Genomic DNA, 57,671 nt, shown 5'->3' with positions numbered 1-57,671 from the left:
CGGCCAACAACGAGGGAAATCCGCGCTGGCAGGCATTGCCGAAATCGAGTCGCGGGCTCAGCCAGGGGGCCGACGGATGGAATCCTGACGGCGGATTGAACACCGACGGCTGCAAGGCGATACAGATCCTCATCTACACGGAGGACCATCAGGGGGCCACGCTCAAACACATCGTCTCCGAAATCAAGCGGATCTCGGCGGACATCCAGACACCCCAGCTCTCCTTCAAGCTCGCGGCAGGCAACGTGGGGGTGATCGCCGCGACCAACGAAGCGGTGACAGAAGCCGAAGTCACGATGCTGCTCTCCATCTTCGGTGCGATCAGCCTGCTTTGCGTACTGACGTTCCGTTCGTGGAAAGCGGTGCTTTGCATCATTGTTCCGTTGGCCATCGTCTCCATCCTTTGCAATGCGTTGATGGCGATGCTCGGCATCGGCCTGAAGGTTGCCACGTTGCCGGTCATTGCGCTGGGCGTTGGCGTCGGTGTCGATTACGGTATTTATCTCTACGAACGTGTTCAGCATGAAATGGAGCACGGTCGAAAAGACTTCCAGCATGCCTTTTATGAAGCGATGCGCCAGCGGGGCACCGCCGCGGTCTTTACCGCCATCACGATGGCTTGCGGTGTCGGTACCTGGGCATTCTCGTCGCTGAAGTTTCAGGCGGACATGGGCGTGCTTCTCGCATTCATGTTCCTTGTCAATCTGCTTGGCGCTGTCTTCCTGCTCCCCGCGCTCGGCGCTTGTTTCAACCACGCGAAAACGGCTCGATCTTCGGCCGCGTCGAGCGCACCGATGCGCTTTTCGGTCGCCGACGAAGGCGTCGCCCAACCCCAATCCCGGCATTCGCAAGCCGAATCGGTTCACGAATAAATGCGGGCGGGTTTGTGCGTAGTCGCAATGGACGATGAGCCCAATTAATGACGCAACCAAAGTACGGAGTAGCGGGGTGCGTAGCGCATTCTGCGCACGCGCTTTGCAATGCGGTTGACGGCTGGCGCGGAAAAATACTTAGAACAATGAATGGAGGAGCAATGAAGGCAGGCAAGAGAAAAGCGTTCGTCGGAAAACGCAAATGTCTGGCGCCCATCGCTGTTGGTGTTCTGCTGGGCGCAAGCGGCATCGCAAATGCAGGACAGTACTTCATTACCGACGACACGACGATCGACTATCGGGTGACGGCGACGTATGGTCTCGGCATGCGTATCGCAGGGCAGTCCGACGCGCTCATCAACGGACCAATTGGTGTCAATGGTCTTCCCGCGCAGATCAATGCCGACGATGGCAACAGAAACTTCAGGAAGTGGGGCCTCGTCAACAACCGGCTGTCGGCGCTCTTCGAGTCGAACCTGAAGCACCGGGACTTCGGCTTCAACTTCAGCGCGGACGCGTTTTACGATCAGGTGTACCGGAGCAGCAACAGCAACAACTCTCCCGGTACCGTCAACAAGACCGGTCCGCACGACTCCTTCACTGACGCCGCGAGCTTTTTCGACGGTCGCCGGGTGCGACTGCTGAACGCGTACGCCTACGGTGGCTGGAGTCTTGGCGATACCCGACGGCTGGACGTCCGCCTGGGGAATCAGGTGGTGGCGTGGGGCGAAAGTCTCTTCTTCTCGGGCGTTGCGGCGGCACAGGGGCCTGCCGATGCCACCAAGGGCAATGTCCCCGGCGCCGAGGTAAAGGACATTCTGCTTCCGGTGCCGCAGATCTCCGCGCAGCTTCAACTGACCGATGCGCTGAGTGTTCAGGGCTATTACCAGTTCAAGTACAAGGAAAACGAGATTTTTCCGGTCGGCGATTATTTTTCGACGTCCGATATCGTCGGGCCCGGCGCGGAATTCCTCTATGCGGCCCCTGGGGTGACGTTTCCCAACGGGAGCGACATCCGTCCGCGCAACGCAGGGCAGGGCGGCGTAGGCATGCACTACCTCGTCACGGCGAACACCGACCTCGGGTTCTATTGGCTGAACTATCACGACAAGAACCCGAGCGTGGTTTTCCAGAACACGCCCTCGCCAAGCTATCGGATCAAGTACTTCGACAATATCAAGCTGACCGGCGTGAGCGTTTCCACGCGCGTCGGCGATTCGCAGGTCTCGGGTGAAGTCGTGTACCGACAAGGCGCACCGGTGCTTGTCAACACACCTGCCGGTGCGACGGCGACACGCGCCGACTCGGTTCAGGCACTGGCGTCGATGGTCCGAACTTTCGGGCATAGCTGGCTCGCCAACGAAGTCGACGTGGCGGCTGAAGTGGGCTACTTGCACGTGACCAGTGTCGATCCCTATCAGATGGGTGGCGCCGGCTACTCGGACCTCTACAACAGCCGGAACTCCGTTGCCTACGAATTCCTGGTGACGCTGAAGTACCCCAATGTGGTGGACCAATGGGATCTGGCCGTGCCGATCTCGTTTGCGCACGCCGTCGCTGGCAATGCGTCCCTCGGCGGTGCATTCGGCAGCCTGAACGGCGTGGGCGACATGATCTTCAGCATCGGGACCAACTTCACGCGTCTGAACAATCTCGAACTGGGTATGGCGGTCAATCTTTACCTGGGTTCGGTCAACGCGCGTACCCATCCGCTGGCTGATCGCAGCTACGTCACGATGCACGCCAAATACACGTTCTAAGTAAATCCCCACAGTTTTTCAGGAGGAGCGAATGAAACTCTCAGTATTCGGATTGACATTGTCGGGTGCTGCCCTGGCGCTCAGTAGTGCGCTCGTGACGCAGCCGGTGCTGGCCAAGGTCTCGGCGGACGAGGCAGCGAAGCTCGGCACCTCGCTGACGTGTCTCGGCGCGGAAAAGGCGGCCAGCAAGGACGGTCAGATTCCGGCCTTCGGCGGTCAGTGGAACGGCGTGCCGCCGGGCGTGGACTACAAGGGGCCCGGTTCTCCGTTTCCCAATCCGTACGCACACGAGAAGCCGATTGTCGTGATTACGGCACAGAACATGGATCAGTATGCGGATCGTCTCTCAGACGGCATGAAGAGTCTGCTGAAGAAGTATCCGGATACGATGAAGGTGCCTGTCTATACGTCGCATCGGGATTTCGGATATCCCGACTGGTTCTGCGAGAACGCAAAGAAGAACGCGCTGAACTCGGAACTGGTGAATAACGGCGAAGGTATCAATGCGACGACGGGCACCGTACCGTTCCCGATTCCGAAGTCCGGCCTCGAAGCCTATTGGAACATGAACAACCCGTGGGGACCCTGGACCATGAACAAGACGGTCGATCAGGCCGTGGTCTACCCGAACGGCAATGTCGTATGGGGACGCACGAAGATGATGTGTCTCTCTCCGCGAACGGATCCGAAAAATCGGGCGAGTACCGTCGGCGGCGTGAACTCGTATTGTTATGTCGAAACGCAGTTGCCGGAACGCGACAACGGCACGGCGATTATCTCGACCGATTACTTCAACTACGAAACGCAACCGCGCGACGCCTATCAATACAGCCCGGGAACGCGACGTGTGCGTCAGCTCCCCTCGTTCGGTTTCGATATGCCGCAAGGGCCTGGCGGTTTCCGTACGGTGGATGACGACCAGCTTTTCAACGGGTCGCCCGAGCGATACGACTGGAAAATCGTCGGCAAGAAGGAGATGTACGTTCCGTACAACAACTACATCATCAACTCCCCTTCGACCAAGTACGACGATCTTCTGAAGACCAAAGGCGTGCCGAACCCGGACTACATGCGTTACGAACTGCACCGCGTCTGGGTGCTCGACGTGACCCTCAAGAAGGGCTACCGCCATCAATACGCGCGGCGAGTGATCTATCTCGACGAGGACACCTGGGCGCCGTTGATGGCTGACGAATACGATAACCATCATCAATTGTGGCGTGTGGCGATGGTGCCGTGGATCAACACGTTCAAGAACGGGAAGATCATGCCGGCCGCGCAGCTCTATCACGATCTGCAATCGGGCGCCTATCTCGTCGACGCCATCTATGCCCAACAGCGAAAGGCGCCGGTTGTCGATCAGGGCGATATGTCGCCGTCCGACTTCACGCCCGACGCGTTGCGTCGAAAAGGACAGTAGTCAAACGCCATACGATGTCGTCCCTTCGGCCTCCTCTTTCGAGAGGGGGCTTTTTTGTTTTCACGGTGCGGCTCGCAAAGACTTCCGATGCGTAGTCTGTCTGGACGATGAGCCGGTCCCGCCTTGTCGCTACATTCGAATCACGAAGAATAGGCAGCAGCATCGGCAGCGTGTGTGCGATGGCACCCGCCGATCCTGTTGCCAAGGCTCATGGGAGGTAACGGTGATTATTGGAGTGCCGATGGAGTCCGGGGCATGTGAGTCGCGCGTAGCGGCGACGCCGGAGACTGTCAAAAAGCTCATTGCACAGGGCCACCAGGTCGTTGTCGAGGTGGGCGCCGGCGAGCGCGCATGTTATCCGGACGTCGCGTATGTGGAAGCGGGCGCCGTGCTCGGGGTGGCGGATGAAGCGCTTAAGGCCGATGTGGTGCTCAAAGTCGCCAGCCCCACGCCGGAGGAAGTGAGCGCCATGCGGCGGGGCGCCGTGCTGGTCGGCATGCTCAATCCCTTTGACGACAAGAGCGTCAGCCTTTTGGCGCGCGCCGGCATGACTGCGTTTGCACTGGAGCTGGCCCCGCGCACGACGCGCGCGCAAAGCCTCGATGTGCTCAGTTCCCAGGCGAACGTTGCGGGTTACAAGGCTGTCATGGTCGCGGCGAACCACTATCAGCGCTTCATGCCGATGCTGATGACGGCAGCAGGCACCGTCAAAGCGGCCCGAGTGCTCATTCTCGGCGCAGGCGTGGCCGGCCTGCAGGCGATCGCGACCGCCAAGCGGCTCGGCGCGGTGATCGAAGCCTCCGACGTGCGCCCTGCGGTCAAGGAGCAAGTGGAGTCGCTGGGGGCGAAGTTCCTTGACGTCGCTTATGAGAGCGATGAGGAGCGCGAAGCTGCCAAGGGCGTAGGTGGCTACGCCCGTCCAATGCCTCAGACGTGGCTGGCTCGCCAGAGTGCGCTGGTGCATGAACGCGCACGCACGGCGGACATTATCGTGTCGACCGCGTTGATTCCCGGGCGAGCAGCACCCACGCTGATCCCCGAAGCGATGGTCATGGCGATGCGCCCCGGCTCGATCATTGTCGACATGGCCGCAGGCAGAGGAGAGGTGGCCGACAAGGCGACGGGTCGTCGCGGCGGCAACTGTCCGCTGACCGAGCCTGACGCCGTCGTGACACGTCATGGCGTGGTGATCGTCGGGCATACGAATCTGGCAGCAATGGCAAGTCACGATGCGTCGGCGCTTTACGCGCGTAACGTTCTGGAATTCCTGAAGCTGATCGTCACCGGCGAGGGTGTCAACGTGGATCTCGGAGACGACATCGTAGCCGCCACGTTGCTCTGCCGAGAGGGCACATTGGCTCGTGCAGCCTGATTCGCATTCGAGAGAAAGGAAATGGACGTAATCAGCCACACAGTGATCAATCTGATCATCTTCATTCTTGCCGTCTATGTCGGCTACCACGTCGTCTGGAACGTCACGCCGGCGCTCCACACGCCCCTCATGGCCGTGACGAATGCCATCTCGGCCATCGTCATCGTCGGCGCAATGCTGGCCGCAGGCCTCACCTCGGGGAGAACGGGGCAGGCGTTCGGACTCGTTGCTGTCGCGCTGGCCGCAGTCAATGTGTTTGGCGGATTCCTGGTGACCCGCCGAATGCTCGAAATGTTCAGGAAAAAGCAACCGGCCACGGTGGCGAAAAAGGAGTCGGCATAAATGAGTCTGAACATCGTCACGCTGCTTTACCTTGTCGCCTCCGTCTGTTTCATCCAGGCGCTCAAGGGGTTGTCCCATCCGAAGACCGCCCGCATCGGGAACGGCTTCGGCATGGTGGGCATGGCCATCGCGATTGCCACGACCGTAGCGCTGGTGTTGTCGAAGGCCGGTGGGCAACTCCCCGGTGCGGCGTCGGGACTGGCGTTGTTGCTTGTGGCGCTGCTGATCGGCGGAGGCATCGGCGCGTATATCGCCGCCAAAGTCGAGATGACCAAGATGCCCGAACTCGTCGCGGCGATGCACTCGCTGATCGGGCTTGCTGCGGTGAGTATTGCCTATGCGGTCGTCGCTGAGCCCGGCGCGTTCGGGCTGGCGATGCAGGACGGGAGCATTCCTTACGGGAACCGGGTGGAGTTGTTCGTCGGGACGTTCGTTGGCGCCATCACCTTTTCCGGTTCGGTCATTGCGTTCGGAAAGCTCTCGGGAAAGTACAAGTTTCGACTGTTTCAGGGGGCGCCGGTCACGTTCGCAGGACAGCATGGCATCAATCTCGTGCTGGCCGTGGTGATGCTCGCCTTCGGCGTGTACTTCGTGATCACCCAGGCCTGGGCGCCGTTCATTGCCATGACGCTCATTGCGTTCGCCCTTGGCGTGCTCATCATCATTCCCATCGGTGGCGCAGATATGCCGGTCGTCGTGTCGATGCTCAACTCCTATTCGGGATGGGCTGCCGCGGGGATCGGGTTTTCGCTGAACAACCCCATGCTGATCATTGCCGGTTCGTTGGTGGGATCGTCGGGCGCAATCCTCTCGTACATCATGTGCCGCGCCATGAACCGTTCGTTTTTCAACGTGATTCTGGGTGGCTTTGGCAACGAGAGCTCAAGCGTTGCGCCCGGCGCGGCGCAGGAGCAACGGCCGGTGAAGGCCGGCTCGGCCGACGATGCGGCGTTCCTGCTCAGCAATGCCGAGAGTGTCGTGATCGTTCCCGGGTACGGGCTTGCGGTGGCTCGCGCCCAGCATTCGCTCAAGGAGCTGACCGACAAACTGGTCGAGAAGGGGATCGACGTGAAGTATGCGATCCACCCCGTGGCGGGACGGATGCCCGGCCATATGAATGTGCTGCTGGCCGAAGCGGAAGTGCCGTACGAGCGTGTTCTGGAGATGGACGAGATCAACGGCGAATTCGGGCAGACCGACGTGGTGCTCGTGCTGGGGGCCAACGACGTGGTCAATCCGGCTGCGAAGCAAGACCCGAATTCTCCGATTGCCGGCATGCCGATTCTCGAAGCTTACAAGGCGCGAACGGTCATCGTGAACAAGCGATCGATGGCGTCCGGGTATGCGGGCCTGGATAACGAACTCTTCTACATGGACAAAACCATGATGGTGTTCGGCGACGCCAAGAAGGTCGTCGAAGACATGCTGAAGGCCGCCTGAGCGATCTGAAGCAGTGAATCAAGACAGCAAATCGAGACAGGGTGATCAGGTGCAGACAAATGACGGTGTAAAGCGGGTGGTTCTCGTGACGGGCGGCGCGAAGGGCGTGGGCCGAGGCATCACGGAGCAGTTTCTGGCGTCCGGCGCGGAGGTTGTCGTTTGCGGGCGCGAAGCGCCGGCGTCCCTGCCTCGGAACGAGCACGGCACCGCAACGTTTATCGAAGCGGATCTGCGCGACGTGGACGCCGTCGACCGGCTATTCGATACGATCAAAGCGCGCTTCGGTCGGCTCGATGTGCTCGTCAATAACGCCGGCGGAACCCCATTCGCGATGGCGGCGGATGGGTCTCCAAGATTTCACGACGCCATCCTGAAGCTGAATCTTCACGCGCCGTTGCTGGCGGCGCTCAAGGCCAACGCCATCATGCAGGCGCAGGCAAGCGGCGGCGTCATCATCTTCATCGGCAGCATCGGTGCGACGACCGCCCGGCCCGGCAGCGCGACGTATGCTGCCGCCAAGGCCGGCATTCTCAGCCTTACGCGCTCGCTCGCCGTTGAGTGGGCTCCCAAGGTTCGCGTGGTCTGTGTCAGTCCGGGGCTTGTGCAAACCGAACAATCGCATCTGCATTACGGCGATGAACAGGGGATCGCTGCAGTTTCGGAAACGGTCCCGCTCAAGCGCATGGCCCAACCGGCCGATATCGGCAGCGCGTGCGTCTTCATGGCATCGGCCGGTGCGTCTTACATCAGCGGTGTGGACCTGCTGGTTCATGGCGGTGGCGAGCGCCCGGCGTTCCTGTCCGCCGCCAACGTGAACCACGCATAACAGCGACATAACAGTGACTTCTGGCCAGAGGCTGGGTGTCGTTGCGGGAGCGAAACATGGATGAACGATGCGCGGTGCCGCAAAGGCCCGCCAACTCGATCGGCAAGGCCATCGTGGTGATCGCCGGCCCAGCCCTGGCCGCGTTGATTCCGATGGCGGTGACGCCGGCATTGCCGGCGCTCTCGGCGGCGTTCGGACATGTTCCGGACGGGACATTTTTTGCCCAGATGGTCATGGCGGCGCCCGCGGCCATGGTGATGCTGGGCGCTCCGGCGGGGGGCGCGCTCTCGGAGCGGTTCGGTCGCAGAAAAGTTATTTTGATCGCGCTGCTGCTCTTCCTCGTTTCCGGTATTTTTCCAGTGATATCGCCGAACGCCGCAGGGCTGATTGCGTCGCGGCTCATCCTCGGCATTGCGGGGGGTGTGATTCTGACGACCAGTTTTTCGATGGCCGGTGACTACGGCGACCATACAAGGGAACGAATCCTCGGGTTTGCTGGCGCCGGAGCCGCGTTTTGCGCGATTGTCGGCATGGTGCTGGGCGGGCTCCTGGTCGACGCGTTGGGCTGGCGTGGTCCATTTGTCCTGTATCTGATCGCCTTGCCGGTGTTGGTCCTGAGTACATTTGTCATCGACAACCATAAACAAGTGCATAGCCGGGTCGCCGAGGGCACGATGCCCATCAGGGCACAGATTCCCATTTTCGGTTTGACCTGTCTGCTGACGATAGGATTGTTCATGCCCGGGATTCAAGGGCCGTTCCTGTTGCGCGCCAACGGGATAACGAGTGCGGCGACGATCGGCGCCGTGCTTTCGACATACTCGCTCACGGCAGCCTGCGCGGCGGCGTCTTACGGCACGCTCAGGCGTGCCTTGAGCGCGAACAGCGTGCTGGCCCTGGCAGCATTCTGCCTTGGTGTCGGCGCGGCGATTTTCGCTGTCGCGCACAGCATTCCCGGCGCGCTGGCCGGATGCATCGTGACCGGCGTCGGCGCGGGGCTCGTTGAACCCGTCACCATGTCGCTCGTGCTCAGCCGCTCCCATCCGGGCATTCGCCAGCGTTGTGTCGGACTGCTGCTGGCGTCGGTCTTTCTCGGCCAATTCCTCAATCCCGTGGTCCTTAGCCCGCTGCGAGCGATGTTCGACGAACATGGCGCGTTCGCGATCGTCGGGACGGTGCTCGTCGGGTTCGCGGCACTCATCCTCTGGCGAGGGTTCGATGCGCGGGCTTCGCGTGGTCGTGCGTTGGGCGCGTCCGAAAACTAGTTGTTGTGAATGGACCTCTCCCGAGAATGAGGAGAGGGGGTGTACAGAAAAACAGCCGTACAGGCGCTCCGGTTCGGGGCGCATGGGCACGGTCATAATCCTGATGGAGACAATCGAGTGAGCAGTCATCTTCAACCGGCGTCGAGTCCCATCGTCGAGGACGATGCTTTTATCGAAAGCATGCTCGCGGATGCGAGTATTCCCACCCTGATCATGTCGCTCGTCCATATCACCGGCGACGTGAGTTTCCTGAGGGGCAGCATTCGCCCGAAGACGCCGCAGATGGGAGAGGTGCAGGGCGGCCTGACGGAGGAAGAGAAGGCATCGGTGCGCAAGACGGCGCTGACGGTGCTCAAGGCGTTTCGCGATAACGGATGCAAACTGCCGCCGCCGCCGTCCGAGGAGGTGGTGCGAGAAATGATGAATTTTCTCGTCGGCACGGAGGTGCCTGCGGACTACATGCCGCTGGTGCTCGAAGAGCTGGCGCTGGACGGAAAGGATTCACGGGTTCCGGCCTGGCGCAAGGAGGTGCCCGATGCGCTGAAGCGCGACTATCACGTGGTCGTGATCGGCGCAGGAATGTCCGGGCTTCTGTCGGCCATGCGTCTGAAGGAAGCCGGCATCTCGTTCACCGTTTTCGAGAAAAACGATTCGGTTGGCGGAACCTGGTACGAAAACCGGTATCCGGGATGCCGGGTCGATATCCCGAATCACTTTTATTCCTACTCGTTTTATCCGAATCACGACTGGAACGAGTACTTCTCGCGTCAGCCCGAGCTGGCCGCCTATTTCGAGCGATTCGCTCAGGATCAGGGACTCGCCGAGAAAATTCATTACAACACCGAAGTCGTCTCGGCGAAATTCGACGAAGCGAGCGGCATCTGGAGCATCGCCGTGAGGGAGTCGGGCGGCGCCATCCGCACGGTACTGGCCAATGCCGTGATAAGCGCCGTTGGGCAGCTCAATCGCCCCATGACGCCGAAGATCCCGGGTCAGGAGACGTTCAAGGGCGTGCAGGTCCATACCGGTGCATGGCCGAAGGGGCTGGATCTCACGGGCAAGCGGGTCGCGGTGATCGGTACCGGCGCGAGCGCGTTTCAGATCGTGCCCGAGTTGGCCAAGATCGCGGGTGAGCTCACGGTGTTTCAACGCTCGCCCGTCTGGATGTTCCCCAACCCGGACTACCACGCAACGGTCGGTGAGAGCAAAAAGTGGATGCTCAAACACGTTCCTTTCTACGCCCGGTGGTATCGCTTCCTGATGTTCTGGCCGGGCAGCGGCATTGCGTTGAACCGGTGGCGCATCGATCCTGCCTGGCCGCACCCGGAGCGCGCGGTCTGCGAGGCCAACGACCAGGAGCGCATCCATCTGACGGCGTGGATCTCCGACCAGGTGGGGGACGATCCCGAGTTGCTCAAGAAGGTGATTCCGCAGTACCCCGTGGGCGGCAAGCGCATGCTCCAGGACAACGGAAGCTGGTTGCGTGCGCTCAAGCAACCGAATGTCGAACTCGTCACGGAGGCACCGAAGGCATTTGACGAGACGGGAGTGATCGGGCAAGACGGTCGTCATTACCCGGTCGACGTCATCGTGTACGCCACGGGCTTCCATGCGAACAAGTTCCTTTGGCCGATGGAGATCGTCGGTCGCGGGGGCGTCAAGCTGAACGAATTTTGGGGCGACGAGCCGCGAGCCTATCTCGGTATCACCGTGCCGGGGTTTCCGAACCTGTTTTGCCTTTATGGGCCCGGCACCAACCTCGCGCATGCCGGCAGCATCATCTTCAACTCGGAGTGCCAGGTTCGATACAGTGTGGCGTGCATCAAGTCGCTGATCGAGGGCGGGTACCGACAGATGGACGTGAAACCCGCCGTCTACGGCGAGTTCAACGACCGGTTAGCCAAGGAACTCAGTACGCTGGTCTGGTCGCATCCGTCGGTCAACAACTGGTACAAGAACAGCAAAGGCCAGGTGGTCAACACGTCACCATGGGCGCTCTCCGATTACTGGAAGTGGACACGCTCGCCTGAAGTCGAAGACTACGAGTGGCGTTGACCGCTGTAGCGACGTAACGACGTAACGACTTAACGACCTATCTACTTAACGACCTGACTACGTAAGGTGATAGCCCCGGGGCGCCAGCGATTGGCGCCCCGGTCGGTATTGATGCGCTCAACCCGAGAGGTAAAGATCGTGCCTAACGAAATGCGTTCCCCGGGTCCGAAGACCGGGGTGATTGTGACCGGCGCGGCGTCCGGCATCGGACTGGCGACGGCAAGCGAACTCGCGGCCGTGGGCAGGCCCGTAGCGCTATGGGATATCAACGAAGCGGCCGTGCAGGAAAACGTGCGGCGTCTGCGCGAAACATTTGATGTGGCGGTGGTCGGCGTGCAAGTCGACCTGCGCGAGCCTGCCGCACTTGCCCCCGCGATTCGTGCCAGCCGGGAAGGCATCGGTGCACTGGGTGGACTTGTGCATGCCGCGGGGGTGGTCAAGGCGACGGGCATCGAAGGACTGACGCCGGAAGTATGGGATGACGGACTGAACGTCCATCTGCGGGCACTGGCACTTTTGGTGCAGGCATTGCTGCCGGACCTGCGAAGCCACCCGGGCTCTGCCGTCGTGGCCATCGCCTCGATGAACGCGACGCTGGGCAACGGCCTGATCCCCATCTACACGGCGGCCAAAGGGGGCGTGATATCGCTGGTCCGCTCGCTCGCGGATTCGCTGGCCAACGAAGGCATTCGTATCAACACGGTCTCTCCGGGCATGATCGATACGCCGATGTTGTCCGGCGGCGCGGGGCCCGAAGTCCAGGAGGCGCTCGCCGCGAAGTGGCGCGAGCGCATCCTGCTCGGGCGAATCGGGCGGCCTGAAGAGGTCGCGCGCGTGGTTCGGTTCCTGCTGTCGGATGAGGCCAGTTACGTCACGGCAGCGGAGATCGTCGTGGATGGCGGCAATATTTCATCGCAGCGCTTCTGAAGTAAAGCGCTTCGGTACAAGGGCGCAACGATTAAGGGGGACGTACTTGCGGTACGTCCCCCTTTTTGCATCGCTCGATTCCGATAGGGTCAGATGCCTAATTGCCTTCCCGCGACCGCACCGCCGTCGACGACAAGCGCATGCCCGATGACATACGACGCACCCGGTGAGGCCAGGAACAACACACCCTCGGCCATCTCCTCCAGGTCGCCGGGGCGACCGATCGGCTGGAGTTTGTCGAGCAGTTTTATCGTTTCGTCGGAAAGGCCTTCGGTCATGCCGCTGAGCATGACGCCGGGACAGATGCAATTGACGCGCACCCCCTTCGGCGCGAGCTCGATCGCACTTGCCTTCGTCAAGGCGACGACCGCCGCCTTCGTCGCACAATACGCGGCGATATCGGCGGTGGGGGAGATGCCTCCGTTGGACGCCGTATTCACGATGACACCGCCACCCTGCGCCAACATGACCTTCAATGCGGCTTGCATACCATGCACGACGCCATCGAGATTGACACGAACCAGCGCGTGATAATCCGCAAGGCTGATGTCCTCGATGGGCCCTGCCGGGCCGCGAATGCCGGCATTATTGAACATGACATCGAGGCGTCCGTGGTGACGTACCGCCGTGTCGACCAGTCGGTTGACCGCCTCCGGGTTGCCAACGTCCGTCTCGACGAAGATGCCGCCGACGGCGTCAGCCGTGCGTTGTCCTTCACGCACGCTGACGTCGGCCACCACGACTTTGGCCCCTTCACTTGCAAAGCGCATTGCACTAACGCGACCGAGGCCGGACGCGCCCCCGGTCACGATGACGACCTGTTCGGAAAATCGAGACATTGTCACTTCCGCCGTGGATAAGATGATGGATCGCGCTTTAACGACGGGAGTCGCGTTCGGTGTTCATGTACTTGCTCATGTCGACCGCACCGTTATTCCAGTTGCGATTGCCCCACCAATGGTTCCGGCCGAGCATGTCGGCCATCACCGGCCCGTGTTTGGCGATGAGTTCCTCGCTCACGGGGCCGTAATCTTCCAGCGGACGATAAGCGAGACGGCAATAGGTCGCATGCAGCAGCACACGTTCGCCTTCCCGTGCGCGCGGGTAGTTGGCGTGCCAGAGGCGACCGTCCCACATGCCGACCGAGCCACGCGGCGCCACGAGGGGGCGAGCGCCGGCTTCGGCCTTGACCTCCTCGGGATTCGGGTGGCGGCGTTCGCGGTGCGAACCCGGTACGACCTTGGTGGCGCCGGAGGCTTCGTCGGTCGTATCGTCGCAATACCAGCATGCGGTCATCAACGCGTTGTGTTCGGGGAAGGGCGCGGGCAACCAGGACTGATCGCAATGCAGGGGCATGGCGTTGGCGCCGGCGAAGCGCACGCTGCCGCTCACCTGACTGATCTGCGCACCGCGCCCGCACATGAATTCGATCATGGTGAGAATCTTGGGATTTAACGTAGCCTCTGCGATCAGCGGATCTCGCGCGAGCAGGAGGTCGCTTGAAATGCCCTTTTTCGTGATGCCGAAGTACTGCCCTTTGTCCTCCTGGCAGCATCGAACGATGGCGCTTCGCAGACCCGCGATGAATTCGTCCTGTGCCACGTCCTTGACGACGGTAAAGCCGAGCGTCTGCATGTCTTCGATGTTTTGTTCGAGGTTGTACTTGCGAATGCGTTCGGCAAGTTCGGGCGATACCGCGAACATCGGAAGGGACTCGTGATCCTTAAGTTCAAGTACGTTCACTGCACTGTCTCCATTCATTGTTTATCCGGGAATATCAGGGTGATTTGCCCTGAATCACCCGCTTTGGGGTAGGTTAAAATTATCGCGATCCGACAATGCAAACCAATACGTCGGCGATCATATTTAGATGCGGATTCGATCAAGTTCAGGAGAACCCATGGGTGCGAATGAGGTGAGCCGGATGACGCAGCTTCGTTCCGCCCTTCAGAAGCATCTGATCTCGGAACTCGAGAAGCGTGGCGTATCGTCGGATCTGGGGACGTTCGACATCAGCGGACCCGATGCGCAAGGCCAGTTTCCAAAGTTCTACCGCGCTGTGGCGGACAAGCTTTGCGAGTTGGTGTCGCGCGATAACGGCTATCCGCCGATGACGAAGCAGGAAGTCGATCTGATGTGCCGTTGCATGGTGACGGCCTCCACGCTCAGTGACGCCATCCTGTGCGCCAAGGAGTTTTGCGTGATGCTGCATCCGCGTGCCGCCAGTCTCGATCTGTGCGAGAGCAATGGTGCCGTCGTGTTCACCATGCGCCCGGTTCGTCGCGAGACATCGTCTGCCGCATGTATCCTGGATCTCACCGGCCTGCTATGTTTTATCCAGTTCTTCGGCTGGCTGATCGGACAGCCGTTAAAGCCGCGTGAGATTTACCTGACGCATCCCAACAGAGAGGATGCCGGCGCGTTTCTCGGGGTCTTCGGTGCCCCGGTGTTTGTGGGCGCGGCGGCTTCGGGCTTCGCATTCGATGCGGCGCTGCTCGAACGCAAGACGGTCAGACAACCCTTCGAACTTGAGTCATTCCTGGCGGACCTGCCTTTCGGCTTCGTCGTCGGGCCGTCGCCGACGACGTCGGTGTCCCAGCACGTGCGTGCGTTGCTCGAAGGCGCAATGGCGAGCGGCGACGAGTTGCCATGGATTCCGGAGGTGGCTCGGGCGCTCAATATCAGTGGCATTACGCTTCGCAGGCGCCTGCATGCCGAAGGCACGAGCTACAAGGACATTCGGGAGCAATGCCTGCGTGATCGTGCGAAGCACTATCTGACCAACGGAAGCTGGTCGATCGATGAAATTGCCGGTCGCCTCGGCTTTAGTGGCGCTGCGGCATTTCGCCGGGCGTTCGTCGGTTGGACCGGCGAGCCGCCGAGTCGATATCGCAAAAGGTGACGTTGAACGGCGGGCCGGACGCAGGAAATTCGGCAGATGCAGCAGCCCCGGCACGGCACGGTCATCGAACGTGCCGACCGTGCCAACCGTCGCTCACGCGGCGCGTTGCGACGTCGTATCGAAACTCTCGCGTAGCGCGCTCGCCACGAACGTGAGCGCATCGTCCGCCGCGTCGATCATGCCCATCATGCTGGCAAACCCGTGAATCTGTCCCGGCCACCGTTGCATACGAACGGGTACGCCCGCCTCGATGAGCGCCAGGCCATACGCCTCGCCTTCGTCGCGAAGCGGATCGTATTGCGCGGTGACGATCGTCGCGGGGGGCAGGTGTTGCAGTCGCTTTTGTCGCAGCGGGGAAGCCATCGGATCCGAGCCTGCCGACTTGTGAGGCAGATACTGTTCCCAATACCAGCGCATCATCTCCGTGGTGAGGAAGTGGCCGGTGCCCATTTCCGAATACGACGCAGTGTTCAGGGCGCTGTCAGTGACAGGGTAAATGAGCGATTGGTGGCAGAGCGTGAGCCCGTTGTCTCTCGCCCGATGCGCGACGACCGCAGCGATATTGCCGCCGGCGCTGTCCCCGGCGACAGCGATGCGCGAGGCGTCTGCGCCGAGCGTTTTCGCGGTGTCGCGCACCCAGCAAAGTGCCGCCCAGCCGTCGTCGATCGGGGCGGGGAATTTTGCTTCCGGGGCGAGGCGGTAGTCCACCGATATCACTAGCGTATCGGCCCTTTTGGCGAGGCTTCGGCAGATATTGTCATGCTCCTTCGGGCAACCCAGAACGAACCCCCCGCCGTGAAAATAGACGGTGACGGGCAAGTTCGACGCGTTCGCGCGCGGGTAGTAAAAGCGCAGACCCAGGGGGCCACCGGGGCCCGTGATGGTCCTGTCCTCAATGTGGGCCACCTCATCGCCGGGCCCGAAGGGGGACGGGCCTGCGGCGGCCGCTGCGGCCATGACGGCGCGTGCTTTGGTGCCGTCCGCCGAGTAATCGATCGGCGGCATCATCGCGAGAATTTCCAGCATCTTTGCTGCTTGCGGGTTCAATGGCATGTTGTCGCTTGCTCCCAGAGACCGGTATCGGAGGATTCGCGCAGAATGGTGCGCGCGCGTTGTGCGAATGCCGCGAAGACTTCCGCGTGCGGGATGATCCAGAATTTTCCGGCATCGACGTCGGCAAGTAGCGCCGACGCGAACGCATCGGGCTTCGTACCGTTGCGAATGATCTGTTGAAGGCCGGCGTTTGTCTGCGCGAGGTTTCCCTGCCTGTCGTTGCTTTCGTGGATCGCATCGGCAATGGCGGTGTCGACCGCGCCGGGACATACGACCGACACTTTGATCGGCGCATCGATGGCGGCCAGCTCGCCCGCGAGACACTCGCTGTGCGCGACGACGCCGAATTTCGACACCGTATAGGCGGACAATTCCGGGCCGGCCGTCAGACCGGCCATCGACGCCACGTTGACGATATGACCGCCCTTCGCGAGCATTCGCGGCACGAAGGCGCGCGCCGCATGGATCACGCTCCACAAATTCACGTCCAGCGTTCGTCGCCATTCGGCTTCGCTGGTCAGCCAGCAATTGCCCGTTCGCAGCACCCCGGCATTGTTGATGAGCAAATCGACACGACCGGCGATCGCAAAAGCGATATCGGCGAGTTTTTCCACGTCGGCCGCACGGGAAACGTCGACGTGCGCACTGACCACGCGCCCGCCCGACGCGGGAATGTCTTTCATTGTCCGGGCCAGCCCCGGCACATCCACGTCGGCTGCGACAACCGTGTCTCCTCGCAGTGCCAGCGCGTGAACCAGCGCACGCCCGATGCCGGAGGCCGCCCCTGTCACAACGGCTACCCGAGTATTCGCCTCAGTATTCACCCTGGTGTCCCCTTGAAGTTTCTGTCAGGCGCCCGTTCGAGGGCGCAACTCGCAGGCCAGTATCCATTCACGGGACGGCGCGGCATCGTCCAAGCGGACTAGCCCACGGAAGTCATCGTGCACATACGCGGCAGGCAAGGATGGCCGCGCCGTTAGTCTTTTTGGACGATGCCTGCGCACGAGGCCGATGCAAAGATCGGTCAACACTGCGCAGGCCATTGAGGCCGTAGTGACATATAGGCGAACACGGAGACAAGTCATGACGATCCAGCCGGTGCCCAAGGCGTCAGTTCCCAGTGAGGCAGAACTTCTGCGCAATGCCCGCGAGATGGTGCCGCGTCTGCTTGAGCGCGCCGAAGCCGCGGAGCGCCAGATGCGGGTGCCTGATGAAACGATTCAGGAAATGAAAGACGCAGGATTCTTCCGCGTATTGCAGCCTCGGCACTTCGGTGGATACGAGATGTCGCCGCGTGTCTTTTATTCCATTCAGATGATCCTGGCCGAAGGGTGCATGTCGACGGCGTGGGTCTATGGTGTGCTGGGCGTTCACCCGTGGCAACTTGCCCTGTTCGACCCGCTGGCGCAGGAAGAAGTCTGGTCGCGCGACACGTCGACCCTCGTGGCATCGACGTATATGCCTGTCGGCAAGGTGACACGCGTATCGGAAGGTTTCCGGTTGTCCGGTCGCTGGAGCTTCTCGAGCGGGTGCGAACACGCCGAATGGATTTTCCTAGGCGCGATGGTGCCTTCCGAACAGGAGGGGGCAGCGCCGGAATATCGTACATTCCTGCTGCCGAAAGCCGACTACACCGTGATTCACAATTGGAATACGTTCGGCCTGAAGGGGACCGGCAGTCATGACATCGTCGTCGAAGACGCGTTCGTTCCGGCCTATCGCACGCATCGAACGCGCGACGATTCTCCTGCGGCTCGCCCCGGGCTCTCGATCAACAGCGGCCCGCTCTTCCGGTTGCCGTTTGCCCAGGTCTTCACGCGCGCCGTGTCGTCGTCATGCATCGGCGGCCTGCAGGGGGCGATCAATGCTTTTCGTCGCACGGCGGCGCTGCAGGTCAGCCGGAATTTCCTTGGCGCAACCGCAAACGATCCCACCGCACAGTTGGTCGCCGCTGAGGCCGCCTCGGCGGTCGATCAGCTCAAGCTGACGCTGTTTCGGAATTTCGACGAGATGATGACGCACGCCGAGCTCGGCGAATCCGCGCCGATCGAGGATCGCCTGCTATATCGCTATCAATCGTCGCAGGCGCCGGAGATCTGCGCGCATCACGTGAGCCGGCTGCTGAAGTCCTGCGGTGGGTCGGGCATTTACACCTCTCACCCCATCGTCCGCACGTTCCTCGACATTCATGCAGGTCGGGCGCACGTCGCCAATTATGCCGACCCGGTCGGCCGGAACTTCGGCGGGGTGCTTTGCGGGCTGGAAAACAAGGACAGCACCGTCTGAGGCCGGAAACCGCCATGCCAATGTTCTTTCAACGGGGACTGCTCGACGACGGACCGGGGGCGCCGAATCACTCGCCGCAGGACGACGACTCTCCCCATCATCGGTTCGACGTGATCGTCGTGGGGTCGGGGGCCGGCGCAATGCTTGCCGCATGCAGGGCCCATGACCTGGGACAATCTGTGCTCGTCGTCGAGAAGACGAACCTCTACGGTGGCACATCGGCCGTGTCCGGCGGCGGCGTATGGATTCCGAACAACGATCACATCGCGCGCGATGGTGGTCAGGACAGCGCCGAAGACGCGTTGATGTACCTGCGCGCTGCCACCAAAGGTGAAGTTAGCGAAACCAAGTTGCGGGCCTACGTGGCGCACGCGCCCGAAATGCTGCGCTACGCCGAGGCGAGAACGCACGTCAGGTATCGCGCAAATCCGTTTTACGCGGATTATTACCAGGCGCTTCCCGGGGCCAAGCTCGGCTACCGCTCGCTTGATGCCGAGCCCTTTGACGGCAGACGTCTGGGAGACGACATCCTGAAAATGCGCGAGACGTCGCCGACGATGCTCATTTTTGGCCGCGTCACCATGAGCACGAGCGAGGCGGTGACGTTGCTCTCTCGCGCGCCGGGCTGGCGAAAATGTGCCGTCGCGGTACTCGGCAAATACTGGCTCGACTTTCCCTGGCGCTTGCGCAGTCGGCGTGATCGGCGATTGAACATGGGAAGCGCATTGATCGGGGCGCTGCGGCTGTCGCTCATGGAGCGAAACATTCCGCTTTGGCTGAACACGGCATTGGACTCGTTGGTGTTCGAGGACAACCGGGTGGCAGGCATCACGGCCCGCCGAAACGGGCGCACTGTCAAACTGCATGCGACGAGGGCGGTGATCCTCGCCACTGGGGGATTCGAGAGCAATCAGGCGATGCGTGAGCGCTATTTGCCCAAGCCGACGCTCGCGCAATGGACCGGCGCGCCGCGCTGCAATACCGGCGACGGGATTGTGGCCGGCATGAACGTCGGCGCCGCCGTGGCCAATATGCAGCATGCCTGGTGGACACCCACCATTCAAGTGCCCGGCGAGGAGAAGCCACGCGGCCTGTTCTCCGAGCGGGCCCTGCCTGGCTGTCTCGTGGTCAATCGACTCGGTCGACGCTTCGCCAACGAGGCGCAGGATTATCTCGATTTCGTATTGGCCATGTACGAAGACCATGCCAAAACGGGGGCGAACCTCCCGGCCTGGATGATCTTCGATGCACGTTTTCGTCGCAAGTACAACGCCGGGCCGCTGGTGTCGGGTTCGTTGATGCCGGATTTTCTGCTCCCCAGGCGATGGCGAGGGAAGGTGTACTTCCGGGGGGAGACACTTGAGCAACTGGCCGCGCAGATCGGGGTGGATGCCGAGGGATTGCGACAGAGCGTCGAGCGAATCAATGCCTTTGCGAAGACCGGCGTCGACCTCGATTTTCACAAGGGAAGCAACGCCTACGACACGTTCTATGGCGACCATTCCGTCAAGCCGAATCCGTGCCTCGCGCCGTTGGAGCAAGGGCCGTTTTACGCGCTGCGTCTGGACGCCGGTGACATTGGCACCAAGGGCGGACTTCAGACCGACGAATTCTCCAGAGTGCTTTCGGAGGCGGGTGAACCGATTCCCGGGTTGTACGCCACGGGCAATACCTCTGCCTCGGTGACGGGACCGTCCTACCCCGGGGCGGGCGCGACCCTGGGGCCCGCGATGACCTTTGGCTTCATCGCTGCTAATCATCTTGCCGGAGTCTACGATGCTCAAGGGAAAAGTCTGTGTAGTGACCGGCGCTAGCCGGGGTGTCGGACGTGGTGTCGCGATCGGTCTGGGGGCGCAGGGCGCCACCGTCTACGTGACGGGACGCACGACGCAGCCCGGTCGCGCGAAGCTGCCGGGAACGTTGTACGAAACGGCGGACGCGGTGAATGCCGCGGGTGGCGTTGGCATTCCGGTCATTTGCGATCATGCGTCGGACGAGGACGTCAGGCGGCTGTTCGAGCGTGTGAACGAAGCCCATGGCGGACTCGACATTCTGGTCAACTGCGCGATTGCCATTCCGGAAGGTCTGACGGATGTTGCGCCGTTCTGGGAGAAGCCGCTCGGCATGACGGACCTGTTTGGCGTGGGCATGCGTTCGACCTATGTGGCCAGCTATTTTGCGGCGCCGCTGCTGATCGCGCGGGGCGGGGGGCTGATCGTCAATATTTCATCCGCCGGCGGCCGCTGCTACATGCACGGCCCGGCTTACGGCGCATCGAAAGCCGCCACGGACAAAATGTCATTCGACATGGCGTATGACTTTGCACCGCATGGGGTCCACGTTGTGACGCTCTGGCCCGGTCTGGTGAAGACCGAAAGAACGCTTGCGGTTTGCAACGCGGAGCCCGAGAAGTACGGGGCCTGGCTCGAACATGGCGAGTCCCCGGAGTTTCAGGGGCGTGTCATCGCCGCACTGTTCAACGCGGAAGATCGCAAGGCCCGCTCCGGCAATGTCTATTACGGGGCGGAGCTTGCCCTCGATTACGATGTCAAGGATGTCGACGGCAAACAGCCGCCGTCCCATCGTCCGATGCTCGGTGACCCGCCGGTTTTTTCTGCCGCTGTCGTCGAATGATGTCGACGGTCCGTCATCGGAACCGGGGCGGTTGAGACCAAGGCTGATGTCTGAACGCCGACGCGTTGCGTCGGCGCGCAGCGATCGGGTAACGAGAAAACGTATGGAGACAAGGCAGATCATGGGGCGTGTGCAGAATAAGGTGGTGCTGTTGACCGGGGCAGCGGGCGGGGTGGCCAGGGAGGCTGCGGCGATGCTGGCGCGCGAAGGCGCAACCGTGGTCCTCGCGGACATCGACGAAACCGCCGGGCAATCGGCTGCGAGGCAAATTGGCGAATCGGCGTCCTTCTTGCGTCTGGATGTGTCGAGCGAAGCCGACTGGCAAGAGGCGCTCGCCAGGGTGGTGGCGCGTTTCGGTCGTCTAGACGCGCTGGTCAACAGCGCGGCGATTTGCCGGAGCGAGTCCATCGAGGAGACGTCACTGGAGCTCTTTCGCACGGTTTCCCGAATCAATGCCGAGGGCACGTTCCTGGGTTGCAAGCATGCCATCGCACAGATGAAGACCAACGGTGGCGGCTCCATCGTGAATCTGTCGTCGACGGCGGCGCTTGCCGGGCATACGGGGTTATGTGCGTATTCGGCGTCCAAAGGCGCAGTGAGCGCGCTGACGAGGAACGTTGCTGCGCACTGTCGGGCGCAGGGTTATCGCATTCGCTGCAACTCGATTCATCCTGCCGGCATTCGCACGGCGATGTCCGAAAAGATGCTGGCAGGTGTGGACGAAAAGTTCGTCAATTTCGACCTGAATCCGCAATCGGGCGTTTGCGAGCCGCACGACGTTGCCCATCTGATCTTGTTTCTCGTCTCGGACGAGTCACGCTTCATCAGTGGTGCCGAATTGCGCGTCGACAATGCCATGCTGACGTCCGTCGGCTGACATGACCCGGAGCCCGATGTCATGAGCGCACCCAAATACCATGCGTTGCGTGTCGTTTCGGTCATTGAAGAAACGGCCGACGCACGATCTCTCGTGTTCGACGTTCCGCCCGCGCTTGCCGATACGTTTCACTATCGGCCCGGGCAGTTCCTGACGCTGCGGCTTCCTGTCGACGGCAAGCCAATTCCTCGGTGCTATTCGCTCGCGAGTTCCCCGTCGATCGCCGAACCGCTGCGGGTCACCGTCAAGCGTGTCTCGCAGGGCGTCGGTTCCAACTGGGTCTGCGATTCAGTGCGAGAGGGCGACGAGATCGAGGTGCAGGCCCCGGCCGGCGTGTTCTGCCCGAAAGATCTGAACAGCGATTTCCTGCTGCTGGGCGGCGGTAGCGGCATCACGCCGATCCTGTCGATCCTGCGCTCGGCGCTGACCGACGGAAGCGGCCGGATTCTGCTGATCTATGCCAACCGGGATGAGCGTTCGATTATTTTCAAAGACGCGCTGAAGGCGCTGGCGGCGGCCCATCCGGACCGGCTGCAAGTGGTGCATTGGCTCGATACCGTGCAAGGCATCCCCTCGGTCGCGCAACTGGCGGCGCTGGCGCGCGCATGGCGGCATGCGGACTGCTTCATCTGTGGGCCGTCGGCTTTTATGGACGCTGCGGTCCAAGCGCTTCAGTCGCTGGAGATCGATGCCGGGCAGATCCATGTGGAGCGTTTCGCCTCATTGCCGGACGAGAGCGAACCGGGCGGCGCCGACACCGCTCCCACGCTGGACGACGGGGTTGCGCTCGAGGTCACGCTCGACGGCAAAACCCATCATCTGATGTGCGGCCAGACGGAGACGTTGCTCGATGCCATGCTCCGTGGCGGTGTCGATGCGCCGTATGCCTGTCGCGCCGGGGCCTGTGCCACGTGCATGTGCACCGTCGACATGGGGACCGTGCGGATGAAGCACAACGATGTCCTCGACAAAAACGATCTGGCGCAAGGTTGGACGCTCGCCTGTCAGGCGATTCCGCAGAGTGGCCCCGTCGCCGTCAGGTTTCCAGAGTAGCTGTTGGCCCGGGCACCGGGCTTATCGTGAGTTACGTCATGCTGCCTTCAGTCATCACCATTCCTCGCATGCTCGCACAGACCGTCTCTCGTTATGGGGACCAGTGCGCGATCGAAGCGGGAGGCGTTCGTTTGCGATACCGCGATCTCTACCAGCGGGCGTTGCGCGCCGCGGCGGCGCTCATTTCCCGGGGCGTCGAACCGGGAGACCGCGTCGCCATCTGGGCGCCGAATGGTCCGGAGTGGATCATCGGCGCGCTTGGCATCCATTTTTGCGGCGCGTCGCTGATTCCGATCAATACGCGCATGCGGGGTGCGGAAGTCGGATATGTGCTCGAGACGACGGGGGCCAATGTTCTGCTGAGCGCAGGCTGGTTTCTCGGCAGTTACTATCCCGACCTTCTGGGTCCGCACCGACCGGCGTCATTGACGACGGTCGTGGTCATGCACGACGTCCGGCACGGAGACATCGCGTGGCACGATTTTCTCATCGGTGGCAGGTCCATCACCGATGACGTGGTGGAAGCCCGGGCGTTGCGCGTCGCGCCCGAGGCTATCTCGGACATCATGTTCACTTCCGGGACCACAGGGCACCCCAAGGGCGTAATGACGACGCACGCCCAGAACCTGAGGGCAATCGACGGTTGGGCCGACGCAATGGCGCTTGCGCCGACGGATCGCTATCTGATCGTCAATCCGTTCTTTCATGCCATGGGCTACAAGGCGGGCTGGCTGGCGGCGCTCACTCGCGGCGCGACGATCCTGCCCCATCGCACTTTCGACACGGCAGCCATCCTCGATGCGATCGAGCGCGAGAAAATCACGGTGTTGCCCGGCCCGCCGACGGTATTCCACAGCCTGCTCAACGACCCGAGACTCGCATCGACGGATCTGTCCAGCCTGCGTGCCACGATCACCGGATCCACCAGCGTGCCGGCTGCCCTGATCGACAGAATGCGCAGCGAACTGGGCTTCAAGGTTGTCCTGACCGGCTATGGACTGACCGAGTCGTCAGGGTTCGCGACCTTGACGCGAGCCTCCGACCCGGCGGAGATCGTGGCGAATACCTGCGGCCGGGCCATGCCGGGGGTCGAACTCCGTATTGCCGACGAACGCGGGGAGGCGGCGCCCGCCGGCGCGGCCGGCGAAGTCTGGATTCGCGGCTACAACGTCATGCAGGGATATCTCGATAATCCCGATGCCACGCGCGAAGCCATCGACGCGCAAGGCTGGCTTCATACGGGCGACGTTGGCGTCATCGACGAGATGGGGTATCTGAAAATAACGGATCGGCTCAAGGACATGTTCATCGTCGGCGGTTTCAACTGCTATCCCGCCGAGATCGAAAGGCTCGCGGCCGCGCATCCGGCCGTTTCGCAGATCGCCGTGGTCGGTGTGCCTGACGAGCGCATGGGCGAGGTGGGGCGTGCCTTCGTGGTTCTTCGGCCCAACGCAGCGTTGGACGCTGCACAGTTCATTACGTGGTGCCGGGCAAATATGGCGAACTACAAAGTGCCGCGTTATGTGGACTTTGTGTCGTCGTTGCCAACGAACCCTTCGGGCAAAGTGCTCAAGCGAGAGCTTCGCGAGTGGCCCATGTCCGTCGAAAAAGCCGCGCAGCACGCGTAATCCGGAGGTTCGGACATGCGCATCGATTTGCAGGGCAAGACCGCGTTGGTCACAGGTTCGACGCGGGGGATCGGCGCGGCCAGCGCGCGCCAGCTCGCGCAGTGCGGGGCGCGTCTGATCCTTCATGGACGTACGCAGACGTCCGTATTGTCGGCCGTTGACGCGATGCGCTCGGCGTACCCGAGCACCGACGTATCCGGCATCGTCGGCGACGTAGCGACCGAAGTGGGCTGCCAGTCGATCTTGCCCGTACTCGACGATGTCGATGTGCTGGTGCATAACGCGGGGGTCTACGACTGGGCGCCGTTCGAGACGATCTCGGACCAGGCCTGGCTCCACATGTTCGCGACACACGTCATGGCCGGCGTGCGTCTGTCGCGTGTCGCGCTACCGGCAATGATGCGCCGGGGCTGGGGACGCATCGTGTTCGTCGCCTCGGATTCCGGGGTCTACATACCGCCCGATATGGTGCATTACGGGGTCAGCAAAGCCGGCGAGCTGGCACTGATGCGCGGACTTGCCGAACTGACCAAAGGCACCGGCGTTACGGTCAATGCGGTGCTGCCCGGACCGACGGCGGTCGAAGGATCGGCGCAGTTCTTCGATGACTACGCGCAACGCACCGGCATCGCACGCGATGTTGCGCAAACGCATTTCGTGCGCGCCGCCCGCCCCACATCACTGATCGATCGGATGGCAACGGCCGACGAAGTGGCCAACCTGATCTCCTATGTGTGTTCCCCGCTTTCCGCTGCGACAAACGGCGCGGCACTGCGCGCTGAGGGGGGTGTCCTGCGCCACGTCTGACGTTCGTCCCGAAGGCCGTCTAGTCCAAAGCGACGATGTGACGGCGCCATCTCCCGCCGAGAATGCCCGTACAGGCGCATCGTTGGCGCGGACCTGCTCCTTTGCGTCGACGATGCCCTCCTCACAATACGGTCTCCGATCGGTCAGATCGGGACGAGACTCCGGGAGATTGGAACGATGTCGACTGTTCAGCCTATCAATACCCTGCCAACCCAGAAGATCAAGGCGGAACCGCTTCCGGACCGATACGCCCGCGGCTGGCACTGCCTGGGATTAGCGCAGGCCTACAAGGACGGAAAGGCTCACACCGTTCACGCCTTCGGTACGAAACTGGTTGCTTTCGCCGGGGAAGACGGAAACATCGCGGTGCTGGACGGTTATTGTCCGCACATGGGCGCGGATCTCGGACTGGGGTGCGTCAAAGGCAATACCGTGACATGCCCGTTCCACCATTGGCAATGGGGCGCCGACGGTGTGTGCAAGGACATTCCTTACGCGAAGCGGATTCCGCCGAAAGCGCGCATCAAGAGCTGGCCGGTCATGGAGCAGAACCATCTGCTCTTTGTCTGGAACGATCCGGAAGGCAACCCGCCCGATCCGCTCGTCGCCATCCCGCGAATCGAAGCGTGTTTCTCGGATCGCTGGACGCGCTGGAAGATCGAGGAATGGACGATCAACACCAACGTGCGCGAGCTGGTCGACAACCTGTCCGATATGGCGCATTTCGGGCCGGTGCATGGGCAGAAGATCGATTACTTTGCCAATGTGTTCGATGGCCACATCGGCTACCAAATGGCGCGAGGCGGGCACGAGACCCTTTCCGACGGCGAGCTGGTTGCCGACGATGCCTACTTTGGCCCGGCGTATCACATCACCCGAATGAGTGCCAAAGTCGCGGGGCACACACTCAACTCGATTCTGCTCAACTGCCACGTGCCGATCGACCAGAACCGGTTCATCCTGCGCTTCGGCGTAATCGTGGAGAAGAATCCGGCGCTCTCGGACGAGCAGAACGACGCGATCGCGGATAACTACATCACGCTTACCCAGAATGCGTTTCATCAGGACGTGGTGATATGGGATTCCAAAACACGGGTCGACAACCCCCTGCTTTGCGACGGCGATGGTCCGCTCTATCAATTGCGCGAATGGTATTCGCAGTTCTACGTCGATGCGGCTGACGTCAAGAAGCAGCAACGAAAGGTATTCGAATGGCGGCGCGAGGAGGGCGCCTGGCGCCAGCGTGACGACGTGCCGCCCGAAGCCGTCAGCGAGCTCGACCGCATTTGAGGACCGACCGGGCGAACCCCGGTTGCGTCTCAGTGGCGACGCACACGATTCGCGTGCAGTGACCCGAGCGCGAACGAAGCGGCCCGATGGCTCGGATGCGAGTCGTCGGGCCGTTTTCCTTGGTCTCGGTGAAGCGCTGTTGGCCTTGCCCCGCCGAGGTTCGATCGTAGTCCCATTGGACGATGTTCCCGCGGGGGCATTCCCCGAGAATCAGCCTTAAGCGATGGACATTCTTGGGAGCTTCGATGATTGATATTCGTGCACTTGCCTACGTGGTAGCAGAAGCCGCAGACGCTGCCGCCTGGCGGCAGTTCGGGGAAGGCGTCATCGGCGCCATGGCGTCCGATGCGCCGCAGGGGGGCGTCTATCTGAAGCTCGACGACCGCCCGTATCGATATCTGATCGTGCGCGGCGACCAGGACCGCTATTTCGCGTCGGGCTGGGAGGTCAAGGATCAGGAAGCCTTCGACGCCGCGCGCGAATCGCTGCGCGGCGCCGGTGTGCCGGTGACGATGGCGACCGACCAGGAGCGCGCTTCGCGCCGTTTTCAGAACATGATGTGGTTCCACGATCCGTCGGGGAACCGTCATGAAATCGTCTGGGGCGCGATATCGGATTTCGTACGCTTCGACTCGCCCCAGAAGGTCCCCGCGTTCGTGACGGGAGACCTGGGGATGGGCCACACGGTACTCGCGGCGCCGAACTTCGACGAGACCTGGGCGTTCTTTCGCGACGTCATGGGCTTTCGCATCTCCGACATCTACAACCACCGCGCTGCGGCGGACGCGCCGATTCAGCGTCTTTACTTCACGCACTGCAACAACGGCCGCCAACACAGTCTCGCGCTGTTCGAGTCGCCCCGGCCGCCGAGTGGCTGCGTGCACGTGATGGCCGAGGTGACGTCGATGACCGAAGTCGGGCGTGCGCTCGATCGCTGCAAGGCCCACGGATTCAAGTTGATGGCCAGCCTGGGCCAACACGTCAACGACGACGTGACCTCGTTCTACATGGCGACGCCCGGCGGATTCGCGCTTGAGTACGGCTACGGAGGACTGGTGGTCGACTGGTCGCGTCACTCGGTATTCGAGGCCACTTCCATCAGCCATTGGGGGCATGACTGGAGTCTCGGTCTTGCGACGGGCGATACCAACTAAGACGGATTCACTATGCACAAACAAATGACTGCCGCAGATGTGGTGTCAAGGCTGCGCAGCGGCATGACGATCGGCATTGGCGGGTGGGGACCGCGGCGCAAGCCCATGGCCCTGATCCGCGAAATACTTCGCTCGGACCTCAAGGATCTGACCATCGTGGCTTACGGCGGGCCGGAGGTCGGCATGCTGTGCGCGGCCGGCAAGGTCAGAAAGCTGGTGTACGGCTTCGTGACGATGGACGCGATTCCCCTCGAACCCTACTTCCGGAAAGCGCGTGAAGCCGGTGAGATCGAAGTCGTCGAGCATGACGAGGGCATGTTCGAGTGGGGCTTGCGCGCGGCCGGCATGCGGATGTCGTTTCTCCCGACGCGTTGTGGACTGGCGACGGACGTGCTGGCCCGCAACCCGGAACTCAAGACGATCGCTTCGCCGTATGACGATGGTGAAGTGTACGTCGCCATGCCGGCGCTGAAGCTCGACGCAGCGCTGCTGCATGTCAACGAAGCGGACTGTCTGGGCAATACGCTCATCACCAGTGCAGACCCGTTGTTCGATCACCTGTTTGCGCGCGCGGCAACCGAGTGCTACGTGAGTACGGAGCGATTGCAGGAGCGCTTTGCCATCGATGCAGCGTCGGCCCGCCAAAACTACTTCGAACGGTATCTGGTCACCGGCGTGGTGCATTCGCCGTTCGGTGCCCACCCCACCTATAGCAATCCCGACTATGGATGGGACCTCTCTCATCTGAAGCGGTACAACGCGTCGGCGAACGAGGCGCACGGCTGGCGTGATTACGTGAGCGAGTTCATTGCGGGCACCGAAGAGGACTACCTGCGCAAAGTGGGCGGGGCAGAACACATCCGCACGTTACCGTTGCCCGTTTTCTAGTCGAGAAACCCAATGAACCAGATTGCACAGGATGTTGTGTCGCAGGAGAGCGGCTTTTCGTTGGCCGAGCTCATGATCGTGGCGGCGTCGGAAGCCTGGCGCGGCGACGGCGAAGTGCTCGCATCGGGCATTGGTGTCGTGCCCCGATTGGGGGCAAGCCTTGCCAAGATGACGCACTCGCCGCTGCTGCTCATGACCGACAGCGAGACTTTCCTGGTCGAGACACCGATCCCGCTCGGCCCGCGTGGCGACTTCAAACCCGCCTACTCGGGCTATATGTCGTTCGACCGCGTGTTCGAGTGTGTATGGGGAGGCAAGCGCCACGCGATGATCGGGCCGACCCAGATCGACAGGTATGGCCAGACCAATTTGTCCGTCGTTGGCGACTACGCCAGGCCCAAGGCAGCCATGCTGGGCGTGCGCGGCCTGCCCGGCAACAGCATTAACCACGCCAACTCGTTCTTTGTTCCGAACCACAGTCCGCGCGTGTTCGTGAAGGGCGAAGTCGACATGGTGTCGGGGGTCGGCTACCAGCCGGCGCGCTGGCCGAAGGGCGCAAATGCTGCATTCGTGGACTTGAGGCGCATCGTCACGAACCTCTGCGTCATGGACTTCGAGGGGAAAAACCGCGCCTGCCGCGTTCGCTCGTTGCACCCGGGAGTGAGCTTCGACGAGGTTCAGGCGGCCACGGGATTCGAGCTCGAGATTGGCGATGACTGCCCGGTGACGGCTGCCCCGACGCAAGCGCAGCTCGAACTCATCCGCTGGCTCGATCCGCACAACCTGCGCGCAACGGTCATCAAGAACAATCCCCCTGGCGTGCGCGGTGCGTAAGCACATCGGCCAGATTTCATAGAGGAAGGGAGTGCCATGACGGGCGATCAGCAAATCGAGAATGTGGTGTTGTACGAGGTCGCGAACGGTATCGCGACAGTGACGATGAATCGTCCCGAGTATCACAACGCCCAAAACTCCGAAATGACCTACGCGCTGGATGCTGCCTTTCGGCGAGCGTCCGATGACGATGAAGTCAAGGTCATTGTGTTGCGCGGCGCCGGGAAGCATTTCTCGGCGGGACATGACATCGGCACCCCGGGGCGCGATATTCACAAGAGTTTCGAGCGCGCATCACTGTGGTACGACCACGTTGGCAAACCGGGCGGCGAGTTCCTCTACGTTCGTGAGCAGGAAGTCTATCTGGGAATGTGCCGACGCTGGCGGGAATTGCCCAAGCCGATGATCGCCGTGGTGCACGGCGCCTGCATTGCGGGCGGTCTGATGCTCGCCTGGGTATGCGATCTGATTGTGGCCTCCGACGACGCGTTCTTCGCCGATCCCGTTGTGCGCATGGGAATCCCCGGCGTGGAGTATTTCGCACACCCTTACGAGCTGAACCCGCGCATTGCGAAGGAATTCCTGTTCCTCGGCGAACGAATGTCGGCGCAACGGGCTTATCAGATGGGGATGGTCAATCGCGTGGTCGCGCGCGACCAGTTGGTGGACGAGGCGCAGAGTATCGCCGAGCGCATCGGAAAGATGCCTCGCATGGGGCTCGCGCTGACCAAGCAGGCCATCAACCATGCCGAGGATCTGATGGGCAAGCGCACGGCGATGGAGGCGGCCTTCGGGTGGCATCACTTTGCCCACGCGCACAACGAACTCGTCTCGGGCGACAAGTTGGGCGGGTATGACGCGAAAGCGATGGCGAGCTCGCAACGTCCGGCCGTGGCCGAATCGAAATGACGATCTCGCTGCATACGCCGGTCTGCGATTGGCTCGGCTGTCGTTATCCCATCGTCCAGACGGCGATGGGGTGGGTGGCCGACGCGAATCTGGTCGCCGCGACGTCGAATGCCGGCGGTTTCGGTTTTCTGGCGTGCGCGACCATCGAGCCCGGGCGTCTTGAGGCCGAAATTCAGAAAGTCATGCGACTGACCGACGCACCGTTCGGCCTGAACTTTCACATGTTTCAGCCAAACGCCCGACAGGTGATCGACCTGGCGATCCGTTACAAGGTCCGGGCGGTCAGCTATGGCCGTGGGCCGGACCGGCAGGTGATCGACCAATTGCGCCGGGCGGGCGTCATTTGCATGCCCACGGTCGGGCACGTCAAGCATGCGATCAAAGCGGTTGAACTGGGCGCCGACATTGTCACGATTCAGGGCGCGGAGGGCGGCGGCCACACGGGGGCGACGCCGACCACCATCCTGCTGCCACAGGTGCTCGATGCGGTGGATGTTCCCATCGTGGCCGCTGGCGGATACGCCTGTGGCCGGGGATTGGCGTCGGCGCTGGCCGCCGGTGCGGCGGGCGTGGCCATGGGCACGCGCTTTTTGATGACCCGGGAGTCTCCGGTCCCCGCCCAGACCCTTGCGCGCTACCTCGAGGTCAACGATCCCGGCAGCATCCGGGTCACGAGCGTTGTCGACGGGTTGCCGCAGCGATTGATCCAGAACGAGGCGCTGCTTCGCATGGAGCGATCGGGCTGGATACAGCGCGTTCTGTTCAGCGCAAGCAGCGCGATGCGATGGAAGCGTGCTTCCGGCGCGAGCGCCTGGCAATCCCTGCGCGCGCTCAGAGCGATGGCGCTCGATGCGCGGCAAAGCGGCGGCTCACTCGCGCAGGCGCTGATGGCGGCCAACGCGCCGATGCTCATTCAGTCGGCGATTGTCTCAGGACAGCCGGATCTTGGCGTGCTGCCGAGCGGCCAGGTTGCCGCGAGCATTGGCGAGCTCAAGCGTTGCGCAGACGTCATCGAAGAGATCGCTGCGCAGGCGACGCAACGTCTGTCCCAACTTATCGAACATCAACAACGCGATCTGCACGAGAGGTGCGCATGAGTGAACAAAAGAAAGCTCCTTTCTCGCTAAGTCTGGACAACGGCGTGGCGGAGCTCGTGATCGATCATCCGCCCGTCAACGCGCTCGATAGCGATGGATGGCACGCCCTCGCGGCAGCGATCGACGCGCTGGGAGGCAATCGCGACGTACGTGTGGTGGTTATCCGTGCCGACGGCCGCGGCTTTTGCGCCGGCGTCGATATCAAAGAGCTTGCGGCACACCCGGAGCGCATCGCGAAGGTCAATGCGGGCAACTACGCGACGTTTCGTGCGGTGCATCGCAGTCCCGTGCCCGTGATCGTTGCCGTGCACGGATTTGTCCTGGGCGGCGGCATCGGTGTGGCCGGTGCAGCCGACATCGTCGTGGCGTCCGAGTGCGCAACCTTCGGCGTACCGGAAATCGATCGCGGGGCCATGGGCGGCGGGGCGCATCTTCAGCGACTTTTTCCGGTTCAGGTGGTGCGCCACATGTACTTCACCGGCGACTTCATCGATGCGCAGGAGGCATGGCGCCTGGGGGCAATCAGGCAGGTGGTGCCTCGTGCGCAACTGCGCGATTGCGCGATGGCGATTGCCCGACGCATCGCGGAGAAGAGCCCGAACATGGTCCGTCTGGCCAAGGAGGCGCTCAACGGTGTCGAGGACGGTGATCTTGAGAAGAAATACCGATGGGAGCAAGGGTTCACGCTCGAGGCATATCTCGCGGCAGATTCGGGGGAAACGCGAGCGGCATTTGTAGAAAAGCGCCGCGCGCAATTCTAGACCGGCAGGCATGCGCAACGGGGAATGGGGGATCGAATGAAACTTGATTACACAACTGAGCAGCGCGAATTTCGCCGGGAAGTGCGTGACTGGCTGAGCGTTCATGTGCCGAAAACACCGCTCGTGAGCTTCGACACCGCCGAAGGATTCGAGCAACACCGTCAGTGGGAGAAGACGCTCAGTTCCGGGCGATGGAGCATGGTGACGTGGCCTCGGGAATTGGGCGGGCGAGGGTGCAACCTGATCGAGTGGCTCATCTTCGAAGAGGAGTATTGGCGCGCCGGGGCACCGATGCGGGTCAATCAAAACGGCATTTTTCTCCTCGGTCCGACGCTGATGGATTACGGAACCGATGCGCAGAAGCAGCGATTTCTTCCCGGGATGGCGTCCGGCGATGAAATCTGGGCGCAGGGCTGGTCGGAACCGGGGGCGGGCTCGGACATGGCGGCGATTCGCACCAAAGCGATTCGCCATGGGGATCATTACGTGATCAACGGTCAAAAGACCTGGTCGACGCGTGCGGTGTGGGCCGACTGGCTGTTTGGCCTGTTTCGCAGCGATCCGGATTCGCAGCGTCATCACGGCCTGACTTTCCTGCTGGTGCCGCTCGATAGCCCCGGCATCACGATCCGCCCGATCCGACAACTGAACGGGCTGCCCGGGTTTGCCGAAGTATTTTTCGACAACGTTCGCGTGCCGGTCGAGAACCGCCTGAGCGAGGAGGGCGCTGGCTGGCAGGTCGCGATGTCGACCGCGGGCTTTGAGCGTGGGCTCATGCTTCGCTCGCCGGCGCGTTTTCAGGCGACTGCCAAAGCGCTGGTGAATCTCTATCTGAAGCATCAGGCGAGCGTCGATGCCGATCCGTCGATCCGGGACGCGGTACTCCGCGCATGGATGGATGCGCAAGCCTATGCGCTGTCCACCTACAGCACCGCCAGCAGCCTTGGCAAGGGCGGGCATATCGGTCCGGAATCGAGCACCAACAAGATCTTCTGGTCGGAACTTGACCTGCGCATGCACGAGATCGCGATGCAGATTCTGGGATCCCGGGCGGAGTTGTTGCCCGAGTCGCCGCAGGCGCACGACGTTGGCAACTGGCTGGACGGATATCTGTTTGCGCAGGCGGGCTCCATCTACGCCGGGACCAACGAAATCCAGAGAAACATCATCGCCGAGCGCATGCTTGGCATGCCGCGTGCGTGAGGATAGAACCATGGACTTCACCTTTACCGAAGATCAACTGCTATTTCGCGACGCGACCCGAAGTTTCCTCATGGTCGAGGCTTCTCTGGAGTTGCTGCGGGCGTTGTGGGAGACGGACGCCGGACGCTCGACGGATCTGCGCAGCAAGTTCGCCGCGCAGGGACTGACAGGGCTTTCCGTCGACGCCACCTACGGCGGACTGGGGCTGGGCGACGTCGATTGGGCGTTGCTCTTGCATGAGCTGGGTTACTTCGCGATCCCCGATTCGTTGACCGACACCGCCTATCTCGCGGCGGGACTGCTTGGCGCGCTGCCGGCGGGCCATGCGGCGAAAAGCGATTGGCTTCCCCGCCTGGTGGACGGCAGCGCGCGAGTGGCCATCGGTCACCCCGTCAATCCTCTGGTCGCCGACGCCCATCTCGCCGATGTCATGCTCCTCGCCAACGAAGGCGAGATTCACGCCGTGTCGCGCGTGGATGTGGACCTGATTCCGAACACCAGTGTGGATCTGTCGCGCCGACTCTTTCACGTGATCTGGCAACCGTCGGCAAAGACCCGGCTGACGGATTCGACGGCAGGCCAACCGATTTTGCGTGATCTGGTCAATCGCGGCGCGATTTCGACGGCGGGGCAACTCCTCGGGTTGGCGGCCCGAATGTTGGACCTGTCGATCGATTACACCGCCGAGCGCAAACAGTTCGGCAAGCCGATCGGATCGTTTCAGGCGGTCAAGCATCTGCTGGCGGACGTGGCGGTGAAGCTGGAGTTCGCGAAACCGGTGGTGTACCGCGCGGCCTATGCGCTTGCCACCGAACACCCGCATCGCGACGTCTACGTATCGGCCGCCAAGCTCGCGGCTGCCGATACGGCGGCGCTCGCTGCACGGCATGGCATTCAGGTCCACGGTGCGATGGGCTACACGTGGGAGCTCGACCTCCAAATTTTCGTCAAGCGGGCGCTCGCGCTCACGTCATCGTGGGGCGACCGCGCCTTTCACAAACAGCGCGTAGGGGCATTCGTATTTGCGCCGGATGCGCAGCTCGGCCCGGCCGACACATTCAACCATACGGACTAAACAATGGCAGAAGCCTATATTGTCGACGCATTGCGCACGCCGACGGGAAAACGTCGTGGATCGTTGGGCTCGGTTCACCCGGCAGATCTCGGCGCGCATGTGCTCAAGACACTCGTGGAACGCAATTCGGTGCCCGCTGAGGACTATGACGACGTCATTTTCGGTTGCGTCGACGCAGTGGGTCCCAATGCGGGGGTGATCAGCCGCACCTCGTGGCTGGCCGCGGGGCTGCCCACGCATGTGCCGGGGACCGTGATCGATCGCGCTTGCGGGTCTTCACAACAGGCGCTGCATTTTGCGGCGCAAGCCGTCATGAGCGGAACGCAGGACGTGATTGCCGTGGGCGGTGTGCAGAACATGAGTCTGGTGCCGATCGCCTACGCGATGACGGCGGCCGAGCCGCTCGGATTTACCGACCCGTTTTCCGGAAGTCGTGGGTGGCGCGCTCGCTTTAGCGACCAACCGGTCAATCAGTTCTATGCAGCGCAGATCATTGCGGACAAATGGAAGCTCTCGCGCGAATCGATGGAAGCGTTTGCACTGGAGAGTCACCGTCGGGCGCTTCAGGCGATCAGGGAGGGGCGGTTCGATCGCGAAATCACGCCTTTTGGCGGCTTGAACCACGACGAAACGCCACGCGAAACCACGCTGGAGAAGATGGCGTCGTTGTCGCCGGTCGGCGAGGACTACCCGAAAATCACGGCGGCCGTCTCCAGTCAGACCTGCGACGCCGCCGCCGCGATGCTGGTGGTCTCCGAGGCGGCGCTCAAACGGTACAACCTTACGCCGCGCGCACGCGTTCACCATCTCAGCGTTCTCGCAGATGACCCGATCTGGCATTTGACCGCCCCCATTCCCGCAACTGCCGCCGCGCTGAAAAAGGCAAATCTGAGCCTTCGGGACATTGATCTGGTGGAAATCAACGAAGCGTTCGCCTCGGTTGTTCAAGCCTGGCTGATTGAAACGGGCTTTCCGCACGAAAAAACGAATGTGAACGGTGGTGCGATCGCCTTGGGGCATCCGTTGGGCGCCACTGGCGCGAAGTTAATGACGACGCTGCTCCACGAGCTCGAGCGTACCGGGGGGAGATTCGGTATGCAGACAATGTGTGAAGGCGGCGGTCAGGCCAACGTGACAATCATCGAACGACTCGGTTGAAGGAGCTTCAGCAATGGGAATCTGTGATCAACGCACAGTCATTATTACCGGCGCCGGCGGTGGACTTGGCCGCGCATATGCATTGGCCCTGGCCGCAGAGAGCGCCAGGGTCGTCGTGAACGACATCCGTCAGGAGGCAGCCCAGGCGGTCGTGGATGAAATCACGCGTCTCGGCGGCAAGGCCGTGGCCAACGCCGACGACATCACGACGCTGGACGGAGCGCGTCGCATCGTGGCGCAGGCGATCGAGCAGTTCGGCGAGGTGCACGCGCTGGTCAACAACGCGGGAAATCTGCGCGATCGCATGTTCGTCAATCTCTCGGAAGAGGATTGGGATGAAGTCGTACGGGTGCATCTGCGAGGACATTTTTGTCTTGCCAACACGCTTGCCCGGCACTGGCGGGATAAAGCCAAGGCAGGCGAAACGGTGGACGCGCGCCTGATCAACACCAGCTCCGGCGCGGGGTTGCAGGGCTCCATTGCGCAGTCGAACTACGCAACGGCAAAGGCGGGAATTTGCGCCTTGACGCTCGTGCAGGCGGCGGAGTTGGGCAGATATGGCATCACGTCGAACGCGATTGCGCCAGCGGCAAGAACCTCGATGACCGAAGGGGCGATGCCGGACGTCGTCAAGAAGCCCGCCGACGGGAGTTTCGATTTCTGGGATCCGGCGAACGTGGCGCCGTTGGTGGTGTGGCTCGCAAGCCCGCTTTCGCGACATGTCTCGGGGCGAGTTTTCGAGGCGTCCGGCGGGAAAATCTCGATCGCGGACGGCTGGCGCACCGGGCCGGTGCAGGACAAAGGCGCACGGTGGCTCCCCGAGGAATTGGGGCCGGTGGTCGATGCGTTGATTGCGCGCGGCGTGGCGCCGCAAAAGGTGTACGGAACATGATCGGCGCACAGGACTTCTCGTTGACACCCGATCAGTTGATGATCCAGGAGTCTGCCGCGCAGTTTCTCGACGACAGAAGCGCCTCGGCAATGGTGCGCACCGCCATGGAGTCGGCGTCGGGGTTCGATGCATCACTCTGGACGGCGATGTCAAAGGACCTTGGCTGGACCGGGACCCACATCCCCGAGGCCTATGGCGGCCTGGATCTGTCCTTTGTCGAACTCACATTGCTGCTGGAGCAGATGGGGCGACGTCTCGCCTGCTCGCCGTTTTTTGCGACGGTGGTCATGGGCGCGACCACGTTGATGATGGCGGCAGACCATGAGACCAAGGCTCGGCTGTTGCCGCAGATCGCCTCGGGCGAACTGACGGCCACCGTTGGCTTCGGCGCACGCGGCGTCGATTGGGACCCTGCCGGCGTCACTGCTGTCGCGGAAACTGTGGAGGGTGGCTACCGGCTCTCGGGAGGCTTCCGGCATGTGCCCGATGGGAGCACGGCGGCGCTGCTTCTGCTTGTGGCACGGCTGAACGGGGAGATTGCGTTGTTTTCGGTCGATGCAAATGCCGACGGGGTGACGGCCCGTGAGCACGCCAACCTCGATCGCACCCGGCGCATTGCACACGTCACGCTCGACGGCGTCATCGTCGATTCGACGTCGCTGATATGTCGCGGGACCTCCCTCAACGATGCCCTGGCACGTGTGCGGGCAATGGCAGGCATTGCATTGGCCTCGGAGCAACTGGGCGCCGCACAGCAGTGTCTGGACATGACACTGGCCTATGCCGCCGAGCGCGTGCAGTTCGGGCGACCCATCAACAGCTTTCAGGCCGTCAAGCATCGATGTGCCGAAATGATGGTGAAGATCGAGGCGACCCGGTCGGCGATATACGGCGCCGCCCGATTTGTGACCACGACACCCGACACCGCGTCGCTGCTTCTGGAAGCGGCATGCGCCAAGACTTTCGCGTCGGAGGCACTCTTTTTCTGCGCGCAGGAAGCCATTCAACTGCATGGTGGCGTGGGATTCACCTGGGAATACGATCCTCACCTCTATTTCAAGCGCGCACAGGCCTCGTCTCAGTGGTTCGGGAGTCCGGCGGCGTTGCGCGAGGAAGTCGCCGTCTCGTTGCTCGACGCAGCCCGGCCAGTGAGTTGCCAATAAGAACAGGAGTATGGGCAGATGAATCTCGCCGAACAAGACGAAGCTTTCCGCACGGAGGTTGCGCAATGGATGCGCGATCACCTGAAAGGAAAATTTGAATGCCTGCGCCACCGTGGCGGTGCCGGCGATGAAGACGCCTTTCCCGCGCTGCGCAAGGAGTGGGAGCAGGAGTTGGCGGCAGGGAAGTGGACCTGCGTCGGGTGGCCTGAAGCGTACGGTGGACGTGGGTTGTCCGTGGCGCAGCAGATCATTTTTCACGAAGAGTACGCGCGTGCCGGCGGTCCGGGTCACATCGGGCACCTCGGCGAGACGTTGCTGGGTCCCACGTTGATCGCCTACGGTACGCCGTCCCAGAAGGCGCGTTTTCTCCCCGGCATCGTGGCAGGGACCGAATACTGGTGCCAGGGGTATTCCGAACCCGGGGCGGGTTCCGATCTGGCCAACGTGCAAACCAGAGCGCGTCTCGACCAGACGACGGGCGAGTGGGTCATCGATGGCCAGAAGGTCTGGACGTCTCTGGCGCACGAGTCACAGTGGATCTTCGTCGTCGCTCGCTGCGAGCCGGGGTCGCAAGGACACAAGGGACTCATCTTCCTGCTGGTGCCGCTGGATCAGCCGGGAGTGGAAGTGCGGCCGATCCGGCAGATCACCGGAAGCTGCGAATTCAACGAGGTTTTCTTCGACGGTGCCCGCACCGGCGCCGAGAACGTCGTTGGCGAGCCTGGCGAGGGATGGAAAATCGCGATGGCGTTGCTCGGCTTCGAGCGCGGTCTGTCGTGGATCGGCATGCAGATGCACTTCGAGCACCAGTTGGAGCTCGTCTGCAAGGCTGCGCGTGAGGCGGGAACCGACAAGATTCCGTCGATTCGTGCACGCATCGCCGATGCATGGATGGGCCTGAAGGTCATGCATTACAACACGCTGCGAACGCTCGCAGGTGGGCAGGATGGCAGCCTCACACGCGAGGGCTACATCATCAAATACTACTGGTCGAACTGGCATCGCGATCTCGGCAAACTTGCGCTCGACGCGCTGGGACCGGAGGGCGACATCTTCATCGACGATTTCTCGAGGACACGACTGCAGCAGGTGTTCCTGTTCAGTCGCTCCGACACGATCGTTGCCGGCACCAACGAAGTTCAACTCAATATCATCGCTGAACGTGCGCTCGGGATGCCCAAGGAAATGCGCCCGCAGAAGCCGACAACGGAGACACGTGTATGAATGCCGTGCTTACGCCCCAATACGTATCGGGCCATCACCTGCTTTCCGGCAAGTCGGCGCTGGTGACCGCCGCCGCGGGGGGCGGAATTGGTTATGCGACAGCGCAGCGGTTCGCGGAGGAGGGGGTGCGCGCTCTGTTTATCTCCGACGTGCACGAGCGACGACTCGGCGAGGCCGTGGCCCGGCTGCGGGACGAAACCGGTCTTGACGCCATCTACAGCCGGGTGTGCGACGTGACGCAGGAAGATCAGGTGCAGGCGCTGGTCGAAGACGCGGAAGACCGCCTGGGCGGGACCGATATTCTTTTCAATAACGCGGGACTCGGCGGGCAAAAGCGCATCACCGAGATGACGGATGCGGAATGGCTGCGAGTCATCGACGTTTCGCTCAACGGCACGTTTCGCATGACGCGTGCGATGTTGCGCAAGATGGAAGTGCGCCGCCGTGGGGCCATCGTCAACAATGCTTCCGTTCTGGGGTGGCGCGCGCAAAAGGAGCAGGCTCACTACGCGGCTGCGAAAGCCGGTGTCATGGCGCTCACGCGGTGCAGCGCCCTTGAGGCGGCGGAATACGGCATTCGCATCAACGCCATCTCGCCGAGTATTGCCATGCACGAATTCCTCAAGAAGACGGCCGACGAGACGCTGCTCTCGGCATTGGCGGGAAATGAGGCTTTCGGACGTCCCGCCGAAGTCTGGGAAATGGCGAACGTCGCTGTGTTCCTCGCAAGCGATTATGCCTCCTACCTGGTCGGGGAAGTCATCTCCGCGAGCAGCCAACGCGCATGAGGAAATGATGGCGAAACACTTCAATTCGGCCGAGGAACTCCTGTGTGCGGCAGGAAGTTCGCTTGGCACAACCGAGTGGCTCGAGATCGATCAATCGCGCGTCAATCAGTTCGCCGACGCGACCGGCGATCATCAATGGATTCATGTGGACGCCGAGCGGGCGAGCGCCGGGCCGTTCGGGGCCTGCATCGCGCATGGCTACCTGACGCTCGCGCTGGCGGGCAGCTACTTCCTGTCTCGCCTCATCGATGTGCGCATGCGCATGGGCGTGAACTACGGATGCGAGAAGATCCGTTTCCCTGCGCCGGTGCCTGTCGGCCGGCGAGTGCGTGCGCATGGCGAGATCGCGAGCGTTGCCCCGGTCGATGGCGGCGGCGTTCATGCCGTCATCCGGGTCACCGTCGAGATCGAAGGCGGTGAGCGCCCTGCGTGTGTCGCGGACACCGTGTCACGCTATTACTTCTGAGTCTCATATGGGGGCGTCCTCGGGACGCCGCCCATGCCGCCTTTCCTCCCGTCCCTTTGCGCCGAATTCTTCTCATCCTTGTCGCTCGATAGTCCGGTCGGACGATGAGAACTGAGACAGGGTCTTCTACCTTAGAGGTACGCGGTCGACGAATGACAGTACGTTGCGGCCGCGGCGGTCGCGATTCACGACACTGGCGCGGATATGTGCACCTCTCGTCGCCCAACTGGCCGCGTCGCACGCACATCACGATTTCTAAGCACAGAGGCTCATGCAATGCTTATCGAGAGTCAAACCCTGCTCGAAGAGCGGAAACCTACGCCGACCGTCGGCGACCAGACCTACTCGTTGACCCACCTCCAGCGACTTGAGGCCGAGAGCATCGACATCATGCGAGAGGCCGTCTCCGAATCGGAAAATCCGGTCATGCTCTACTCGATCGGCAAGGACAGTTCGGTGCTGCTCCATCTGGCGATGAAAGCCTTCTATCCCTCGAAGCCGCCGTTCAAGCTTTTGCATGTCGACACGACATGGAAATTTCGCGACATGTACAAGTTTCGCGATCAGATGGTGGAAAAGCTCGGGCTTGAACTGCTGACTTACCGGAACCCGGAGGCGATCGAGCGCAACATCAATCCGTTCGATCACGGATCGGCGCTCCATACGGATATCTGGAAGACGCAGGGCCTCAAGCAGGCGCTCGATAAGTATGGCTTCGATGCCGCTTTCGGCGGCGCTCGCCGTGATGAGGAAAAGTCGCGGGCAAAGGAGCGGATCTTCTCCTTCCGCACGGCGCAGCATCGCTGGGATCCGAAAATGCAGCGGCCGGAGCTCTGGCGACTGTATAACGCGCGCAAGAGCAAGGGCGAAAGCATGCGCGTATTTCCGATCTCAAATTGGACCGAGCTCGATATCTGGCAGTACATCTATCTCGAGAACATCCCGCTCGTGCCGCTTTACTTTGCGGCGCAGCGTCCGGTCGTGGAGCGAGACGGCATGCTGATCATGGTCGACGACGATCGTCTTCCGTTGCGCCCGGGTGAGAAGCCGATGATGAAGAGCGTTCGTTTTCGCACGCTTGGCTGCTATCCGCTCACGGGTGCCGTGGAAAGCGAAGCGACATCGTTGACGCAGATCATTCAGGAAATGCTGCTCACGAAAACGTCGGAGCGCCAGGGGCGACTCATCGACCACGACTCCAGCGGGTCGATGGAAAAGAAAAAGCAGGAGGGGTATTTCTAATGGCACACGTATCCGGTCTGATTGCAGAAGACATCGAGAAATACTTGCAGGTGCATCAGCAAAAGAGCCTTTTGCGATTCATTACCTGCGGCAGCGTCGACGACGGCAAGAGTACGCTGATCGGCCGGCTGCTCTACGAGTCGAAGATGCTCTTTGAAGACCAGCTCGCAGCGCTGGAGTCCGATTCGAAGAAGGTCGGCACACAAGGTGGCGACCTCGATTTCGCGCTATTGGTCGACGGCCTGGCGGCGGAGCGCGAGCAGGGAATCACCATCGACGTCGCGTATCGATTCTTTTCCACGGACCGTCGCAAGTTCATCGTGGCGGACACGCCGGGCCACGAGCAATACACGCGCAATATGATTACCGGCGCGTCGACGGCCGATGTGGCGATCATGATGATCGACGCGCGCAAGGGCGTACTCACGCAAACCCGCCGTCACAGCTATTTGATCTCGCTCATCGGCATCCGGCACGTCGTGCTGGCGATCAACAAGCTCGACATGGTGGATTACTCGCAGGAAGTGTTCGATCGAATCGTTGCGGAGTATCGGGAGTTCGGCAAGCAGATCGGCATCGAAACGTTCCTGGCGATCCCGATGTCGGCGCTCAAGGGCGACAACATCACCGAGCGCAGCGATCACACGCCGTGGTATCACGGTCCGACGCTGATGGACTTCCTGGAGTCGGTGGAGGTCGACAACGATCTGGCGCAACGTGGCCCGTTCCGCATGCCCGTGCAATGGGTCAACCGACCCAATCTCGATTTCCGTGGCTTTTCCGGCCGCGTGGTAGGCGGCACCATCGAACCGGGCGCACGGGTGAGGGTGCTGCCGTCGGGACGGGAGAGCACGGTCGACCTCATCGTTACCCGCGACGGCAATCTCGGGCGCGCGGTGGCGGGGCAGTCCGTAACGATTACGTTGAAGGACGAGATCGATATCAGCCGGGGCGATGTCCTGACGGTCAGTGCGTCGCCCGCACCGGTCGCCGATCAGTTCGAGGCCAACGTCGTCTGGATGAGCGACGAAGCCATGCTGCCGGGGCGGCCGTATCTGATGAAAATCGGTGCGCGCACGGTTGGCGTAACGATCGCCGTACCCAAATACAAAATCAACGTCAACACGCTTGAGCACCTCGCTGCAAAAACGCTTGAACTCAACGAGATCGGCGTGTGCAACCTGCATTTGGATCAAGCCATCGCGTTCGATCCATACCGCGAAAACCGCGACATGGGCGGGTTCATCATTGTCGACAGGCTCACCAATGCGACGGTGGGCGCGGGCATGTTGCACTTCGCGCTGCGCAGGTCACAGAACATTCACTGGCAGGCGATCGAAGTCAACAAGGAGGCCCACGCGCAGTTGAAGGGCCAGACACCGGCTGTCGTGTGGTTCACGGGGCTGTCCGGCGCAGGAAAGTCGACCATCGCCAACCTCGTCGAAAAGAAGCTGCACGCCCTGGGTCGCCACACCTATCTGCTCGATGGGGACAATATCCGCCATGGCCTGAACAAGGACCTCGGATTCACCGAAGCGGATCGTGTCGAGAACATCCGTCGTGTGGGCGAGGTGTCCCGTCTCATGGTCGACGCCGGGCTTCTGACGCTGGTTTCGTTCATCTCTCCGTTCCGGGCCGAACGCGAGATGGCTCGCAGTCTCGTGAGTCCGGGAGAGTTTGTCGAGGTGTTTATCGATACCCCGCTGTCCGTTGCGGAACAGCGCGATCCCAAGGGGCTGTACAAGAAAGCCCGACGTGGCGACCTGAAGAACTTCACGGGTATCGATTCGCCCTATGAGGCGCCGGAGAATCCCGAGCTTCGTGTGGACACCACAAAGATGGCCCCGGAGGATGCAGCCGAGAAGATCGTGCAGTTCCTGCAGGCACGAGGGCTGCTCGAGCGGGCGGGTACTGCGTAAAACTCTCTATGGTTTGGCCGAGGGCGTCGGAGTAGCCTGAGCTCCCTGCAAACGGCGAGGGCTTGCCTTCATTGGCAAGCCCAAAAAACGATAGAGAGCGCGATGTACAAAGGTCTCGAGTTTGACTTCAAGAACGTGCGAGCGGTAGTGACAGGCGGAACGTCCGGCATTGGCAATGCGACGGCAAGGGCGCTACTGAACGCCGGCGCGTCGGTGCTGGTTACCGGTACCTCCGCCACGGCGCAAGCCTATGGCGAGGTGATCGACGGTTTTGAGTACCGGCAGCTGGATCTCGGCGACAGCGCGTCGATTCAGGCATTCGTCGAGAGTGTCGGTGCGGTCGATGTCCTCGTGAACAATGCCGGCCGGATCATGCCCGACGCGTCGTTCGGTCAGGCAGTTCAGGTCAACCTGAACGCCGTGTACGAGATCAGCGCGGGTTTATGGCCTCGTCTGAAACAGAGTACGGCGCCGGGCGGTGCGGCGATCGTCAACATTGCTTCGATGATGTCTTACTTCGGCAGTCCCCATTTGCCGGGATACGGCGCTGCAAAGGCAGGCGTGGTGCAACTGACGAAGACGTTGGCGGCCGGCTGGGCAAAGGATGGTATTCGAGTCAATGCCGTTGCCGCCGGAAGTGTTGCGACGGCAATGACGGCGGAGTACGCGAACGATCCGCACTGGCAACAGGTGGTATCCGGTAAGACGCCACTGGGGCGTTGGGCCAGCCCGGAGGAGATTGCCGCGCCGATTCTGTTTCTTTGCTCGGGCGCCAGCAGTTTCGTCACCGGCCATACGCTTGTGGTGGACGGTGGCTATTCGATTATCGATTAAAAAAATAGGAGGAGACGTGCTGCGCTTCAAGGACAAGGTAGTGCTCGTCACCGGTGCCGGATCCGGCATTGGTTATGCGACGGCTGAACGTATTGCCCAGGAGGGCGGAAAGCTCCTTCTGGCAGATATCAACGCCGACGCGCTGCGCCGCGCGGGCGATGCCATTCAGGCGGCACACGCAACGGAATACGGCACCTTCGTATTCGATGCGTCCGACATGGGCGGCACACGCGCAATGGTCAAGGCTGCCGCAGCGCATTTCGGACGCCTCGACGTACTCTGCAACATCGCCGGCATCGCCGGCGGGTGGCACACGCACGAGATGCCCGAAGCGGATTACAAACGCATGATGGCAATCAACGTCGACGGCGTGTTTGCCTGTTGCCAGGAAGCGATCCCTCACTTGATCGAGTCGAAAGGCAACATCGTCAATATGGCCTCGGCTTCATCGAAACAGGGGCAACCGTACACCGCCGCGTACTGTGCGTCCAAAGCCGCAGTCGTGGCCATTACGCGTTGCCTCGCGGTCGAGTATGCGGGCAACGGTGTGCGCGCCAATGCAGTGTGCCCGGGGGGCGTCAATACCAACATCCATCACACCATCCAGTTCCCGAAAGACGCGGACGCGAAGATGATGGAAAAGCTCTATCCGTTGTTTCCGATTGCGGAGCCGCACGAGATCGCAGCTGCGATTGCGTATCTGGCTTCAGATGAGGCGCGATACGTCACCGGCGTTGATTTCTCGATCGACGGTGGCCAGACGGTGTCGTAAGTCCGACGCACGATAACGCAATTGGGATGCACACAAGTATGAGTAAATCGTTTTCGCATTTGCTGTCGCCCGGTCGGATTGGCAGCATGGAGCTCCGGAACCGCATTTTCATGTCGCCGATGGGGTCCAACCTGGCGGAGCCGGACGGATTTTGTGGGGATCGTCTCGCGCAATATTATGCGGCCCGCGCCAAAGGAGGCGCCGCAATGGTCATCATGGGATCCGTGGGCGTGGCCTACCCTCGGGGCTCGGGTAATCAGATGCAGGTGGCGATCTCCGACGACAAATACATTCCTGGCCTGGCAAAGGTTGCCGAGGCGGTGCACGCGCATGGCTGCAAGATCGCTGTCCAATTGCAGCACGCCGGGGCGATCGCGGTGAACGAACCGCTGCGCGGCATGCCGTTGCTCGTGCCTTCGACACCGACGCAAAAAGACTTCGATTGGCCGGTAGATCTCACGCCGCAAGAAAACAAGGACATGTTCGAAGTGTTCTTTCAGCCGGGGGTGAAGATCGAGTACCAGGAGGCGAGCGAGGACGACATCGAATGGTTGATCGACGCGTTCGCCGAAGCAGCGGTGCGCGCCAAAGCTGCGGGCATCGATGGGGTCGAAATCCACGCAGGCCACGGTTACATCCTCTCCGCATTCCTGTCCCCGTCGAGCAACAAGCGCACCGACCGGTGGGGCGGCACGCTCGAGAACCGCGCCCGATTGCTCGTCGAGATCGTGCGTCGCATTCGCACCGCGGTAGGGCCGGATTACCCCGTTTGGTTCCGGATCGATGGCGTCGAGCATCTGAAGAACGACGGCATTACGATCGACGACGCGATCGCAGCCACCAAGCTGGGCGTCGCGGCCGGCGCCGATGCCGTGCACGTGACGATGTATGCGGACGCCAGCAAGGGCATCAGCTTCACGGAAGCGCATACGGTCCAGCAGCCCGGCAAATATGTCCCCTATGCGGCAGCCATCAAGGCGAACGTCGACGTGCCGGTGATTACGGTCGGCCGTGTTGAGCCGGAGTTGGCCGACGCCTATATTGCGCAGGGGAAGTTCGATTTCCTGGCGATGGCCCGCAAGCTGCTGGCGGACGATGAATTGCCGAACAAGCTCATGGCCGGCCGCCCCGACCTGATTCGGCCGTGTATCTATTGCTACACCTGCATCAGCCAGATTTTCCTCGGCTCGCACACGCGATGCGCTGTCAACGCGCGTACCGGGTTTGAACAGACCACCGGTATCGAACCTGCCGCGAGCCGCAAGAAGGTGATGGTGATCGGCGGTGGGCCGGCAGGCATGGAGGTCGCGCGGGTCGCAACGCTGCGCGGACATGACGTGCAAGTGTTCGAGGCATCCGATCGTCTCGGAGGGACCGCATTCTTCTCCTCGATCGTCTATCCGGAGAACGGGAAGCTGATCGACTATCTGCAAGCCCAACTGCACGAACTGGAGATTCCGACACACCTGCAAACGCGTGTGACGCCGGAACTCGTTCGCGGCATGAAGCCGGACGCCATCGTGGTGGCAACCGGTGCACGCCGTGCTTCGGTGAAGGTGCCGGGTTACGACCTTGCGCATGTGTTGAGCGGGGACGAACTGCGCGAGATGGTCACAGGCAAGCTGGGCGCGTCGGTCAAACGCAAGCTCAATCTTCGCTGGCGCCTGATGATCAACACGGGAAAGCGCATTGGCCTGCTCAACAACAATCGTGTCATCAACAAGCTCAGCGAGCGGTTTCTTCCTCTGGGAGAACATGTCCTGATCTATGGCGGTGGTCTCGTGGGCGTCGAGGTCGCGGAGTTTCTCGCGGAGCGTCATCGGAAAGTGACGCTGATCGAACCGGGGCCGGCCTTCGGCAAGGAACTGATGATCGTTCGCCGGTGGCGGATCATGGACTCCCTTCGCAAGCTGGGGGTTCGAATGCTCAAGGAGTGCGAGCTGATCGAGATCAAGCCGGGCAAGGCGTCCTATCGAACCGGCAACGGACAGATTCAGACGATTCGCGCCGACACGGTGATCATGGCGCTGGGCGCGGAGCCGAGCGGTTCAGAGCTGACCGAGCACATGAAGGCGATCTGCAGCGAAGTGCACTGCGTTGGCGATGCCGACGAGTTGGGCTACATCGAAGGTGCCGTGCGCAACGGGCATCGCGTAGCGCGCGCAATCTAACGGCGGACGGACAATGACCACAGACGACAAAGCGAGCGCAAGTCTGCGCGATAGCAACAAGGCTATTTTCGCAACCATGCTCGGGCACCTGGGCCGCAAGGAATTCGATCAGTTTGAGTCGTACCTTGCAGACGACGTGTATCAGGACTGGCCGTATCTGCCGATCCCCAACATGGACAGCAAAATCGTGGGGAATCGAAAACTCCGCGAATTCATCGAGGCCGGAACCCAGGCGTTCGATCCCTATGCATACGAGATCAGCCAGTACTACGACATGGCGGATCCGTCGACCCTGATCGTCGAGTACACCTCGCATACCACGTACCACCCAACGGGCAAACCCTACAGCAACGCTTATCTGGGCATTCTGCGGTTCGCGCAAGGCAAAGTGACCTATTGGCGAGAGTATTTGAATCCGCTCATCATCAAGGAAAGTCTGATGGGTGACTTTGAAAAGCCGGTGAAGACATCATGAGCGAACGAGCTTTGGAGACGCATGCAGTGGCAGCGCTCGATCGGCTATGCGCGATCGAAGCGATTCGCGTGTTGAAGGCGCGCTACTTTCGTTACGTGGACACAAAGGATCGTCAAGGCCTTGCCTCGCTGTTTGCCGAGAACGCAGCGCTCGACATGAGCGAAGCCGCAGGGGGCGAAGCCGACAAGTCCGCCATCGTCAAGGGCGCCGCCGAGATCGCAAACTTCATTCTTGCGGCGACCGAAGGCGCGACAACCGTCCATCTCGGTGGCATGCCGGAGATCCATGTCCTTTCCCCGACGTCCGCTTCAGCCGTTTGGGCCATGACCGACCATTTGCGATGGCCCGATGAATTCGCCATGCCGTTTCATCGAATGACCGGACACGGTCATTACCACGACACCTATGTGCGTGTGCACGGCGAGTGGCGGATCCAGTCGTCCAAGCTCACGCGTTTGCGTGTCGACGTCGTGTAGTGATCCGACGTTCTTTCCTGTGGCTAACCTATGGCTAACGTCTACGCGCTCGACGGCGTGATCCCGGTCGTGGCCTCCGACGCATTTGTGCATCCATCCGCGGTGTTGATTGGTGACGTGATCATCGGGCGGCGATGCTACATCGGTCCGACCGCCTGTTTGCGCGGGGATTTCGGCCGCGTCGAAATCAAGGACGGGGCGAACGTTCAGGATGGCTGTGTGCTGCACGGCTATCCGGAGACCGACACCGTCGTCGAGGAGGGCGGACATATCGGCCACGGGGCGATTTTGCATGCCTGCCGGATCGGGCGAAACGCGCTGATCGGGATGAATGCCGTCGTCATGGATGGTGCTGTTGTCGGAGAGCACAGCATTGTCGCGGCCATGAGCCTCGTGAAAGAGGGCGCCAATGTGGCGGCACGTACGCTGGTGGCCGGAATGCCGGCTCGCGTGGTACGGGCGCTGACGGATGAGGAGTTGGCGTGGAAGACCGACGGCACTTCGCTTTACGAGGACCTGGCGCAGTTGTGCCGGCGCTCCCTCGTGGCCACGACACCGTTGGCGTCGGTGGAACGGGATCGGCCTCGAATCGATGTGGGGCGGGCGATTCCGTTGCATCTGATCAAAGCGATGAGGGCCAGAGGAACCCAGCCGTGAAGACCATTGTGATTGTCGGCGCAGGGTTTAGCGGAACGGCGTTGGCCGTGAATTTGCTCAGGATGGCGACGCCGGGTTCCGTTCAGCTCGTACTGGTCAACCGCTCAGGGGCGCAGGCACGTGGCGTGGCTTACGGGACACGCAGCGCGAAGCACATTCTGAATGTGCCTGCCGGCAATATGAGTGCGCTAACGGATCACCCGGGGCACTTTTTCGAATTCTGCGCACGGACCGATCCGCTGGTTCGCCCCGAGTCTTTCGTTTCGCGGGAACGTTACGGCAGCTATCTGGCGTGGCTGCTCGATCGGTCTGCGCTGGGCAAGCAGCAATACCTCACACGCATCGAGGCAGAGGTCGACGCCATCGCACCGACCGCAAGCGCCGCTGGTGCGCCACGATGGCGCGTCCAACTGAGTGGCGCACGTGTCGTCCTCGCGGACGAGGTGGTTCTCGCAGTAGGCAATTTCCCGCCACGCAATTTCCCGGTGCCGAATCAGGCCTTTTATGACAGTCGGCGCTACATACGCGATCCGTGGTCGCCCGGCGCGCTCGACGCGATTCCCGCCGACGCGGGGGTATTGCTGCTGGGAACGGGGCTGACGGCCATCGATGTGGCTAACGTGCTGGCGCGTGCCGATGGTCGCAGGAAGTGTTATGCCGTTTCCCGACGCGGGCTGCTGCCTCAGCCCCATCGTTGCATTCGCCCCGGACGAACCCCCGAGGCGGGTGACGGTCTGCGGCGTGCGATGGGCAGCGATGTGCGCACTTACGTCAGGGCGATTCGCGCAACGATCCGACATGCCCGCGAAACGGGGGCCGACTGGCGCGATGTGCTCGGGTCCCTGCGTGCGCACACGCCGAGCCTCTGGGCTTGCCTTTCCCTGAAGGAAAAGCGGCGATTCCTGCGTCATGTCCAGCCGTTCTGGGACGTTCACCGTCATCGGCTCGCTCCCGAAGCGCATCTGTACTTTCACGGCGCTTTGCACGCAGGCGATATCGCCCTGATTCGGGCGCGCGTGCTGGACTATCGGGTGTTCGAGCGAGGGATCCAGGTCACTATCCGACGCAGAGGCGTCGCCGAACCGGAGACGCTTTCGGTCGAGTATGTCGTGAACTGCACGGGCCCGACATCCGATTTGCGAGCGATCGACGATCCTCTGTTTGTGCAGTTGCGAAGCGATGGTTTGTTGCGCTCGGATGCGCTCGGACTGGGGCTTGAAGTCGACGGCCGCTACCAGTGCCTGGGGCAAACGCTCGCACCTGTCGAAGGTCTTCGATATCTGGGGCCGCTTCTCAAGGCGCGGTACTGGGAGGCAACTGCGGTGCCGGAACTTCGCGTGCACGCGCAGGCGCTCGCGCGCGAGTTGCTGGCCGACACGTGAGGGGGCCCGTGACTGGTGCCGTAACAGGTACCGTGATCCGGCGGGCGGGGTGGCACCTGTCAGGTTCGTCGCCTGGCCTCGGCGGGCATTCGCCGTCAGTTTTCCCAGGGATGCGCGAGCCCGGGATCGGTCTCGGAGATCAGGCGTTTGAGCAGATGTTTCAGCGAAGCGGCCTCGATCTGACCGATTTTCTCGACAATGCCGTCCTCGATGGCCTTCGCGGCGGCAATCAACCGTAGCGTCAGATTGCGGCCGGCGTCGGTAAGCTCGCAGGTGGCCGCTGTGCCTTCGCCGTCAACACTCAGTAATCCGCGTGCCTGCAACGCCGACGTGACCTGGGTCGTGATGTGATAGCCGGTGTATGAAAAGCGCCGGTTGATCTCCTCGACGCTTCTGCCGCCTTTCAGACTGAGAAGGGTGAGTGCGAAGTACTCGGTGTCGTCGATGCCGTTTTGCACGAGGTGTTCGCGCATTTGCGCATAGAACTGAAAATGCGCGCGAGCCAGCAGGTAGCCGAGGAAGTCTTCACCAAACGCCACATTGTCCGGACTGCTGCGCTCTGCCGGCAGCCGGAAGGGTTGCGGCTTGCGGGTCGCCAGGGCGTACTTGCCTGCGTGAAAGACCAGCGGCGGGGCGTCGGTGTGTTCGAAGGCGAGGACCTCCCCGACGAAAATGATGTGATCGCCGCCGTCGTAGCGCACGGCGGTCTTGCACTGCAAGCGCGCGCAACAATCGTCGAGCAGGGGGATTCCGCCCGTGCCGGCTTGCACAGGCAGGCCATTGAACTTGTCTTCGCCGCTCTTCGCAAATCGATTGGAGAGCGCTTCCTGCTGATCCGAGAGGATATGCACGGCCCAGTACTCGCTGGCTTCGAAAGCCGCCAGACTGCGCGCTGAGCGCGCAATGCTCCATAGCACCATGGGCGGATCGAGCGATACCGAATTGAAACTGTTCGCTGTCATGCCCACCGGCTCGCCGTCGGGGGAGACGGTCGTAATGATCGTGACCCCGGTCGTAAAACTCCCCAATGCATTCCGGAATGCCTTCGGATCGATGGCTGTTTTCTCGCTCACGTGTCGTTCCTGTTGTCGATGTCTGGCGAAGCCGCCGTATTGGGTGGCGGGACGCATTGACGTTGACGTTCAGTCTAGGTTTGCGTGTTTTCCGACTCATCGTCCGATAGGACTAACCGGGCACGCAGGGCACGCAAGTAGTCCGCTCAGACGACGCCACCGACGACGAGCGTTCATACACTTGCGCATGAATGCGCGATGCAAGGTCGTGGCGTTGTGGGGGGCGTACGGTCGCTATGTCGTTACGTTGCTACGTCGTTACCTCGTTATGCCGTAAGGGTGTAGGCGTCGGGCGAATCTCTGGAGCGAGGTTGGATAGCGAGGTTGGATATGGCGACACGAGGGGCAGACCTGAGGGAACTGGTTGATCGCTGGTTGCCGCCGGGCGAAGTGGGGAGTGTCCGCGTGGCGCGATTCGGCAGGACGCCGGCAGGACGCGTTCGCTTCGTGCTCATCGAAATATCGCGCTCCGGCGGCACGGTGGGGTTGTACTTCTTTCGCCAACCGAACCGGACCTGGGGCCTTGCTCCCCCGATACCGCCACGACCGGCGATGCGGCTCGCGTACACCGGCGCGCGCGCATTCAATGCCACGGATATCGCGAAATCCGTGTAGTCCGACCAGACGATGACGGGGTGCGGCCGGTCGCGGAACATCGGAAAACGACAAGGAGCGCGGCGACTGAATTCGCCGTTTCACTAACGACGACGCAATCTATCCATGAGCATCCCGAGAGGCAGTTACGTCAAAACGCCGTCTGGTATTGACCTCCACTATTACGACGTGGGCAGCGGATCGCCGGTGATTTTCATCCATGGAAGTGGTCCCGGCGCCAGCGGGTACAGCAACTTCAAGGGCAACTATCAGGAATTCGCCGACCATGGGCACCGCGTCATCGTGTTTGATTTACCCGGATACGGCCTGTCGTCCAAACCGGCCGACGCTGAATACGTGCTGGACTTCTTCGTCGACGCGCTCAAGGCGTTGCTCGACTCGCTCGGTATCGGGCGTTGTGCGCTCGTGGGGAACTCGCTGGGCGGCGCTGTCGCCATCAAGTATGCCGTGGATCGTCCCGACGCCGTGACGCATCTGGTGTTGATGGGGCCGGGCGGTCTGGAAGCCCGTGAGCGATATTTCGAGATGGAAGGCATTCAGCGAATGATGAATGACTTCGCAATGGACAAGCTCGATCGCGACGGCATGCGACGCCTGCTCTCGATCCTCGTCCACGATCCCCGACATGTCACCGAAGCGCTGTTGTCGGAGCGAGTCCCCGTGTGCGCCACGCAGCCGAAAACCGTGCTGTCCACAATGCGCGTGCCTGACCTGACGGACCGGTTGTCCGAAATCCAATGCCCGGTCCTCGGCTTCTGGGGAAGCAACGACAAGTTCTGTCCTGCCGACGGTGCGCTGAAAGTGCTGCGCGAGTGTGCGAACGCCCGCTTCGTTCTCGTGAATCAATGTGGCCACTGGGTCATGGTCGAGCACAGCGATCTGTTTAATCGCACGTCTCTGGAGTTTCTCGCAAATGACTGAAACCTCTGTGCAGTCCGAGCGCACCCGTGTCCTCGGTGACGAGCTCTATGCCGCATTGCGCGCGCGCGCCACGATCGAGCCGTTGACGTCCCGATATCAAGGGCTCTCGGTTGAAGACGCCTATCACATCTCATTGCACTTGCTCGAGCGGCGTCTGGCCGACGGGGAGACGATTGTCGGGAAGAAGATCGGGGTGACGAGCAAGCCCGTGCAGGAAATGCTCGACGTCCATCAGCCGGATTTCGGCTTTCTCACCGATGCCATGCAGTACGCCGACGGCGCAGTCATCAGCCTGGGGGCGTCGGGGTTGATTCAACCCCGTGCGGAAGGGGAGATCGCCTTCATCCTGAAGGAGGACCTGACGGGCTCGAACATCACTCGACAGGATGTCCTCGATGCGACCGACGCCGTTGCGGCTTGCTTCGAGATCGTCGACTCGCGCATTCGTGATTGGAAGATCCGAATCCAGGACACGGTGGCCGACAACGCTTCGTGCGGGGTCTTCACCCTGGGGCCGGAACGCGTTGCGCCATCGACAGTGGACCTCGCCGTCGCGCAAATGCGGGTGAGTGTCAATGGGAAGCCCGCGTTCACGGGATTCGGCTCTGCCGTACAGGGCCATCCTGCCGAAGCCGTGGCGTGGCTCGCCAATACCCTTGGACGGTTCGGCATTCCGTTTCGCAAGGGCGAGATCATTCTTTCGGGTTCGCTCGTGCCACTGATTCCAATTCAGGCCGGAGATCGGTTCGATCTCGAGGTGGATGGCATCGGACGGGCGTCGGTCGCCTTTGTCGAGTAAAACGCGACTGCCCCCGGCTCGGCACCGGGGACGAGCGTTTGTCTGGTTTCCGCTCACCGCAGGCCTTCGGTGAGCGTCTAAGAGGAGTTTGCTTTGGAGCATCTCGTGAAAACTGATGCGTTGTCCGGCGATGTCTGGAACAACTTCTGTGATGCGCTCAAGCGCGCGGGCGAGCAAATACTGCGCGCTGATGCCCCTAGTGATCCGTTGACGCGGGCAGAAGGATTTCGCTACCTGAGTCGCCTGACGCGCATCGCCCTGGAGATGCAGGTGGAAGCGGGGAGCCCGGAATTTCCCTCGTTCATGGTGCCTTCGCATGAAACGGCCAAAATCGGCGCGGATAACCCCGACAACTATTACCAGGTGGCGCTCATCAGCGGCGAGTACGAGTACCGCGTGAGTGGGAATCGGGGGGACATTCAGAACATCAACTTCAGTACCAAGCGCGGGGGGTATGACACCAACGGCAAGCTGGTGCTGAGTGGCCTGATCGAGGCCAAACACATGCACTTCGAGCCGGACGGGAGTTTCGAGCTCATCCTCTCGAAGCACGAACGCCCGGGCAACTGGCTGCGACTGACGGCGGACACCAGCCAACTATTGGTCCGGCAATATCTGCCGCGTCGGCGTGAGCAAACCCCCGCGCGCATCAGTATCGCGAGAATCGATCCGACGCATGCGAGTCCGGCGGCGCTTGACCCGGCCAAGTTCGAGAAGCAGTTGGTCAATGCGGCCAATTTCGTCGGAAACACCGCCCGCATGTTCGGGGACTGGGCGCACAGCTATGTGGCGAAGGTCAATACGCTCCCGCCTGCCGACCAGGCGCTGTGTCAGTCCGTCGGCGGCGACCCGAACATTTTCTACTACCACGCGTACTGGAAGCTCGGTGCGCATGAAGCCCTCGTGATTCGCGTGCCGCGCATCCCCGAGTGCGATTACTGGAACTTCGTCATCCAGAACTACTGGATGGAGTCGCTCGACTTCCGATACTTCAACGTTTGCGTGAACAAAGAGACGGCGACGTACGACGCCGATGGCGGCGTGACGATCGTCGTCGCAGCGCGCGACCCGGGCGTTCCCAACTGGATCCATACCGCAGGACATGAACTCGGCACGATGTGCTTTCGCTGGATCGGCGCCAGCGAACATGTCCATCCGGTCACGGAAGTCGTTGCGGTCAACACGTTAAAAAAACAAGAGGCCTGAGCCATGTCGTCAATTATCGATATTCATTTCCTGCTGGACGCGGCGGTGCAGCGCAGCAACGGGCTGAATGACTTTGGAGACCCGAGCTTCCTGCCCGCGCTCGAGCGACTCGTTCATTCCATCAACGCAGAAGGAAAGCTGTCGGAAAACGGTGCCGCAATATTCACCGAGCGCCTGATCGAGAGTCTGGCGTCTCGTCTTGCGCTGGAGTCGCATCTCAAGCGCCATCCGGAAATTCTCCAGGAGGAGCTGAAGCAGCCGGTGTTCATTATCGGCTTGCCTCGCACGGGAACCACGATGCTGCACCGTGTGCTGGCGCGAGACCGACGTTTTTACACGCCGCTGTGGTGGGAGGTCCGTTTTCCCGCACCGTTGGGACCGACGCCTTCGGAAGGAGAAGATCCTCGCGTGGCGCTCGCCAAGTCCGAGGTCAAGATGATGCTCGAAGCGATGCCCGAGTTGCTGACCATGCATCCGCTCGACGCCGAGCTCCCCGATGAGGAAGTCGTGCTGATGGAGCATTCGTTTCTGAGCGCGATGTACGCCTACGCCAATATTCCGACCTACACGGAATGGCTCGGCAAGCAGGATCAGACACCGGCATACCGCTACCTCAAGCGACAGCTTCAGTTTCTTCAGTGGCAGAAGCGCCGGCGAGGGGAGGTGGCGCAACGATGGATTCTCAAGGCGCCGCACCACACCCATGCCATGGACGTTCTGTTCAAGGTCTTCCCCGACGCGAAGGTGATTCAGACGCACCGGGACCCGCTCGAGACGATTCCGTCCATGAGCAGCTTTGCGCACACGATCTGGCGCGTCTATAGCGATCAGGCCGATCCGCGCGAAGCGGCGGCGCTTTGGTCCGCAAAGTTCGCGAAAGGCCTTCGGGACGCGATCGGGGTTCGCGACAAGTTGCCGGCGGACCGCTTCCTCGACGTCTGGTATCTCGATGCGGTCGCCAAGCCGTTGGAGGTTGCCCGGACCGTTTATCCGTTCATCGGGATGACGCTTACCGACGAAGCCGAGAAAAGCATGTCCGAATGGATCGGGCAGAGCAGCCGGGACAAGCGGGCCCCGCACGACTATTCGCTCGAAAAAATGGGGTTGACCCGGTCGAAACTGGAGAGCGATTTCGATGAATACCGTCAGCGCTACATCCTTCCAAGAAAAGTGATGAGCGCAGGCGCAAACCCGTAAGTCTCTCGCAGGAACAGGAGGATATGACATGTTGTTGAACAACAAAGTGGTCGTGATTTCAGGCATCGGCCCCGGTCTCGGCATCAAGCTGGCGATCGAGGCCGCGCGCGAAGGTGCTGCCGGTGTGGTGCTGGCGGCGCGCAGCGCGGAAAAGCTCGACGCGGCCGAGCGTCGCATTCGGGAAGCCGGTAGCGACGTGGCGATCTTGAAGGTGCCGACCGATATCACGCAGCGCGAGCAATGCCGGAATCTCGTGAGTAAGACGGTGGATCGCTTCGGCAGAATCGACAGCCTCGTCAACAGCGCCTACAACCCGGGCAACGTGATGGGCTCGCTCGAATCATCGGGCACCGAAGGCTGGGATGCCATCTTCGAGACGAACGTGTTCGGGACGATGAACCTGGCACTGGAGGCCTCGGTGCCCATGAGTCAACAGAAGTCCGGCGCCATGGTGATGATCAATTCCCTGGTCACGCGCAAGCCGTTGGTCGGACAGGCGGGTTACGCGATCTCCAAGGGGGCGCTTGGGGTGGCCGTGAAGTACCTGGCCAAAGAGCTCGGGCCCAAGGGGATTCGTGTGAACTCGGTATCGATGGGCTGGATGTGGGGTTCCCCGGTCGAGGGTTACATGCGTGCGGTCGAAGCGGAACGGCATATTTCCGTCGAAGATCAGGTCGCGCAGGTGGCCGCGAACATCCCGCTGGGGCGCATTCCAACGGACGACGATTGTGCCAAAGCGGCGCTGTTCCTCGTCTCCGATTATGCAAATGCAGTGACCGGCGCGTGGCTGGACGCGAACGGTGGCGAATTTATGGCGGCTTGACGCATGGGAGACTCTGCAATGAGCGATTCAAAGAATAAAGTCACGTCGGTACGTGTCGAGATCGATGCCCCGGCATCGTTTGTCTGGGACATTCTCGTTGACCTGCCCCGCTACCGGGAATGGAATCCGTACACGGTACGTGTCGAGTCCTCCCTGAAGGTCGGCGACGAGGTGCACCTGTACATTGCCAATCCGGCCGATGCGAACAACGACATTCACGTGCTTGAACATCTCGTCGCGTTCGAACCGTCGCGGCTTCTCGCGTGGGAGCAGCGCCCCACGCCGGAGAACGCAGACGCGGCCTATCGCGAGCAGGTTCTCGAAGTCCTTGACGATGGTCGCTGCGCGTATCACACCAGCGATCAGTTTCTCGGCCCGAATGCCGAGAAAATCATGAACCAGTTCGGCGATTGGGTGAAGGGTGGTTTCGACGGGATTGCACGCGGACTGAAGGCACACGCCGAATCCCTCTACAAGACGAGCACGGCGAGCACGGCAAGTCACCGTTGAGCGTTGCGTTCGGCCTGAAGCAAAGGGTATCGATCAGTCGATACCCTTTGTGTTGGTTGGCCTGAGGGTTGACGGGGCTTGTCTGTCCCATTCCCCGACGTGCTCCGGCATTAGTCGAGTGGCGTGACGCTGCCCAGCAGGAGTCGCACCAGGGATGTCTGGCGTGTCACACCCGTCT

54 protein-coding genes (2 of these 54 running past the window's edge) are annotated in these 57,671 nt (G+C 61.6%); 48 read left to right on the top strand and 6 right to left on the bottom strand.

What is annotated here, in order from left to right; all coding sequences use genetic code 11:
• The 10 genes from PCA31118_RS17125 to PCA31118_RS17080 all read left to right on the top strand — a co-directional run.
• Positions 1 to 872, top strand: partial view of an efflux RND transporter permease subunit gene (locus tag PCA31118_RS17125; protein WP_150626327.1) — the end only. Its footprint begins 1,570 nt before the window's first position; only the last 872 of its 2,442 coding nucleotides appear in the window; the start codon falls outside the window, past its left edge; it ends in the stop codon at positions 870 to 872.
• A 161-nt stretch (positions 873 to 1,033) separates the two neighbouring features.
• Entirely contained in the window at positions 1,034 to 2,632 is a 1,599-nt protein-coding gene (locus PCA31118_RS17120; protein ID WP_174990507.1) for a DUF1302 domain-containing protein, read from the top strand.
• A 31-nt stretch (positions 2,633 to 2,663) separates the two neighbouring features.
• The gene (locus PCA31118_RS17115; protein WP_150626325.1) at positions 2,664 to 4,052 is read left to right on the top strand and encodes a DUF1329 domain-containing protein; all 1,389 of its coding nucleotides are present in this window, start codon (positions 2,664 to 2,666) and stop codon (positions 4,050 to 4,052) included.
• A gap of 223 nt (positions 4,053 to 4,275) precedes the next feature.
• Positions 4,276 to 5,424: an NAD(P) transhydrogenase subunit alpha gene (locus tag PCA31118_RS17110; protein ID WP_150626324.1), complete on the top strand. Its 1,149-nt coding sequence runs from the start codon at positions 4,276 to 4,278 to the stop codon at positions 5,422 to 5,424.
• 21 nt (positions 5,425 to 5,445) lie between these two features.
• Positions 5,446 to 5,766 carry an NAD(P) transhydrogenase subunit alpha part 2 gene (locus PCA31118_RS17105; protein WP_150626323.1) on the top strand — a complete coding sequence of 107 codons (321 nt, stop codon included), beginning with the start codon at positions 5,446 to 5,448 and terminating at the stop codon, positions 5,764 to 5,766.
• Entirely contained in the window at positions 5,767 to 7,206 is a 1,440-nt protein-coding gene (locus PCA31118_RS17100) for an NAD(P)(+) transhydrogenase (Re/Si-specific) subunit beta (protein ID WP_150626322.1), read from the top strand. It abuts the gene before it with no gap.
• A gap of 49 nt (positions 7,207 to 7,255) precedes the next feature.
• Positions 7,256 to 8,032, top strand: a complete 777-nt coding sequence (locus PCA31118_RS17095) for an SDR family oxidoreductase (protein ID WP_150626321.1) — start codon at positions 7,256 to 7,258, stop codon at positions 8,030 to 8,032.
• Positions 8,033 to 8,088: 56 nt separating this feature from the next.
• Positions 8,089 to 9,297 carry an MFS transporter gene (locus tag PCA31118_RS17090; RefSeq protein WP_150626320.1) on the top strand — a complete coding sequence of 403 codons (1,209 nt, stop codon included), beginning with the start codon at positions 8,089 to 8,091 and terminating at the stop codon, positions 9,295 to 9,297.
• Between the two features lie 117 nt (positions 9,298 to 9,414).
• A complete protein-coding gene (locus tag PCA31118_RS17085) occupies positions 9,415 to 11,352 on the top strand; it encodes a flavin-containing monooxygenase (protein WP_217431280.1) in 1,938 nt (645 codons plus the stop codon).
• Between the two features lie 138 nt (positions 11,353 to 11,490).
• On the top strand, positions 11,491 to 12,279 hold the full coding sequence (locus PCA31118_RS17080; protein ID WP_246190285.1) for an SDR family NAD(P)-dependent oxidoreductase: 789 nt from the start codon (positions 11,491 to 11,493) through the stop codon (positions 12,277 to 12,279).
• Positions 12,280 to 12,368: 89 nt separating this feature from the next.
• Here PCA31118_RS17080 and PCA31118_RS17075 read toward each other — a convergent pair whose 3' ends face one another.
• Together PCA31118_RS17075 and PCA31118_RS17070 are read right to left on the bottom strand one after the other, a co-directional pair.
• Positions 12,369 to 13,118: an SDR family NAD(P)-dependent oxidoreductase gene (locus tag PCA31118_RS17075; RefSeq protein WP_150626319.1), complete on the bottom strand. Its 750-nt coding sequence runs from the start codon at positions 13,116 to 13,118 to the stop codon at positions 12,369 to 12,371.
• Between the two features lie 37 nt (positions 13,119 to 13,155).
• Entirely contained in the window at positions 13,156 to 14,022 is an 867-nt protein-coding gene (locus PCA31118_RS17070; protein ID WP_174990506.1) for a phytanoyl-CoA dioxygenase family protein, read from the bottom strand.
• A gap of 157 nt (positions 14,023 to 14,179) precedes the next feature.
• Here PCA31118_RS17070 and PCA31118_RS17065 point away from each other — a divergent pair, with 157 nt between their 5' ends.
• Complete coding sequence (locus PCA31118_RS17065; RefSeq protein ID WP_174990505.1) at positions 14,180 to 15,181, top strand: AraC family transcriptional regulator; 1,002 nt, start codon at positions 14,180 to 14,182, stop codon at positions 15,179 to 15,181.
• Between the two features lie 93 nt (positions 15,182 to 15,274).
• Here the strand turns inward: PCA31118_RS17065 and PCA31118_RS17060 are convergent, their stop codons facing one another.
• Both PCA31118_RS17060 and PCA31118_RS17055 read right to left on the bottom strand, forming a co-directional pair.
• On the bottom strand, positions 15,275 to 16,234 hold the full coding sequence (locus PCA31118_RS17060) for an alpha/beta hydrolase (protein WP_150626316.1): 960 nt from the start codon (positions 16,232 to 16,234) through the stop codon (positions 15,275 to 15,277).
• On the bottom strand, positions 16,225 to 17,058 hold the full coding sequence (locus PCA31118_RS17055; RefSeq protein WP_150626315.1) for an SDR family NAD(P)-dependent oxidoreductase: 834 nt from the start codon (positions 17,056 to 17,058) through the stop codon (positions 16,225 to 16,227). The genes PCA31118_RS17060 and PCA31118_RS17055 overlap by 10 nt, the downstream gene beginning before the upstream one ends.
• Before the next feature lie 259 nt (positions 17,059 to 17,317).
• Between PCA31118_RS17055 and PCA31118_RS17050 the strand changes: the two genes are divergently transcribed.
• The 31 genes from PCA31118_RS17050 to PCA31118_RS16900 all read left to right on the top strand — a co-directional run bounded on the left by PCA31118_RS17050 (position 17,318) and on the right by PCA31118_RS16900 (position 50,349).
• A complete protein-coding gene (locus PCA31118_RS17050) occupies positions 17,318 to 18,520 on the top strand; it encodes an acyl-CoA dehydrogenase family protein (RefSeq protein ID WP_150626314.1) in 1,203 nt (400 codons plus the stop codon).
• 14 nt (positions 18,521 to 18,534) lie between these two features.
• Positions 18,535 to 20,334: an FAD-binding protein gene (locus tag PCA31118_RS17045; RefSeq protein ID WP_217431279.1), complete on the top strand. Its 1,800-nt coding sequence runs from the start codon at positions 18,535 to 18,537 to the stop codon at positions 20,332 to 20,334.
• A complete protein-coding gene (locus tag PCA31118_RS17040) occupies positions 20,297 to 21,154 on the top strand; it encodes an SDR family NAD(P)-dependent oxidoreductase (protein ID WP_150626313.1) in 858 nt (285 codons plus the stop codon). The genes PCA31118_RS17045 and PCA31118_RS17040 overlap by 38 nt, the downstream gene beginning before the upstream one ends.
• Before the next feature lie 103 nt (positions 21,155 to 21,257).
• The gene (locus tag PCA31118_RS17035) at positions 21,258 to 22,031 is read left to right on the top strand and encodes an SDR family oxidoreductase (RefSeq protein ID WP_425495371.1); all 774 of its coding nucleotides are present in this window, start codon (positions 21,258 to 21,260) and stop codon (positions 22,029 to 22,031) included.
• A 21-nt stretch (positions 22,032 to 22,052) separates the two neighbouring features.
• Positions 22,053 to 23,084 (top strand): ferredoxin--NADP reductase, encoded by a 1,032-nt coding sequence (locus PCA31118_RS17030; RefSeq protein WP_150626312.1) that lies wholly within the window; start codon positions 22,053 to 22,055, stop codon positions 23,082 to 23,084.
• Between the two features lie 38 nt (positions 23,085 to 23,122).
• Positions 23,123 to 24,712: a FadD3 family acyl-CoA ligase gene (locus PCA31118_RS17025; protein ID WP_150626311.1), complete on the top strand. Its 1,590-nt coding sequence runs from the start codon at positions 23,123 to 23,125 to the stop codon at positions 24,710 to 24,712.
• A 15-nt stretch (positions 24,713 to 24,727) separates the two neighbouring features.
• The gene (locus tag PCA31118_RS17020; RefSeq protein WP_150626310.1) at positions 24,728 to 25,519 is read left to right on the top strand and encodes an SDR family NAD(P)-dependent oxidoreductase; all 792 of its coding nucleotides are present in this window, start codon (positions 24,728 to 24,730) and stop codon (positions 25,517 to 25,519) included.
• Between the two features lie 177 nt (positions 25,520 to 25,696).
• Positions 25,697 to 26,809 carry a 3-ketosteroid-9-alpha-monooxygenase, oxygenase component gene (locus tag PCA31118_RS17015; protein ID WP_217431278.1) on the top strand — a complete coding sequence of 371 codons (1,113 nt, stop codon included), beginning with the start codon at positions 25,697 to 25,699 and terminating at the stop codon, positions 26,807 to 26,809.
• Positions 26,810 to 27,054: 245 nt separating this feature from the next.
• Positions 27,055 to 27,963, top strand: coding sequence for a VOC family protein (locus PCA31118_RS17010; protein WP_150626309.1), 909 nt, complete (start codon positions 27,055 to 27,057; stop codon positions 27,961 to 27,963).
• A gap of 24 nt (positions 27,964 to 27,987) precedes the next feature.
• Positions 27,988 to 28,851, top strand: coding sequence for a CoA transferase subunit A (locus PCA31118_RS17005; RefSeq protein ID WP_246190284.1), 864 nt, complete (start codon positions 27,988 to 27,990; stop codon positions 28,849 to 28,851).
• A gap of 12 nt (positions 28,852 to 28,863) precedes the next feature.
• Positions 28,864 to 29,685 carry a CoA-transferase subunit beta gene (locus tag PCA31118_RS17000; RefSeq protein WP_174990504.1) on the top strand — a complete coding sequence of 274 codons (822 nt, stop codon included), beginning with the start codon at positions 28,864 to 28,866 and terminating at the stop codon, positions 29,683 to 29,685.
• 36 nt (positions 29,686 to 29,721) lie between these two features.
• Entirely contained in the window at positions 29,722 to 30,594 is an 873-nt protein-coding gene (locus PCA31118_RS16995) for an enoyl-CoA hydratase (protein WP_150626307.1), read from the top strand.
• On the top strand, positions 30,591 to 31,691 hold the full coding sequence (locus PCA31118_RS16990) for an NAD(P)H-dependent flavin oxidoreductase (protein WP_150626306.1): 1,101 nt from the start codon (positions 30,591 to 30,593) through the stop codon (positions 31,689 to 31,691). The genes PCA31118_RS16995 and PCA31118_RS16990 overlap by 4 nt, the downstream gene beginning before the upstream one ends.
• The gene (locus PCA31118_RS16985; protein WP_150626305.1) at positions 31,688 to 32,452 is read left to right on the top strand and encodes an enoyl-CoA hydratase family protein; all 765 of its coding nucleotides are present in this window, start codon (positions 31,688 to 31,690) and stop codon (positions 32,450 to 32,452) included. Before PCA31118_RS16990 ends, PCA31118_RS16985 begins: the two co-directional genes overlap by 4 nt.
• A 36-nt stretch (positions 32,453 to 32,488) precedes the next feature.
• Positions 32,489 to 33,655 (top strand): acyl-CoA dehydrogenase, encoded by a 1,167-nt coding sequence (locus PCA31118_RS16980; protein ID WP_150626304.1) that lies wholly within the window; start codon positions 32,489 to 32,491, stop codon positions 33,653 to 33,655.
• A gap of 10 nt (positions 33,656 to 33,665) precedes the next feature.
• Entirely contained in the window at positions 33,666 to 34,730 is a 1,065-nt protein-coding gene (locus tag PCA31118_RS16975) for an acyl-CoA dehydrogenase family protein (protein WP_150626303.1), read from the top strand.
• Positions 34,731 to 34,733: 3 nt separating this feature from the next.
• Positions 34,734 to 35,888, top strand: coding sequence for an acetyl-CoA C-acetyltransferase (locus PCA31118_RS16970; protein WP_150626302.1), 1,155 nt, complete (start codon positions 34,734 to 34,736; stop codon positions 35,886 to 35,888).
• Between the two features lie 13 nt (positions 35,889 to 35,901).
• Positions 35,902 to 36,780, top strand: a complete 879-nt coding sequence (locus tag PCA31118_RS16965) for an SDR family oxidoreductase (protein ID WP_150626301.1) — start codon at positions 35,902 to 35,904, stop codon at positions 36,778 to 36,780.
• Positions 36,777 to 37,943: an acyl-CoA dehydrogenase family protein gene (locus PCA31118_RS16960; protein WP_150626300.1), complete on the top strand. Its 1,167-nt coding sequence runs from the start codon at positions 36,777 to 36,779 to the stop codon at positions 37,941 to 37,943. Before PCA31118_RS16965 ends, PCA31118_RS16960 begins: the two co-directional genes overlap by 4 nt.
• 18 nt (positions 37,944 to 37,961) lie before the next feature.
• Entirely contained in the window at positions 37,962 to 39,167 is a 1,206-nt protein-coding gene (locus PCA31118_RS16955) for an acyl-CoA dehydrogenase family protein (protein WP_150626299.1), read from the top strand.
• A complete protein-coding gene (locus PCA31118_RS16950; RefSeq protein ID WP_044454894.1) occupies positions 39,164 to 39,955 on the top strand; it encodes an SDR family oxidoreductase in 792 nt (263 codons plus the stop codon). The genes PCA31118_RS16955 and PCA31118_RS16950 overlap by 4 nt, the downstream gene beginning before the upstream one ends.
• Before the next feature lie 7 nt (positions 39,956 to 39,962).
• Positions 39,963 to 40,421, top strand: a complete 459-nt coding sequence (locus PCA31118_RS16945) for a MaoC family dehydratase (RefSeq protein ID WP_150626390.1) — start codon at positions 39,963 to 39,965, stop codon at positions 40,419 to 40,421.
• Between the two features lie 276 nt (positions 40,422 to 40,697).
• Positions 40,698 to 41,663, top strand: coding sequence for a sulfate adenylyltransferase subunit CysD (gene cysD / locus PCA31118_RS16940; RefSeq protein ID WP_150626298.1), 966 nt, complete (start codon positions 40,698 to 40,700; stop codon positions 41,661 to 41,663).
• Positions 41,663 to 43,582: a sulfate adenylyltransferase subunit CysN gene (gene cysN, locus PCA31118_RS16935; protein WP_150626297.1), complete on the top strand. Its 1,920-nt coding sequence runs from the start codon at positions 41,663 to 41,665 to the stop codon at positions 43,580 to 43,582. Before cysD ends, cysN begins: the two co-directional genes overlap by 1 nt.
• A 102-nt stretch (positions 43,583 to 43,684) precedes the next feature.
• Positions 43,685 to 44,416 carry an SDR family NAD(P)-dependent oxidoreductase gene (locus PCA31118_RS16930; RefSeq protein WP_150626296.1) on the top strand — a complete coding sequence of 244 codons (732 nt, stop codon included), beginning with the start codon at positions 43,685 to 43,687 and terminating at the stop codon, positions 44,414 to 44,416.
• A complete protein-coding gene (locus tag PCA31118_RS16925) occupies positions 44,322 to 45,188 on the top strand; it encodes an SDR family NAD(P)-dependent oxidoreductase (protein WP_217431277.1) in 867 nt (288 codons plus the stop codon). The genes PCA31118_RS16930 and PCA31118_RS16925 overlap by 95 nt, the downstream gene beginning before the upstream one ends.
• 26 nt (positions 45,189 to 45,214) lie before the next feature.
• Positions 45,215 to 47,359: an oxidoreductase gene (locus PCA31118_RS16920; protein ID WP_343043294.1), complete on the top strand. Its 2,145-nt coding sequence runs from the start codon at positions 45,215 to 45,217 to the stop codon at positions 47,357 to 47,359.
• A gap of 13 nt (positions 47,360 to 47,372) precedes the next feature.
• Positions 47,373 to 47,834 (top strand): nuclear transport factor 2 family protein, encoded by a 462-nt coding sequence (locus tag PCA31118_RS16915; protein ID WP_150626293.1) that lies wholly within the window; start codon positions 47,373 to 47,375, stop codon positions 47,832 to 47,834.
• Positions 47,831 to 48,310, top strand: coding sequence for a nuclear transport factor 2 family protein (locus PCA31118_RS16910; protein WP_150626292.1), 480 nt, complete (start codon positions 47,831 to 47,833; stop codon positions 48,308 to 48,310). Before PCA31118_RS16915 ends, PCA31118_RS16910 begins: the two co-directional genes overlap by 4 nt.
• Positions 48,311 to 48,340: 30 nt before the next feature.
• Positions 48,341 to 48,967 (top strand): DapH/DapD/GlmU-related protein, encoded by a 627-nt coding sequence (locus tag PCA31118_RS16905; RefSeq protein WP_150626291.1) that lies wholly within the window; start codon positions 48,341 to 48,343, stop codon positions 48,965 to 48,967.
• The gene (locus tag PCA31118_RS16900; RefSeq protein ID WP_174990503.1) at positions 48,964 to 50,349 is read left to right on the top strand and encodes an FAD/NAD(P)-binding protein; all 1,386 of its coding nucleotides are present in this window, start codon (positions 48,964 to 48,966) and stop codon (positions 50,347 to 50,349) included. The genes PCA31118_RS16905 and PCA31118_RS16900 overlap by 4 nt, the downstream gene beginning before the upstream one ends.
• Before the next feature lie 95 nt (positions 50,350 to 50,444).
• On the opposite strand, the gene PCA31118_RS16895 is transcribed toward PCA31118_RS16900, so the two are convergent.
• A complete protein-coding gene (locus PCA31118_RS16895; RefSeq protein ID WP_246190283.1) occupies positions 50,445 to 51,422 on the bottom strand; it encodes a flavin reductase in 978 nt (325 codons plus the stop codon).
• Positions 51,423 to 52,142: 720 nt separating this feature from the next.
• On the opposite strand from PCA31118_RS16895, the gene PCA31118_RS16890 reads away from it, so the two are divergent.
• The 6 genes from PCA31118_RS16890 (at position 52,143) to PCA31118_RS16865 (ending at position 57,493) form a co-directional block, all read left to right on the top strand.
• The gene (locus tag PCA31118_RS16890) at positions 52,143 to 52,958 is read left to right on the top strand and encodes an alpha/beta fold hydrolase (RefSeq protein ID WP_150626288.1); all 816 of its coding nucleotides are present in this window, start codon (positions 52,143 to 52,145) and stop codon (positions 52,956 to 52,958) included.
• Complete coding sequence (locus PCA31118_RS16885) at positions 52,951 to 53,757, top strand: fumarylacetoacetate hydrolase family protein (protein ID WP_150626287.1); 807 nt, start codon at positions 52,951 to 52,953, stop codon at positions 53,755 to 53,757. Before PCA31118_RS16890 ends, PCA31118_RS16885 begins: the two co-directional genes overlap by 8 nt.
• 105 nt (positions 53,758 to 53,862) lie before the next feature.
• On the top strand, positions 53,863 to 54,963 hold the full coding sequence (locus tag PCA31118_RS16880; protein ID WP_246190282.1) for a DUF1214 domain-containing protein: 1,101 nt from the start codon (positions 53,863 to 53,865) through the stop codon (positions 54,961 to 54,963).
• Between the two features lie 3 nt (positions 54,964 to 54,966).
• Positions 54,967 to 56,160 (top strand): sulfotransferase family protein, encoded by a 1,194-nt coding sequence (locus PCA31118_RS16875; RefSeq protein ID WP_150626285.1) that lies wholly within the window; start codon positions 54,967 to 54,969, stop codon positions 56,158 to 56,160.
• A 28-nt stretch (positions 56,161 to 56,188) separates the two neighbouring features.
• On the top strand, positions 56,189 to 56,983 hold the full coding sequence (locus PCA31118_RS16870) for an SDR family oxidoreductase (RefSeq protein ID WP_044454923.1): 795 nt from the start codon (positions 56,189 to 56,191) through the stop codon (positions 56,981 to 56,983).
• An 18-nt stretch (positions 56,984 to 57,001) separates the two neighbouring features.
• Positions 57,002 to 57,493 (top strand): SRPBCC domain-containing protein, encoded by a 492-nt coding sequence (locus tag PCA31118_RS16865; protein WP_150626284.1) that lies wholly within the window; start codon positions 57,002 to 57,004, stop codon positions 57,491 to 57,493.
• Between the two features lie 110 nt (positions 57,494 to 57,603).
• Here PCA31118_RS16865 and PCA31118_RS16860 read toward each other — a convergent pair whose 3' ends face one another.
• Positions 57,604 to 57,671, bottom strand: the 3' end of a protein-coding gene (locus PCA31118_RS16860; RefSeq protein ID WP_425495373.1) for a helix-turn-helix transcriptional regulator. The gene runs 1,063 nt beyond the window's last position; 68 of the gene's 1,131 nt are visible here — the last part of the coding sequence; the start codon falls outside the window, past its right edge; it ends in the stop codon at positions 57,604 to 57,606.

The organism is Pandoraea captiosa, from assembly GCF_902459775.1.
Classification (GTDB): domain Bacteria; phylum Pseudomonadota; class Gammaproteobacteria; order Burkholderiales; family Burkholderiaceae; genus Pandoraea; species Pandoraea captiosa.
The sequence above is the reverse complement of the archived record's forward strand: the minus strand, read 5'-3'. Positions and strand labels throughout refer to the sequence as shown.

Bases quoted from the DNA above. Each gene is read 5' to 3' on its own strand.
- PCA31118_RS17120 (WP_174990507.1), top strand. From the start codon at position 1,034: ATGAAGGCAGGCAAGAGAAAAGCGTTCGTCGGAAAACGCAAATGTCTG.
- PCA31118_RS17115 (WP_150626325.1), top strand. From the start codon at position 2,664: ATGAAACTCTCAGTATTCGGATTGACATTGTCGGGTGCTGCCCTGGCG.
- PCA31118_RS17105 (WP_150626323.1), top strand. From the start codon at position 5,446: ATGGACGTAATCAGCCACACAGTGATCAATCTGATCATCTTCATTCTT.
- PCA31118_RS17100 (WP_150626322.1), top strand. From the start codon at position 5,767: ATGAGTCTGAACATCGTCACGCTGCTTTACCTTGTCGCCTCCGTCTGT.
- PCA31118_RS17090 (WP_150626320.1), top strand. From the start codon at position 8,089: ATGGATGAACGATGCGCGGTGCCGCAAAGGCCCGCCAACTCGATCGGC.
- PCA31118_RS17075 (WP_150626319.1), bottom strand. From the start codon at position 13,118: ATGTCTCGATTTTCCGAACAGGTCGTCATCGTGACCGGGGGCGCGTCC.
- PCA31118_RS17065 (WP_174990505.1), top strand. From the start codon at position 14,180: ATGGGTGCGAATGAGGTGAGCCGGATGACGCAGCTTCGTTCCGCCCTT.
- PCA31118_RS17060 (WP_150626316.1), bottom strand. From the start codon at position 16,234: ATGCCATTGAACCCGCAAGCAGCAAAGATGCTGGAAATTCTCGCGATG.
- PCA31118_RS17050 (WP_150626314.1), top strand. From the start codon at position 17,318: ATGACGATCCAGCCGGTGCCCAAGGCGTCAGTTCCCAGTGAGGCAGAA.
- PCA31118_RS17045 (WP_217431279.1), top strand. From the start codon at position 18,535: ATGCCAATGTTCTTTCAACGGGGACTGCTCGACGACGGACCGGGGGCG.
- PCA31118_RS17040 (WP_150626313.1), top strand. From the start codon at position 20,297: ATGCTCAAGGGAAAAGTCTGTGTAGTGACCGGCGCTAGCCGGGGTGTC.
- PCA31118_RS17035 (WP_425495371.1), top strand. From the start codon at position 21,258: ATGGAGACAAGGCAGATCATGGGGCGTGTGCAGAATAAGGTGGTGCTG.
- PCA31118_RS17030 (WP_150626312.1), top strand. From the start codon at position 22,053: ATGAGCGCACCCAAATACCATGCGTTGCGTGTCGTTTCGGTCATTGAA.
- PCA31118_RS17025 (WP_150626311.1), top strand. From the start codon at position 23,123: ATGCTGCCTTCAGTCATCACCATTCCTCGCATGCTCGCACAGACCGTC.
- PCA31118_RS17020 (WP_150626310.1), top strand. From the start codon at position 24,728: ATGCGCATCGATTTGCAGGGCAAGACCGCGTTGGTCACAGGTTCGACG.
- PCA31118_RS17015 (WP_217431278.1), top strand. From the start codon at position 25,697: ATGTCGACTGTTCAGCCTATCAATACCCTGCCAACCCAGAAGATCAAG.
- PCA31118_RS17010 (WP_150626309.1), top strand. From the start codon at position 27,055: ATGATTGATATTCGTGCACTTGCCTACGTGGTAGCAGAAGCCGCAGAC.
- PCA31118_RS17005 (WP_246190284.1), top strand. From the start codon at position 27,988: ATGACTGCCGCAGATGTGGTGTCAAGGCTGCGCAGCGGCATGACGATC.
- PCA31118_RS17000 (WP_174990504.1), top strand. From the start codon at position 28,864: ATGAACCAGATTGCACAGGATGTTGTGTCGCAGGAGAGCGGCTTTTCG.
- PCA31118_RS16995 (WP_150626307.1), top strand. From the start codon at position 29,722: ATGACGGGCGATCAGCAAATCGAGAATGTGGTGTTGTACGAGGTCGCG.
- PCA31118_RS16990 (WP_150626306.1), top strand. From the start codon at position 30,591: ATGACGATCTCGCTGCATACGCCGGTCTGCGATTGGCTCGGCTGTCGT.
- PCA31118_RS16985 (WP_150626305.1), top strand. From the start codon at position 31,688: ATGAGTGAACAAAAGAAAGCTCCTTTCTCGCTAAGTCTGGACAACGGC.
- PCA31118_RS16980 (WP_150626304.1), top strand. From the start codon at position 32,489: ATGAAACTTGATTACACAACTGAGCAGCGCGAATTTCGCCGGGAAGTG.
- PCA31118_RS16975 (WP_150626303.1), top strand. From the start codon at position 33,666: ATGGACTTCACCTTTACCGAAGATCAACTGCTATTTCGCGACGCGACC.
- PCA31118_RS16970 (WP_150626302.1), top strand. From the start codon at position 34,734: ATGGCAGAAGCCTATATTGTCGACGCATTGCGCACGCCGACGGGAAAA.
- PCA31118_RS16965 (WP_150626301.1), top strand. From the start codon at position 35,902: ATGGGAATCTGTGATCAACGCACAGTCATTATTACCGGCGCCGGCGGT.
- PCA31118_RS16960 (WP_150626300.1), top strand. From the start codon at position 36,777: ATGATCGGCGCACAGGACTTCTCGTTGACACCCGATCAGTTGATGATC.
- PCA31118_RS16955 (WP_150626299.1), top strand. From the start codon at position 37,962: ATGAATCTCGCCGAACAAGACGAAGCTTTCCGCACGGAGGTTGCGCAA.
- PCA31118_RS16950 (WP_044454894.1), top strand. From the start codon at position 39,164: ATGAATGCCGTGCTTACGCCCCAATACGTATCGGGCCATCACCTGCTT.
- PCA31118_RS16945 (WP_150626390.1), top strand. From the start codon at position 39,963: ATGGCGAAACACTTCAATTCGGCCGAGGAACTCCTGTGTGCGGCAGGA.
- cysD (WP_150626298.1), top strand. From the start codon at position 40,698: ATGCTTATCGAGAGTCAAACCCTGCTCGAAGAGCGGAAACCTACGCCG.
- cysN (WP_150626297.1), top strand. From the start codon at position 41,663: ATGGCACACGTATCCGGTCTGATTGCAGAAGACATCGAGAAATACTTG.
- PCA31118_RS16930 (WP_150626296.1), top strand. From the start codon at position 43,685: ATGTACAAAGGTCTCGAGTTTGACTTCAAGAACGTGCGAGCGGTAGTG.
- PCA31118_RS16920 (WP_343043294.1), top strand. From the start codon at position 45,215: ATGCACACAAGTATGAGTAAATCGTTTTCGCATTTGCTGTCGCCCGGT.
- PCA31118_RS16915 (WP_150626293.1), top strand. From the start codon at position 47,373: ATGACCACAGACGACAAAGCGAGCGCAAGTCTGCGCGATAGCAACAAG.
- PCA31118_RS16910 (WP_150626292.1), top strand. From the start codon at position 47,831: ATGAGCGAACGAGCTTTGGAGACGCATGCAGTGGCAGCGCTCGATCGG.
- PCA31118_RS16905 (WP_150626291.1), top strand. From the start codon at position 48,341: ATGGCTAACGTCTACGCGCTCGACGGCGTGATCCCGGTCGTGGCCTCC.
- PCA31118_RS16890 (WP_150626288.1), top strand. From the start codon at position 52,143: ATGAGCATCCCGAGAGGCAGTTACGTCAAAACGCCGTCTGGTATTGAC.
- PCA31118_RS16885 (WP_150626287.1), top strand. From the start codon at position 52,951: ATGACTGAAACCTCTGTGCAGTCCGAGCGCACCCGTGTCCTCGGTGAC.
- PCA31118_RS16875 (WP_150626285.1), top strand. From the start codon at position 54,967: ATGTCGTCAATTATCGATATTCATTTCCTGCTGGACGCGGCGGTGCAG.
- PCA31118_RS16870 (WP_044454923.1), top strand. From the start codon at position 56,189: ATGTTGTTGAACAACAAAGTGGTCGTGATTTCAGGCATCGGCCCCGGT.
- PCA31118_RS16865 (WP_150626284.1), top strand. From the start codon at position 57,002: ATGAGCGATTCAAAGAATAAAGTCACGTCGGTACGTGTCGAGATCGAT.